General features: G+C 63.8%; 56 protein-coding genes (2 of these 56 cut by a window edge). 35 read left to right on the forward strand and 21 right to left on the reverse strand.

Features of this window, described 5'->3' with window-relative positions; translation table 11 throughout:
- From HMPREF2807_RS06730 to HMPREF2807_RS06750, 5 genes are all read left to right on the forward strand, one after another.
- A protein-coding gene (locus HMPREF2807_RS06730) for a WXG100 family type VII secretion target (protein ID WP_046648439.1) crosses the window boundary here: on the forward strand, nt 1–236 show its 3' portion. Its footprint begins 52 nt before the window's first position; only the last 236 of its 288 coding nucleotides appear in the window; its start codon lies beyond the left edge, outside the window; the stop codon is at nt 234–236.
- A 437-nt stretch (nt 237–673) separates the two neighbouring features.
- Nucleotides 674–1,117 carry a 50S ribosomal protein L13 gene (rplM, locus tag HMPREF2807_RS06735; RefSeq protein ID WP_010189505.1) on the forward strand — a complete coding sequence of 148 codons (444 nt, stop codon included), beginning with the start codon at nt 674–676 and terminating at the stop codon, nt 1,115–1,117.
- Entirely contained in the window at nt 1,117–1,653 is a 537-nt protein-coding gene (gene rpsI, locus HMPREF2807_RS06740; RefSeq protein WP_046648438.1) for a 30S ribosomal protein S9, read from the forward strand. Before rplM ends, rpsI begins: the two co-directional genes overlap by 1 nt.
- Before the next feature lie 108 nt (nt 1,654–1,761).
- Entirely contained in the window at nt 1,762–3,180 is a 1,419-nt protein-coding gene (locus HMPREF2807_RS06745; RefSeq protein WP_070511343.1) for a hypothetical protein, read from the forward strand.
- Nucleotides 3,181–3,189: 9 nt separating this feature from the next.
- Complete coding sequence (locus tag HMPREF2807_RS06750) at nt 3,190–3,858, forward strand: hypothetical protein (protein ID WP_141745913.1); 669 nt, start codon at nt 3,190–3,192, stop codon at nt 3,856–3,858.
- Here HMPREF2807_RS06750 and HMPREF2807_RS06755 read toward each other — a convergent pair.
- The 3 genes from HMPREF2807_RS06755 to HMPREF2807_RS06765 are packed head-to-tail and all read right to left on the reverse strand — an operon-like array spanning nt 3,855 to nt 5,631.
- Nucleotides 3,855–4,535 carry a hypothetical protein gene (locus tag HMPREF2807_RS06755; RefSeq protein WP_046648435.1) on the reverse strand — a complete coding sequence of 227 codons (681 nt, stop codon included), beginning with the start codon at nt 4,533–4,535 and terminating at the stop codon, nt 3,855–3,857. The two genes, HMPREF2807_RS06750 and HMPREF2807_RS06755, sit on opposite strands and share 4 nt — an antisense overlap.
- Nucleotides 4,532–5,086, reverse strand: coding sequence for a hypothetical protein (locus tag HMPREF2807_RS06760; protein ID WP_070511345.1), 555 nt, complete (start codon nt 5,084–5,086; stop codon nt 4,532–4,534). Before HMPREF2807_RS06760 ends, HMPREF2807_RS06755 begins: the two co-directional genes overlap by 4 nt.
- Complete coding sequence (locus HMPREF2807_RS06765) at nt 5,083–5,631, reverse strand: hypothetical protein (protein ID WP_141761684.1); 549 nt, start codon at nt 5,629–5,631, stop codon at nt 5,083–5,085. The genes HMPREF2807_RS06760 and HMPREF2807_RS06765 overlap by 4 nt, the downstream gene beginning before the upstream one ends.
- Before the next feature lie 154 nt (nt 5,632–5,785).
- Between HMPREF2807_RS06765 and glmM the strand changes: the two genes are divergently transcribed.
- From glmM to HMPREF2807_RS06790, 5 genes are all read left to right on the forward strand, one after another.
- Nucleotides 5,786–7,129, forward strand: coding sequence for a phosphoglucosamine mutase (gene glmM, locus HMPREF2807_RS06770; RefSeq protein WP_049157018.1), 1,344 nt, complete (start codon nt 5,786–5,788; stop codon nt 7,127–7,129).
- A gap of 140 nt (nt 7,130–7,269) precedes the next feature.
- The gene (locus tag HMPREF2807_RS06775; RefSeq protein ID WP_053089098.1) at nt 7,270–7,581 is read left to right on the forward strand and encodes a hypothetical protein; all 312 of its coding nucleotides are present in this window, start codon (nt 7,270–7,272) and stop codon (nt 7,579–7,581) included.
- Nucleotides 7,581–9,314, forward strand: coding sequence for a zinc metalloprotease (locus tag HMPREF2807_RS06780; protein ID WP_070511349.1), 1,734 nt, complete (start codon nt 7,581–7,583; stop codon nt 9,312–9,314). The genes HMPREF2807_RS06775 and HMPREF2807_RS06780 overlap by 1 nt, the downstream gene beginning before the upstream one ends.
- On the forward strand, nt 9,314–9,586 hold the full coding sequence (locus HMPREF2807_RS06785; RefSeq protein WP_046648430.1) for a hypothetical protein: 273 nt from the start codon (nt 9,314–9,316) through the stop codon (nt 9,584–9,586). Before HMPREF2807_RS06780 ends, HMPREF2807_RS06785 begins: the two co-directional genes overlap by 1 nt.
- A 98-nt stretch (nt 9,587–9,684) precedes the next feature.
- On the forward strand, nt 9,685–9,909 hold the full coding sequence (locus HMPREF2807_RS06790; protein WP_046648429.1) for a hypothetical protein: 225 nt from the start codon (nt 9,685–9,687) through the stop codon (nt 9,907–9,909).
- Nucleotides 9,910–9,964: 55 nt separating this feature from the next.
- Here HMPREF2807_RS06790 and HMPREF2807_RS06795 read toward each other — a convergent pair whose 3' ends face one another.
- Nucleotides 9,965–10,798: a dienelactone hydrolase family protein gene (locus tag HMPREF2807_RS06795; protein WP_070511351.1), complete on the reverse strand. Its 834-nt coding sequence runs from the start codon at nt 10,796–10,798 to the stop codon at nt 9,965–9,967.
- A 121-nt stretch (nt 10,799–10,919) separates the two neighbouring features.
- Here HMPREF2807_RS06795 and glmS point away from each other — a divergent pair, with 121 nt between their 5' ends.
- The 11 genes from glmS to groL all read left to right on the forward strand — a co-directional run bounded on the left by glmS (nt 10,920) and on the right by groL (nt 21,683).
- Nucleotides 10,920–12,791, forward strand: coding sequence for a glutamine--fructose-6-phosphate transaminase (isomerizing) (glmS, locus tag HMPREF2807_RS06800; RefSeq protein WP_070511354.1), 1,872 nt, complete (start codon nt 10,920–10,922; stop codon nt 12,789–12,791).
- Between the two features lie 31 nt (nt 12,792–12,822).
- Nucleotides 12,823–13,923, forward strand: coding sequence for an alanine racemase (gene alr / locus HMPREF2807_RS06805; RefSeq protein WP_175973961.1), 1,101 nt, complete (start codon nt 12,823–12,825; stop codon nt 13,921–13,923).
- Nucleotides 13,913–14,377 carry a tRNA (adenosine(37)-N6)-threonylcarbamoyltransferase complex ATPase subunit type 1 TsaE gene (tsaE, locus tag HMPREF2807_RS06810; RefSeq protein ID WP_046648424.1) on the forward strand — a complete coding sequence of 155 codons (465 nt, stop codon included), beginning with the start codon at nt 13,913–13,915 and terminating at the stop codon, nt 14,375–14,377. Before alr ends, tsaE begins: the two co-directional genes overlap by 11 nt.
- A gap of 1 nt (nt 14,378) precedes the next feature.
- On the forward strand, nt 14,379–15,971 hold the full coding sequence (locus HMPREF2807_RS06815; RefSeq protein ID WP_070511356.1) for an aspartate:alanine exchanger family transporter: 1,593 nt from the start codon (nt 14,379–14,381) through the stop codon (nt 15,969–15,971).
- Between the two features lie 98 nt (nt 15,972–16,069).
- The gene (locus tag HMPREF2807_RS06820; protein ID WP_046648423.1) at nt 16,070–16,615 is read left to right on the forward strand and encodes a hypothetical protein; all 546 of its coding nucleotides are present in this window, start codon (nt 16,070–16,072) and stop codon (nt 16,613–16,615) included.
- Nucleotides 16,615–17,307, forward strand: a complete 693-nt coding sequence (gene tsaB / locus HMPREF2807_RS06825) for a tRNA (adenosine(37)-N6)-threonylcarbamoyltransferase complex dimerization subunit type 1 TsaB (RefSeq protein ID WP_070511358.1) — start codon at nt 16,615–16,617, stop codon at nt 17,305–17,307. The genes HMPREF2807_RS06820 and tsaB overlap by 1 nt, the downstream gene beginning before the upstream one ends.
- Nucleotides 17,304–17,789 (forward strand): ribosomal protein S18-alanine N-acetyltransferase, encoded by a 486-nt coding sequence (rimI, locus tag HMPREF2807_RS06830; protein ID WP_046648421.1) that lies wholly within the window; start codon nt 17,304–17,306, stop codon nt 17,787–17,789. Before tsaB ends, rimI begins: the two co-directional genes overlap by 4 nt.
- Nucleotides 17,783–18,832, forward strand: coding sequence for a tRNA (adenosine(37)-N6)-threonylcarbamoyltransferase complex transferase subunit TsaD (gene tsaD / locus HMPREF2807_RS06835; protein WP_070511360.1), 1,050 nt, complete (start codon nt 17,783–17,785; stop codon nt 18,830–18,832). Before rimI ends, tsaD begins: the two co-directional genes overlap by 7 nt.
- 138 nt (nt 18,833–18,970) lie before the next feature.
- Nucleotides 18,971–19,399: a hypothetical protein gene (locus tag HMPREF2807_RS06840; RefSeq protein WP_049157036.1), complete on the forward strand. Its 429-nt coding sequence runs from the start codon at nt 18,971–18,973 to the stop codon at nt 19,397–19,399.
- A 361-nt stretch (nt 19,400–19,760) separates the two neighbouring features.
- Entirely contained in the window at nt 19,761–20,054 is a 294-nt protein-coding gene (groES, locus tag HMPREF2807_RS06845; protein ID WP_049157108.1) for a co-chaperone GroES, read from the forward strand.
- A 12-nt stretch (nt 20,055–20,066) separates the two neighbouring features.
- Nucleotides 20,067–21,683, forward strand: a complete 1,617-nt coding sequence (gene groL, locus HMPREF2807_RS06850; protein ID WP_070511362.1) for a chaperonin GroEL — start codon at nt 20,067–20,069, stop codon at nt 21,681–21,683.
- A 289-nt stretch (nt 21,684–21,972) separates the two neighbouring features.
- On the opposite strand, the gene HMPREF2807_RS06855 is transcribed toward groL, so the two are convergent.
- Nucleotides 21,973–22,272, reverse strand: coding sequence for a WhiB family transcriptional regulator (locus tag HMPREF2807_RS06855; RefSeq protein WP_046648418.1), 300 nt, complete (start codon nt 22,270–22,272; stop codon nt 21,973–21,975).
- A gap of 350 nt (nt 22,273–22,622) precedes the next feature.
- Here HMPREF2807_RS06855 and HMPREF2807_RS06860 point away from each other — a divergent pair, with 350 nt between their 5' ends.
- Both HMPREF2807_RS06860 and HMPREF2807_RS06865 read left to right on the forward strand, forming a co-directional pair.
- Nucleotides 22,623–23,240 carry a sigma-70 family RNA polymerase sigma factor gene (locus tag HMPREF2807_RS06860; protein ID WP_070511364.1) on the forward strand — a complete coding sequence of 206 codons (618 nt, stop codon included), beginning with the start codon at nt 22,623–22,625 and terminating at the stop codon, nt 23,238–23,240.
- 92 nt (nt 23,241–23,332) lie between these two features.
- Nucleotides 23,333–24,175 carry a hypothetical protein gene (locus HMPREF2807_RS06865; protein WP_046648415.1) on the forward strand — a complete coding sequence of 281 codons (843 nt, stop codon included), beginning with the start codon at nt 23,333–23,335 and terminating at the stop codon, nt 24,173–24,175.
- A gap of 89 nt (nt 24,176–24,264) precedes the next feature.
- On the opposite strand, the gene HMPREF2807_RS06870 is transcribed toward HMPREF2807_RS06865, so the two are convergent.
- Nucleotides 24,265–24,639, reverse strand: coding sequence for a DUF5319 domain-containing protein (locus HMPREF2807_RS06870; protein WP_046648414.1), 375 nt, complete (start codon nt 24,637–24,639; stop codon nt 24,265–24,267).
- Nucleotides 24,640–24,788: 149 nt separating this feature from the next.
- Between HMPREF2807_RS06870 and guaB the strand changes: the two genes are divergently transcribed.
- Nucleotides 24,789–26,303: an IMP dehydrogenase gene (gene guaB / locus HMPREF2807_RS06875; RefSeq protein ID WP_070511366.1), complete on the forward strand. Its 1,515-nt coding sequence runs from the start codon at nt 24,789–24,791 to the stop codon at nt 26,301–26,303.
- Between the two features lie 9 nt (nt 26,304–26,312).
- A complete protein-coding gene (locus tag HMPREF2807_RS06880; protein WP_070511368.1) occupies nt 26,313–27,509 on the forward strand; it encodes a GuaB3 family IMP dehydrogenase-related protein in 1,197 nt (398 codons plus the stop codon).
- A 62-nt stretch (nt 27,510–27,571) separates the two neighbouring features.
- Here HMPREF2807_RS06880 and HMPREF2807_RS06885 read toward each other — a convergent pair whose 3' ends face one another.
- On the reverse strand, nt 27,572–28,555 hold the full coding sequence (locus tag HMPREF2807_RS06885; RefSeq protein ID WP_198531385.1) for an EamA family transporter: 984 nt from the start codon (nt 28,553–28,555) through the stop codon (nt 27,572–27,574).
- Between the two features lie 74 nt (nt 28,556–28,629).
- Here HMPREF2807_RS06885 and HMPREF2807_RS06890 point away from each other — a divergent pair, with 74 nt between their 5' ends.
- Together HMPREF2807_RS06890 and guaA are read left to right on the forward strand one after the other, a co-directional pair.
- Complete coding sequence (locus HMPREF2807_RS06890) at nt 28,630–29,556, forward strand: LysR family transcriptional regulator (protein ID WP_070511372.1); 927 nt, start codon at nt 28,630–28,632, stop codon at nt 29,554–29,556.
- Between the two features lie 24 nt (nt 29,557–29,580).
- Complete coding sequence (gene guaA, locus HMPREF2807_RS06895) at nt 29,581–31,149, forward strand: glutamine-hydrolyzing GMP synthase (RefSeq protein ID WP_046648408.1); 1,569 nt, start codon at nt 29,581–29,583, stop codon at nt 31,147–31,149.
- Nucleotides 31,150–31,671: 522 nt separating this feature from the next.
- Here guaA and HMPREF2807_RS06900 read toward each other — a convergent pair.
- The 3 genes from HMPREF2807_RS06900 to HMPREF2807_RS06910 are packed head-to-tail and all read right to left on the reverse strand — an operon-like array spanning nt 31,672 to nt 34,991.
- Nucleotides 31,672–32,841 carry an HNH endonuclease signature motif containing protein gene (locus tag HMPREF2807_RS06900; RefSeq protein ID WP_070511374.1) on the reverse strand — a complete coding sequence of 390 codons (1,170 nt, stop codon included), beginning with the start codon at nt 32,839–32,841 and terminating at the stop codon, nt 31,672–31,674.
- 33 nt (nt 32,842–32,874) lie between these two features.
- Nucleotides 32,875–33,924: a threonine aldolase family protein gene (locus HMPREF2807_RS06905; RefSeq protein WP_070511376.1), complete on the reverse strand. Its 1,050-nt coding sequence runs from the start codon at nt 33,922–33,924 to the stop codon at nt 32,875–32,877.
- Nucleotides 33,925–33,935: 11 nt separating this feature from the next.
- A complete protein-coding gene (locus HMPREF2807_RS06910; RefSeq protein ID WP_046648405.1) occupies nt 33,936–34,991 on the reverse strand; it encodes a PspC domain-containing protein in 1,056 nt (351 codons plus the stop codon).
- Between the two features lie 113 nt (nt 34,992–35,104).
- Between HMPREF2807_RS06910 and HMPREF2807_RS06915 the strand changes: the two genes are divergently transcribed.
- Nucleotides 35,105–36,253, forward strand: a complete 1,149-nt coding sequence (locus tag HMPREF2807_RS06915) for an ATP-binding protein (RefSeq protein ID WP_198531386.1) — start codon at nt 35,105–35,107, stop codon at nt 36,251–36,253.
- Between the two features lie 2 nt (nt 36,254–36,255).
- Entirely contained in the window at nt 36,256–36,909 is a 654-nt protein-coding gene (locus HMPREF2807_RS06920) for a response regulator (protein WP_070511379.1), read from the forward strand.
- Between the two features lie 25 nt (nt 36,910–36,934).
- Here the strand turns inward: HMPREF2807_RS06920 and HMPREF2807_RS06925 are convergent, their stop codons facing one another.
- Entirely contained in the window at nt 36,935–37,345 is a 411-nt protein-coding gene (locus HMPREF2807_RS06925; protein ID WP_070511381.1) for a hypothetical protein, read from the reverse strand.
- A gap of 59 nt (nt 37,346–37,404) precedes the next feature.
- Here HMPREF2807_RS06925 and HMPREF2807_RS06930 point away from each other — a divergent pair, with 59 nt between their 5' ends.
- Entirely contained in the window at nt 37,405–38,088 is a 684-nt protein-coding gene (locus HMPREF2807_RS06930) for a hypothetical protein (protein ID WP_070511383.1), read from the forward strand.
- Nucleotides 38,085–39,629 carry a DNA polymerase Y family protein gene (locus HMPREF2807_RS06935; RefSeq protein ID WP_070511385.1) on the forward strand — a complete coding sequence of 515 codons (1,545 nt, stop codon included), beginning with the start codon at nt 38,085–38,087 and terminating at the stop codon, nt 39,627–39,629. Before HMPREF2807_RS06930 ends, HMPREF2807_RS06935 begins: the two co-directional genes overlap by 4 nt.
- A 5-nt stretch (nt 39,630–39,634) precedes the next feature.
- Here the strand turns inward: HMPREF2807_RS06935 and HMPREF2807_RS06940 are convergent, their stop codons facing one another.
- Nucleotides 39,635–40,288, reverse strand: coding sequence for an AMIN-like domain-containing (lipo)protein (locus HMPREF2807_RS06940; protein WP_083306696.1), 654 nt, complete (start codon nt 40,286–40,288; stop codon nt 39,635–39,637).
- Nucleotides 40,289–40,386: 98 nt separating this feature from the next.
- On the opposite strand from HMPREF2807_RS06940, the gene HMPREF2807_RS06945 reads away from it, so the two are divergent.
- Complete coding sequence (locus HMPREF2807_RS06945) at nt 40,387–41,256, forward strand: sucrase ferredoxin (RefSeq protein ID WP_070511388.1); 870 nt, start codon at nt 40,387–40,389, stop codon at nt 41,254–41,256.
- Between the two features lie 18 nt (nt 41,257–41,274).
- Here the strand turns inward: HMPREF2807_RS06945 and HMPREF2807_RS06950 are convergent, their stop codons facing one another.
- From HMPREF2807_RS06950 to HMPREF2807_RS06960, 3 genes are all read right to left on the reverse strand, one after another.
- Nucleotides 41,275–41,955 (reverse strand): methionine ABC transporter permease, encoded by a 681-nt coding sequence (locus HMPREF2807_RS06950; RefSeq protein WP_046648398.1) that lies wholly within the window; start codon nt 41,953–41,955, stop codon nt 41,275–41,277.
- Complete coding sequence (locus HMPREF2807_RS06955; RefSeq protein ID WP_070511390.1) at nt 41,952–42,995, reverse strand: methionine ABC transporter ATP-binding protein; 1,044 nt, start codon at nt 42,993–42,995, stop codon at nt 41,952–41,954. The genes HMPREF2807_RS06950 and HMPREF2807_RS06955 overlap by 4 nt, the downstream gene beginning before the upstream one ends.
- A gap of 104 nt (nt 42,996–43,099) precedes the next feature.
- Nucleotides 43,100–43,996, reverse strand: a complete 897-nt coding sequence (locus HMPREF2807_RS06960) for a MetQ/NlpA family ABC transporter substrate-binding protein (RefSeq protein ID WP_070511392.1) — start codon at nt 43,994–43,996, stop codon at nt 43,100–43,102.
- A gap of 164 nt (nt 43,997–44,160) precedes the next feature.
- Between HMPREF2807_RS06960 and HMPREF2807_RS06965 the strand changes: the two genes are divergently transcribed.
- On the forward strand, nt 44,161–47,298 hold the full coding sequence (locus tag HMPREF2807_RS06965; RefSeq protein WP_070511394.1) for an error-prone DNA polymerase: 3,138 nt from the start codon (nt 44,161–44,163) through the stop codon (nt 47,296–47,298).
- A gap of 6 nt (nt 47,299–47,304) precedes the next feature.
- Here the strand turns inward: HMPREF2807_RS06965 and HMPREF2807_RS06970 are convergent, their stop codons facing one another.
- The gene (locus HMPREF2807_RS06970) at nt 47,305–47,775 is read right to left on the reverse strand and encodes a hypothetical protein (protein ID WP_070511396.1); all 471 of its coding nucleotides are present in this window, start codon (nt 47,773–47,775) and stop codon (nt 47,305–47,307) included.
- 7 nt (nt 47,776–47,782) lie between these two features.
- Nucleotides 47,783–48,043: a helix-turn-helix transcriptional regulator gene (locus tag HMPREF2807_RS06975; protein WP_039673876.1), complete on the reverse strand. Its 261-nt coding sequence runs from the start codon at nt 48,041–48,043 to the stop codon at nt 47,783–47,785.
- A 58-nt stretch (nt 48,044–48,101) separates the two neighbouring features.
- Between HMPREF2807_RS06975 and HMPREF2807_RS06980 the strand changes: the two genes are divergently transcribed.
- A complete protein-coding gene (locus HMPREF2807_RS06980) occupies nt 48,102–48,551 on the forward strand; it encodes a PH domain-containing protein (protein WP_070511398.1) in 450 nt (149 codons plus the stop codon).
- Nucleotides 48,548–49,963, forward strand: coding sequence for a PH domain-containing protein (locus HMPREF2807_RS06985; RefSeq protein ID WP_070511400.1), 1,416 nt, complete (start codon nt 48,548–48,550; stop codon nt 49,961–49,963). The genes HMPREF2807_RS06980 and HMPREF2807_RS06985 overlap by 4 nt, the downstream gene beginning before the upstream one ends.
- On the opposite strand, the gene HMPREF2807_RS06990 is transcribed toward HMPREF2807_RS06985, so the two are convergent.
- From HMPREF2807_RS06990 to HMPREF2807_RS07005, 4 genes are all read right to left on the reverse strand, one after another.
- Nucleotides 49,935–50,204 carry a FeoC-like transcriptional regulator gene (locus HMPREF2807_RS06990; RefSeq protein ID WP_070511402.1) on the reverse strand — a complete coding sequence of 90 codons (270 nt, stop codon included), beginning with the start codon at nt 50,202–50,204 and terminating at the stop codon, nt 49,935–49,937. The genes HMPREF2807_RS06985 and HMPREF2807_RS06990 overlap by 29 nt on opposite strands.
- Nucleotides 50,204–52,135, reverse strand: a complete 1,932-nt coding sequence (gene feoB / locus HMPREF2807_RS06995; protein ID WP_070511404.1) for a ferrous iron transport protein B — start codon at nt 52,133–52,135, stop codon at nt 50,204–50,206. The genes HMPREF2807_RS06990 and feoB overlap by 1 nt, the downstream gene beginning before the upstream one ends.
- A gap of 2 nt (nt 52,136–52,137) precedes the next feature.
- On the reverse strand, nt 52,138–52,383 hold the full coding sequence (locus tag HMPREF2807_RS07000) for a FeoA family protein (protein ID WP_083306697.1): 246 nt from the start codon (nt 52,381–52,383) through the stop codon (nt 52,138–52,140).
- Nucleotides 52,384–52,516: 133 nt separating this feature from the next.
- Nucleotides 52,517–54,257, reverse strand: the 3' portion of a protein-coding gene (locus HMPREF2807_RS07005) for a pyruvate kinase (RefSeq protein WP_070511406.1). The gene runs 122 nt beyond the window's last position; the window shows 1,741 of its 1,863 coding nt (coding positions 123–1,863); its start codon lies beyond the right edge, outside the window; it ends in the stop codon at nt 52,517–52,519.

The raw sequence follows: 54,257 nt of genomic DNA on the forward strand, positions 1-54,257 counted from the left end.
TCAACTCCACCTCCGGCCGCATCAACGGGCTCCTCGGTGACCTTAAGGCCACCCTGCAGCCGATGGTATCGACATGGGAGGGAGAAAGCGCCGCCGCATATAACGCGGCGCAGGCCAAGTGGGATAAAGCTGCCGCCGAGCTCAACACGGTGCTAGCGACCATCTCCACCACGGTGTCCCAGGGCAATGACAATATGAGTGACGTCAACCGCCGCGCCGCCGCTAGCTGGGGCTAAACCGTCTCGACTGCGGGTCTTTCGCTAGGAGTATGGGCGCAGTCTTCCATCACCATTCACAACCATGAGCGGTGGGTGGCGTGGAGGAAGGCGTGAAGGGCTAGGAGAGGGGGTGCAGTCAATGGAAGGGCTGGACGCACCACCTCACAGTCAGCACTTTCTGCCCACCTAGTGAAAGGCGCCGGTATCGCTTCTCATCAACGTTTCTGTCTCTACCCCCACCCCGAAGTATCTGGGGATGGAGGCGTTGGTGAGGGGCGATATCGGCGTTTTGGGTTTTCAAACAGCCTCATACTAAAGTGAAACACCTATGTGTCCGCACCCGCGTCTACGTGGGTGCGCGCGTGCTGCAGGTCTCCACCGGCCGCTGTATGTACCGCGTAGGGGCTTACATAGCGTTGGCCGGCAGTTCCGAGACAGACTTTCAAGGAGTCATTTTGTCTACTTTCCACCCGAAGAGCGGTGACATCACCCGCAAGTGGTACGTCATCGACGCTACCGACGTGGTTCTGGGCAAGCTTGCTTCCACCGTGGCTGACATGCTGCGCGGCAAGCACAAGCCCCAGTACGCACCGAACGTTGATTGCGGCGACCACATCATCATCCTGAATGCGGACAAGATCCACATTTCCTCCAACAAGCGCGAGCGCGAGATGCGCTACCGCCACTCCGGTTACCCGGGCGGCCTGAAGTCCATGACCCTTGGTCAGTCCCTGGACGCCAACCCGGTCCGCGTTATCGAGGAAGCTGTGAAGGGCATGATGCCGCACAACAAGCTTTCCAACGCCTCCATCAAGAAGCTGCACGTTTTCGTGGGCGAGGAGCACCCGTACGCCGGCCAGAAGCCGGAAACCTTTGAGTTTAAGCAGGTGGCACAGTAATGACCGAGCAGAACATCGACAACAATGTAGCCGACGCTGCCGACATCGCTGCAGCAACCGCCGCTACCGAGGAGTTCACCAACACCATCGGTGATTCCCTGGCAACCGACACCGAGGCTGAGGTTGAGACCGCTGCCCCGGCTATCCACGAGGGCCCGATTCAGACCGTTGGCCGCCGTAAGCGCGCCATCGCTCGTGTCCGCCTCGTCGCTGGTTCCGGCAACATCTCTGTCAACGGCCGTGCCTTTGACGAGTACTTCCCGAACAAGCTGCACCAGCAGGACATCCTGCAGCCGCTGACCATCCTCGAGCGCGAGGGCCAGTTTGACCTCAAGGTCACCGTCACCGGTGGTGGCCCGACCGGCCAGGCCGGCGCCCTGCGTCTGGCTATCGCCCGCGCACTGAACATCTACAACCCGGCTGACCGCCAGGCCCTGAAGAAGGCTGGCCTGCTCACCCGTGATGCTCGTGCCGTGGAGCGCAAGAAGGCTGGTCTGCACAAGGCACGTCGTGCCCCGCAGTACTCCAAGCGTTAATCTTCGCGCATACTGCATTTTCGAAAGCCGCTGCTTCCCTTTCGGGGGAGGTGGCGGCTTTCCCCGTTCGGGCAGCGCACTGGTGTGATTCTCCTTATACTAAGCGGCGTGAAAGTCATTCTTGAGAGCGCGCGGGACGCACTATCAGTCCCCTTGGACGCAGCAAAGCTGCTGTGGCGGTACCTGCCGCAGCTGATCACGGTGATTTGCCTGTCGCTGGCCGTGCGCGCGGCGGTGCTGTGGTTGGCGGTGGTTATTTCTGAGTATTCGCCGTTGGCCGCCACGCTCATCTTCCCCTTTGCGCCGCTTTCTGTGATGACCGGCGTCATCGTGTGCTTTTGGATCATGCAGCCGTCCATGGAGTTCTTTGGCGGCGAGACCCGCTTTAGCAAACTGGATAAGACCACGCTGCTGACCGTCGGTGGCCTCCTCATCCCGTTCCTCACCGTGTATTCCTCCCACGGTCTGTTGCGCGACGACGCGCGGACCTTTGTCTACGACTCCGTGACCATCGAGGTGGCCACCAGCTTTCTCGATTATGATTTCGGGCGCTCGTTCATAAACTCCGGATGGCTATTTGCAGGGTTTCTCATTTCTATCGTGGTGCTGCGCAAACTCATTGGTGCGCTGCAGTTGGGGGAGCGCGCCTTTGGCGTGTCCACTGCGGCCGCGTACCTGGAGGTGCTGTGGATGGCCACGGCGTCGCTAAGCATCACCAGCAATTTTGAGAAGGTCCGTGTGTGGATTCTTAGCCGGCAAGGCATTGGCCCCGTATGGGACTCTATTGTCACGGCGAAGGATTGGATTGTCGCCCACACCTGGGTCATTGGTGCGGTGATTGGGTGGCTGTGGAATAACGCGGCGCAAATCGGCAACTTTATCGTCGTGCCCTTCGCATGGCTGACCCTCGGCGCGGTGGTCTACAACACGAGCCTGACCAGAGAGAAGGACAGTTCTGAGCCGGACACGTCAGGCGAGGAGGACGCGGTACCGCCCCTGCAGACGGTAGCCGATGCCCCCATCGAAGGTCCCGCCGAACGAGGAAAGCTCTCCCCGCATGCCGAGCAGAAGATGTGGGCCGATTATGGGCGTCGCTATTCGGAAGCAGCCTTCCGAACGACGCGAGACATGCTGGACAACGCCGCGCAGCCACTCGTCGGCCCCTTCCGTAATGCGTGGCGCAATTTCAAGACGCTGGCAGTCGCCGGTGCGGTCCCCATGCTGACCTTCTGCCTCGTCTTCGTCTTGGCTTCGGGCGCTGAGCTGGGCGTAGTCTATGCCCTGCGTGCCATCATCAAACCGCTGGCGCTGGGGACCATCACCATTGGGCTTGAGCCTTATGCGCTGGTTTTTGCCCGAGCCGTGTACTTCCTCGTTGCGCTCCCGCTGGTGGTAGCCGCGCTGGACCGCTTCCTCAACGCTGAGTACGCCGAGGCGGAGGACGCAGATGAGAGCACCGACGAAAACCAAGGCGAAGAGCCGGACGCTGAATCTGCCGTCCCAGCGAGCCAGGCGGGAGAGAAGTAGGTGGAATCGGTGACACAGACTACTGAGCACACTCAAGCCGGTGACGTGGATCGCGCAGAAGCCACGACCGATCCTGATACCCACATCAGCGCGCGCAAGCTGAACATTCTCACCCTGGTTGTCGCGGTGGTGTTGATTGCTGGCGGGATTACGGTTGAGCAGATCAACAGGCGCGGGTCCAGCGAGGAGCTGGCGCGTCCGGACCTGCGGGAGGACCACATCGTGAACCTGCGCCCTGAGACCGCGGACGTCTTGCCGGAGGCCTTCATTGAGAAGATCGCCCTGTGTACCGAAGCACCGCTGCAATCCGAGAATGCTCTGCTAGAAGGAGCCCACGGCTATTCCTGCAAGCCGTGGCTTACCAAGGAGCAGGACGCTGAGGGGCTCATGACATTCCATAGTCCGCGGGACATTGTCATTGGGGAGGAGGCCGAAGAGATGTACAGAGCCTTGCCCGATTATCACGATGATGCCTTCCAGACGTCGACCCGTACTGTTCGCGAGGCGAATGGTTCCGCCCCGGAAGTCCTCGTCAACGAATGGGGCAAGGATGGATTCGGCGGTGGCGACATTTTCGTCTACTACCCAGAAGAGAAGGTAATGGTGTCGTGGCCGTGGAACAAGACCGATCCGGGCGCGGAGGACGTTGAGGCGGTTGTCCGCGCAGAAGGCTTCTAAGCGCCTGTGCGCAGGCGCACCTCATAAGGGGCGCCCCAGGTGACGAATAATTCGGAAGGCTCGAAATCGGCGTTGGTGACGAAGTAGTACGTCATCTCCCATTCAGCCGGCCGCGCGCTGGGCTCGGGGAGGATATTGGCATCTAGTTCGAAAGGATTGATGGCCATCGGCCCCGCAGCCCCTTCGGGTTCACAGAGGTTGGGGAAGGCGGCGGGCATATCGGTCGGCACGTCCTGCGGGGACAACACGAGGCGGACAGGTTGCTCGATCCCTTGGCCGTCACGGAGCCCGACCTCGCATCCTTCAAGTGGGCTTTCCGGATCCGCATGCCAGTCCACGGTGGCCTTGTAGAGTGCGGTGTCCCCGGGGAGCGCAGGGGGATCCATGAGGTTCTTGTCGGCATAAAGGGAGCCGAATTCGGAGGGGTCTGCCTTGTCGATGGCGGCCAGGGTGACCGTCGCCGAGCGCTGGGCGGTGTCCTGGTCTAGCTGATAATCAAAGCTGAACTCGGCGGGCTCTTGCTTGGTGGCCTCGACGGTCGAATGGACCGACAGCGGTCGGTATCCGTGCACCATGACGGAGGAGGAGGCCGCCACCATGATCGCGAGCGCCGGAAGAGTTGCTGCCCACCACCACGCCTTCGAGGCCTTCTTCGATGCTGTGTCTTGGGACGTCATGCTTTAACCTCCACGGCTGTGTGAATTTCCTTGCCCATGGGGACCGGTTGTTGGTGGAAGTCGCCGAGGAGATTCTCCACCTCTAGCGCCAGCGTGGCGGGGCCCAGCGAATGCTCTGGGAGTACAAAGAGACTGGTACAGGTCATGGGGAGGGAGACGACCTCGGCGTCGCATTGCGGTGTGGTCGTTCGGAAAACACGGCCCTCGGAGTCTTCCAGTTTCAGGCTCAGGGGGTAGGAGTGAGTGCGCTCCAGCGTGAAATCGACGGCTACTTCATACAGCTCACTGAGCTCCTCGCCCTCGGGCAGAGTACCGGTGAATTCCGCGTAGTCGCCGGACGCCAGTGGGCGAGTGTGGACGTCTACCTGGCTAATGCGGGTGTGCCCGGGTATTTCGTCGGTGTACTCAAAGTGGGAGAATTCCACCTCGCGCGGATCGGGCATCTGGTCACTAATGAAGATGCCCAGGGAGGTGATCGCTGCGGCCACGGCGATCATGGGGACCTTCTTGCGGTTGAGCAGGGGCAGGGAGGAAGATTTGCGGTGGGTCATGCCAACTCCATCTCTGCTACGGGGGTGGGGTCAAACCATCGGTAGGACATGTCCAGGCTGGATTTGCGCACCGTCAGATCGTTGAGAACAAGCGCTGTTCCGGGGGCATCGTCGACGGTGATGTCGACGGCGAAGGGAACCCCGGGGTTGGGCCTGGTCACCGCCCCGTTCTCCAGTGAGGGCGCGATGGAGAACTGCTCAAAGGGGATAGTCTCACCATTGCGGGTAAGGCTAAACATCTGTTGGTAGTCCGTGAAGGCGATGTCTTGGGTGTTGAGGAACGTGGCGGTGACGTGGACTTGGCCGGCCTCGACGCGGGGCTTATCGACGACCACCTGGGCCTGCTGCAACTCCACCGTTTCGCCCGGAGCGATGACTGCAGGTTCTTCCGTTTCCGCGGGCTCGGTATTTCCGAGCACCAGAAATAGCGCTGCGACAACGAGTACCGCCATGTTGAACTTGGTGAGCACACCATCGGTGAGGGCTTTGAAGAGTTTCACTCCCTTCGACTCCCTCACGCGAGTCAAGCCTTTCGCATAGGACATGGTGATTATTCAAGCAGAGGACGGCCCAGCGCGCGCGTTAACTGGGGAAACTCCCCACCGGCCCTGCTCACAGGGCAGAAGGTGGGAAGAAGTTTACACAACAAGAACGAGCCGACCTGCGCCAGGCAAGGGGGAGCGGGCATAATAAACAACTATGACTCGACTTTTTGGAACCGATGGAGTTCGCGGCCTCGCGAACAAGAAGCTCACTCCCATTCTGGCTTTGCGCCTAGGGCAGGCAGCGGCGGAGGTGCTGACCTCGGACCGGGAGTCCTACGAGCGCCGCCCGCTGGCGATTATTGGGCGCGACCCGCGTGTGTCGGGCGAGATGTTGGATGCGGCGATTGCCTCGGGCTTGGCCTCACGCGGCGTCGACGTCGTGCGCGTCGGCGTGCTGCCGACCCCGGCCATCGCATTCCTCACCGATGATTTTGGGGCGGACCTCGGCGTGATGATTTCCGCCTCCCACAACCCGATGCCGGACAATGGCATCAAGTTCTTTTCCGCGGGCGGCAAGAAGCTGCCGGATGAGGTGGAAGACCGCATCCAGGCTGCCATGGACAACCTCACCGACGGTGGGCCCACGGGGACCAAGATTGGTCGCATTATTTCGGAGGCCCCCGACGGCCGGGAGCGCTACCTCAAGCACCTAGCAGAGGTCGTCACCACGGATCTGAGCGGTATCAAGGTTGTCGTCGACACCGCAAACGGTGCTGCCTCCAAGGTTGCTCCGCAGGCCTATGAGGCAGCGGGCGCTGAGGTCATTGCTATCCACAACAAGCCCAATGCCTTCAACATCAACGAGGACTGCGGTTCGACCCACATTGAGAAGACTCAGGAGGCCGTCGTCGAGCACGGCGCTGATCTGGGCCTGGCCCACGACGGTGACGCTGACCGTTGCCTAGCCGTCGATGCTGAGGGCAACGTCGTTGACGGTGACCAGATCATGGCGATCCTCGCGGTGGGCATGAAGGAAGAGAACGACCTCCGCTTCAACACCCTGGTGGCCACCGTGATGTCGAACCTGGGGCTGAAGCTGGCGATGCAGGAGCAGGGCATTGAGGTCAAGGAAACCGCCGTGGGGGATCGCTACGTGCTGGAGGAGCTCAACCGCGGTGATTTCTCCCTGGGCGGCGAGCAGTCCGGTCACGTCGTGCTGCCGGATGATTGCACCACTGGCGATGGCACACTGACGGGACTGTCCATCATGGCGCGCATGGCTAAGTCCGGCAAGACCCTTAAGGAGCTGGCCTCCGTGATGACGGTATTGCCGCAGGTGCTCATCAACGTGCCGGTGTCCGATAAGGCGGTCATCCTCAATGCCCCCGAAGTCAAGGAAGCTATTGCCGCCGCCGAGGCAGAGCTTGGTGATACGGGCCGCGTCCTGCTGCGCCCCTCCGGCACGGAGGAGCTCTTCCGCGTCATGGTGGAAGCAGCTGAAAAGGAGCAGGCACGCAAGGTAGCGGGCAAGCTTGCTGCCGTCGTTGCCGCTGTCTAGTTCTACCCGCATAATCGCAACCCTGGGCCTTTGGCCTGGGGTTTCTTCTTTTTCTGCGCGGTGGGGGAACCGGCGGGTGGCTTTCTCAGTCCAATAAGAGCAGGAATCACTGTTTGTTGTGGACAAGAAGGAGGGCGCACATGCCCGACGTATTTTTTGATGAGGAGGAAGCCACGCGGCTTCTCGACGACGTCATGGACCAAGCCCGCGCCCAAAGTGACGCACACCGCGGGGACAGACCGAGCTTTGCCCCGTCTTCTGCGGGGCGGGATTTTAGCGGGCATGGGGCGCAGATTCAGGCGTTGTTGAGTCGGCTACACGAGCGCGGTGCGTGGCGCTTGGAGAACATATCGGCCACCGCGGGCGCCGCGCGTGAGCAGGTGCGGGCGTTTGGCGACGTCGACCGTGGCCTCGCTGGCCAATTCGGCAGCCAGGAAACGGGGGCGAACTGATGTCCACGATGATCAAGTCGCTCTTGGGCGATTATTCACAGGTAGTCTCCCAGTTTCAGGCTGCGAGCCTTGGCGGCTACTCCGGTCCCAGCACACCGATTGATTTGTTGGGGGACATGGTGGGTTCCGTCGACGGGATCAACCCAGGAGAGCTCGTGACGCATACCGCGTCGGCGATGGGCGCGCGACGTCCACTGCGCGGCGGCAATGGTCTGCGGGATTTCCTCCTTGGCACGGTGCTGTCGCTGGCTGGGGGAGCGATCATGGATCACCTGCGCGGCGTGCAGGATGACTTTGAGAAGGAAAGGGACGAAGCCGATGATCTGGTGGAGTCCGCGCAGCAGTGCTCCGAGGCCATCGAAGACGTGGTCAGTGTTTCCGAATCTGCCGTAGCGGAGTTGATTTCTGCAGTAATTCCGCTGCTGAATATCTTGACCATGTTGCTGCAGCGGCACCCGTTGGGCAAGGCCATCGTCCCAGTTATTTCGCGCATTGGCGGTGACCTAATCGACCAGACGAATGACACCATTTCGCAAACCTGTCGGGACCGCGACACTGCCATTGAAAATTGCTACGGCGAGTTTGAAAAGCGCTGCACCGAGGTATGCGAGCGGGAGCTGCCGGAAACCCCGCCTGAGCCTGAATGCGGTTGCGAGGAGAAGCCGAAGGAGTGCCCACAACCGGATCCTGAGCCCTGTGAACCGACGAAACCTGTGAGCCCCGCAGAACCAACGGCACCGGCGCAAGCCCAGCCAACGCCACCGGCGCAAGCCCAGCCAACGCCACCGGCGTCGGCAGAGCAGCCCCCTGCACCGCAGCAACCAGTCGAGCCGGAACCAGACAAACCGGTGGCACCGCCAGAAAAACCTGCGCCAACCCAGCCCGCAGGGGTTTCGGAAGAAGAATGCCCGCCGGCTGAGGATAAGCCTCGGCCAGCGAAACCGAACACGCCGCATACCGTGCCGACTGAGCCCACAGCGCAAGCGCAGCCTACACCCGATTCCACCGCAACAGAAGAAGAGCACAAGCCGTGCGGGTGCCACGCGGAGAAGGAGGAGCAGCAGCCTTGTACCTGCACTGAGCAGCTGCGCGACGTGGGAACCACCACGCCGGCCGACGCCGGGATTGACGTGCCGACCGCACCCGTGCAGGCGGAGGTGACTGATTGCCCAGAGGAGGCGGTGCAGGAAGTCGAAGAGGTCGAGGAGCCTGACGAGCCTGTAGTAGCTGAAGACTGTGAGGAAGAAAGCGGCGAGAGTCCTAACGCGGAATCCTGTGAGTGTAAGCCGGAGGAATCCTGCTGCGGAAGTCTGGGCATCCTAGGCGTAGGAGTTGCCATTCTGGGGCTTGGGCTGCTGGCTGAAGCCGCCGTGGATTTCATTGAGAATCTGCCGGAGCCTGAGCTGGAACCTGCGCCTGAGCCAGAACCAGAGCCGAAGCCGGAACCAGAGCCGGGACCACCACCGGCGCCAGAACCAGCCCCGGACAACGGAGTCACGCCACCACCGCCAGAGCTCACTAACGTTCCGGAGCCAGAAGCTCCACCGGAGAAGCTGGCGCACATGCAGGCAGCGGAAGCGCCGGCACCGGTGCCAGCCCCTGAACCGCCCCCTGAGCCAGCTCCTGGGCCGGCTCCCGGCGCGGGAGCCGCACCAGAAATGAAGCCGGAAACGGCACCGGAAGAAAGCTCAGATTCCCCATCCGTACAGGCGCGAAAGGCAGGGCAGTGGTAATGCCGCACAATGATTTCGATGAGTTCGCACGCGGATTCCGTGAGCGCACAGCCGCACGGCTGTTGGAGTTTGAGAAAGCGATGGCCAAGGCACAGGACGAGCTCGAGAAGTCCGCTCAGCGCGCGGCCCAAGCCCAAGCGCACACACATGCGCCGCACACACATACGCCGGGGCGAAACCCAGAGTCCAGGGGCGTGCCGCATAGTCAAGCGCAGGGGCAGGGCCGGGGCCGTCCGCGCGGTCAGGTGCAGTCGGTGCTCAGGCGCAGCTGAAGCAGCAGCGAGAAACAAGTCTGGTTCCTCGCAGCCACAGGTGATACCGTGAGGTGACTGCCTACTGCACGTATCAACCAGGGTGAGGAGAATGCCGCATGACAACAGTGCCTTGGCTTCATGACGTCCTGTGGGGCGTTCTTCCCATGCTGTACCTCTTGGTGGCTTTTGTTGTGCTTGGCATTGAGATTAAATTCGACAGAGAAATGTCCCACATAAAGCTGTGGACGGCCGCTCAGTTGCTTCTGCCGGGCATTGCACTTATTGCCTGGTATTTTCTTGAAGTCCCTAAGCTAAAACAACTACAGCAGGACGACAACTGATCGTCCTGCTGTAGTTAGGAAAAGCCGCGCTGTGAAGCGCTATTTCGTTGGAGCTTTATTTGCTGTACTCAAAGCCGGCGCGTTGAGCCAGGTCCTCGCCGGTGAAGCTCTCAACGCCCTTCGCGGAGGCGTCGGCATCCGCAAAGCCGTCATACTTGGATTCGCCAGCCAGGGTGGAAAGGAAGAAGCCGGTCACAAGGCCGCGGGCGGTCTCGACTGCGGAGCCCTGGAAGAAGCCGGAACCGAGCGCCAACTTGAAAAACTTATCCTCGCTGAAACCGGACTGCGTGCCCTTGGCAATCTCCCGGTAGGCCACCGGTCCGCCCCACGCGTTGGCCAGCTTTGCGGGGTTGCCGGCGCGGAAGATGTCATCCTGGCCCGCGCCGATAACGAGGCCGCGTGCCTTGACGGAGCGGGCAGCTTGAACGGCGGATGGTGAGGTATCAGCAGGGTAGAGGGCTGCGACGGCGCGGACCTTCGGGTTATCCACGGCAGCCAAGGTGGCTACGCCGCCTCCCATGCCGTGGCCGAAAACGCCCAGCTTGGAAGCGGACACCGAAATCTTGCCAGCGCCCAGCCTAACGCCGGCGGCAATCTGCAAAGCCGATTCGAGGTCGGCAGCCAGGTTACGGTGCTTGGCAAACACACCAGTCTCCGTATCGGGAGCAACCACCACGATGCCCCAGCTGGCTAGGTGGCGCAGAGTGGCGTGGTAGTCCTTGACGTTCTTCGTCCAGTCGTGAGCAAACGCCACGGCGGGCAGGCCCTTGCCTTCAGCAGGGGTGTAGACCTTGCCTTCTAGCCCTGCATAAGACAGGTCCCCAACGAGGACGCGGTGCGGGCCGCGCTTGGACAACGTACCGAGATGCTTCTTCAAATTCGCAGACACGCTTTACAGAATAGAGGAAAGCGTAGACAAAGAGGTGGACATGTACCAGATAGGTGGGGGAAGGTTTTAAGCACGATCCTTGCGGTTCGGCACGATAAATCATGCTGTAAAATTCCGTTCCATGTGTGGAATCGTTGGATACATTGGCCATAACACCGATGGTCGTGAGTACTTTGCCCTCGACGTTGTGCTGGAGGGCCTGCGCCGATTGGAGTATCGCGGCTATGACTCAGCAGGCGTCGCAATGTACGCCGATGGGGAGATCTCCTGGCGCAAAAAGGCTGGAAAGGTCGCTGCGCTGGAAGCTGAAATCGCTGCGCGCCCGCTGAAGGATTCCGTCTTGGGCATTGGGCACACCCGCTGGGCAACCCACGGTGGTCCAACCGATCTGAACGCCCACCCGCACGTCGTGGACGGCGGCAAGCTCGCCGTCGTGCACAACGGCATCATCGAGAACTTCGCCGAGCTTAAGAGCGAGCTGGAGGCCAAGGGCCATAACTTCGTGTCCGAGACCGACACCGAGGTAGCCGCCACCCTTCTGGCAGATGTGTTCCACAATGAGGCCGGCGGCGACCTCACCAAGGCTATGCAGCTGACCGGCAAGCGCCTGGAAGGCGCGTTCACCCTCTTGGCTATTCATGCCGAGCAGGCCGATCGCATCGTGGCTGCGCGCCGCGATTCGCCGCTGGTCATCGGCTTGGGTGAGGGGGAGAACTTCCTCGGCTCGGATGTCTCCGGCTTCATCGACTACACCAAGTCCGCCGTGGAGATGGACAACGACCAGGTCGTCACCATCACCGCGGATGACATCGAGATCACCGACTACGACGGCAACCCCGCCCAGGGCAAGCCTTTCGAGATCAAGTGGGATGCCGCCGCTGCCGAAAAGGGCGGCTTCAACTCCTTCATGGAGAAGGAAATCCACGACCAGCCAGCAGCAGTGCGCGATACGCTGCTCGGCCGCCTCGACGAGACCGGCAACCTGGTCCTCGATGAGATCCGCATTGAGGAGTCGGTGCTCAAGTCCATCGACAAGATCATCGTCATCGCCTGCGGCACCGCCGCTTATGCCGGCCACGTCGCGCGCTACGCCATCGAGCACTGGTGCCGCATCCCGTGTGAGGTGGAGCTGGCCCACGAGTTCCGCTACCGCGATCCCATTGTCAACGAGAAGACCCTGGTCGTGGCCCTGTCACAGTCGGGCGAGACCATGGATACCCTCATGGCAGTGCGCCACGCCCGCCAGCAGGGCGCCAAGGTGATTGCTATTTGCAACACCCAGGGTTCCTCCATTCCGCGCGAGTCCGACGCCGCCCTCTACACCCACGCCGGCCCGGAGATCGCCGTGGCCTCCACCAAGGCCTTCCTGGCACAGATCACCGCGACCTACCTGCTGGGCCTCTACCTAGCACGCCTGCGCGGCAACATGTTCTCCGATGAGGTCAATTCCGTCCTGGATGACCTGCGTGCGATGCCGGATAAGGTCCAGGCAGTCATCGACAACGAAAAGCAGGTCTACGATCTGGCCACTGCCATGGAGAACGCTAAGTCGGTGCTCTTCTTGGGCCGCCACGTCGGTTTCCCGGTCGCACTGGAGGGCGCGCTCAAGCTCAAGGAGATTGCCTACCTGCACGCGGAGGGCTTCGCCGCCGGCGAGCTCAAGCACGGCCCGATCGCGCTCATCGAGGAGGGCCAGCCGGTCTTCGTCATCGTGCCTTCCCCGCGCGGCCGCGATTCCCTGCACGCCAAGGTTGTCTCCAACATCCAGGAGATCCGCGCCCGCGGCGCTATCACCATCGTCATCGCGGAAGAGGGCGACGAGGCGGTCGAGGCCTACGCCAACCACATCATCCGCATCCCGCAGGCGCCGACGCTGATGCAGCCGCTGCTGGCTACCGTTCCGCTGCAGATTTTCGCCTGCGGTGTGGCCACCGCCAAGGGCTATGACGTGGACCAGCCGCGTAACCTTGCGAAGTCGGTGACCGTCGAATAGCGCTGAGCCCTCAAGTGGCACAATGGTGGGTATGTTAAAAACCACCGTTGACCTCAACGCTATTGCCCACAATGTTGCTCGCGTGAAGGAGGCGGTGGCCCCGGCCCGCCTCATGTGCGTGGTCAAGGCGGACGCGTACGGGCACGGTGCGCAGCGCTGCGCACCGGTCATGGCGAAGGCGGGGGCAGACGCCTTCGGGGTGGCCACGCTCGTCGAGGCCGTGGAGTTGCGAGGCGTCATCGAGGACCTTCCCATCGCCGCGTGGCTGTGGGAGCCAACGGAGGACCTCGCCCCAGCCCTTGCCGCTGGTATTCAGATCGGCATCCCATCTTTGATGCACGCACGAGCCCTCATCGAGGCTGCCGAAGCGCCCACCGAAGCCTTCGTGATGGTGGAAACGGGGATGCACCGGTCGGGCGTCGACAAGCATGCGTGGCAGGAGACCTTCCGCCTGCTTGCCGACGCCCCCCACATCACCGTCCTAGGCCTCATGTCCCACTTTGCCTGTGCGGACGAGCCGGAGCACCCGCACAATGATCATCAGGAGGCGGAATTCCGCCAGGCCCTAGCGCTTGCACGCGAGGTGGGGCTGGAGTGCCCGCTGAACCACCTGGCCAATTCGCCGGCGGCATTGACTCGCCCCTCAGCACGTTTTGAACAAGTGCGCGCCGGTGTGGCCCTGTACGGGCTTGAACCGGTGGCCGGGCTCGACCATGGGCTGGAACCAGCCATGACGTGGGAGGCTTCCGTTGTTGCTGTGAAGCCGATTTCGGCGGGGGAGTCCACATGCTATGGCCTGACCTGGACCGCGGATAGTGACCGCGAGCTCGCCACCGTCAGCGTGGGTTATGCCGACGGGCTGCCGCGCGCCTTTCAGGGGGCGCTGCAGGTAGGCATTGGTGGCGAGTTGTACCAGCAGGTGGGGCGGGTCTGCATGGACCAGATCGTCGTCGACCTCGGCGCGAACCCTCATGGCGTGCGCGCCGGGGACACTGCCGTTATCTTTGGGCGCGGCGGTATGAGCGCTACAGAATTGGCCGCGGCCGCTGGCACCATCAACTATGAAGTGGTGTGCCGCCCCACCGGGCGCACCACGCGCACCTATTGTGAAGGAGCTAACGATGCGCAGTGATTTTCCGCACGAAGGGCGCCGTGTGGCTGCCACCCCGGAGGATGCCCAGGCCTTCGGCGAAGAGCTGGGCGCGACGCTGGAAGCAGGGGACTTGGTGATCCTCGACGGCCCCTTAGGTGCCGGGAAAACCACCTTTACGCAGGGCATTGCCCGCGGGATGCAGGTGAAGGGGCGGGTGACGTCGCCGACCTTCGTCATCGCGCGCGAGCACCCTTCCCGCGTGGGCGGGCCGACGTTGGTGCACGTGGATGCCTACCGCTTGCTCGATCATTCGGATGATCCGTTGGGGGAGCTGGACAGTCTAGACTTGGACACCGAAATCGAGGACGCCGTGGTCGTTGCCGAGTGGGGTGGGGGCTTCATGGAGCGCCTGTCCGATGCGTACCTCGCCATCACAATCAACCGCGACTCGGACGATGACGTCCGCGTCTTTACATGGAAATGGGTGAACTAACGTGCTGGCTTTTCTTGCCGAACAGCCCCTGCTGACGCTCTTTCTGATCATGGCGGTGGGACTGGCCGTGGGCAAGATCAATGTCTTCGGCATTTCGCTCGGCGCCGCCGCGGCGATGTTCGTGGCCTTGGGCTTGTCCGCGGCGAACCCGGACATCGTGGTCCCCGCCTTTGTTTATCAGTTTGGCCTGGCCATCTTCGTCTACGTTATCGGCCTGAATTTTGGCCGCAGCTTCTTCGAAGATTTCCGCCGGCGCGGTTGGAAGATGTCCATGGTGGTCATCGTCTTCTTCTTCCTGCTCGCGGGGCTGGCAACCCTAGCGATGCGCCTCTTTGATCTGGACCCCGCGATCAGCGTGGGCACGCTGGCAGGTTCGCTGAGCTCGACGCCCGGTATGGCCGCGGTCGTCGAGGCCCTGGGCGGCGATAGCACCCCGGTGGTGGGCTATTCCTTGGCCTACCCTGGCTGCATTATCGGAACCATCCTGGTGGCCGCCATCGGCGCGAAGGCGCTGCGCGTGAATCACGTTGAGGACGCCCGCGCCGAGGGCATGATTGCGGAGCCGCTGGAGTGGCGGGCGGTGCGCCTGACCCGCGACTTTGACGCAACGGTAGGGGAGCTGCAGGAGGTGACTGGCGAGCGCGTCATCGCTACCCGCCACGTCAACAATCCCCACAACCACAACCTGGCCTACCCGGAGCTGCCACTGCGCGCCGGCATGGAGCTCTTGCTCAACGGCACGGCACCAGCGCTCGATAGTGCGATTTCCCAGCTGGGTGAGGAGATCCACCTCAACCTCCACGAGGAAGATGGCCTGGTCTACCGCCGCCTGACCGTGTCCAGCCCACGTGTTGCGGGCTATCAGCTCAAGGACTTGGACACTGTCAAGGAAGGCTTCCTCATCGCGCGCGTGCGCCGCGGTGACTCCGACGTCGTGCCGAACGAGGAAACCGTCCTGCACTACTCGGACCGTGTGCGCGTCATCACCGCGCCGGGCAGGCTTGACGACGTCCGCCGTTTCCTCGGCGACTCCGAAGCCAAACTCGGCAACGTCGATCTCTTCCCCTTTGCCCTCGGCCTCTTCATTGGTCTGCTCTTCGGTGCTATCCCGATTCCGCTGCCAGGCGGCACGACGCTGTCCTTCGGCTTCGGTGGCGGCCCCATCGTCGTCGGCCTCATCCTGGGCGCGCTGGGCCGCTCGGGCCCGATTAACTGGCAGCTTCCTTTCCACGCCAAGCAGACTATCTCCACGCTGGGCTTGACCTTGTTCCTGGCGGGCGTGGGAACGTCGGCTGGCGGCCAGTTCCGCGACGCCTTGTCGGATCCGACCTCCCTGAAGTATATGGGCGTGGGTATTGTGCTGTCGCTGGTCTCCGCCATCGGCATCGTCGCGGTATCCATGCTGGTGCTGCGCCTGAAGTTTGATGAGTCGATGGGCATCGCCGCAGGCATGACCACGAACCCGGCGATCATGGCCTACCTCAACCCCCAGACCGGCACCCAGCTGGCAGAGCGCGGCTATGCCACCGTGTACCCCACGGCGATGATCGGCAAGATCCTCATGTGTCAGGTCCTTGCCCTGTTGATCGTCTGATCCTTTTCTCGGCACCGGAAGGGCCGGTCAGGGTCGCTGCAGGGCGGTCACGTAGGATATCCCCGTACTGAACTCCCTAATATTAGGAGCACATCCCCATGAATAAAATCGGCCAATTCATCACGACCGTCGTCATCGGCGGCTTTGCCATCGTCCTTGGCTTGCTCATCGCGCTGTCCATGACCCGTTCGCCGGAGGAGCCTTCCTCGACGTTGGGTGAAACCTTGGACACGTACCCGAAGAACCTGAGCTTCTCCGCGCTCTTGGTCCCCGACGTCTACGGCCAGGATTGGATTGCCGGTCTCGTCGTCTGCCCGGGTGCTACGGAGCAGCAGCTTGGGGAAGGCGGCGTGGATGTCGCCGGTATCGACTTTGTCGACGGCAAGGTGGCGGAGGATGAGAACTACTTTGTCACCGTCAGCGTCAATCAGGAGTACCAGGTGGAGAAGCTGAACCGCTCCCAGGTGGACCTCTGCTCCGGCGTCCTCGAGCAGGTGGAGATGGCCAAGGCCCAGGGCCAGGACGCTCCGCCGCTGCGCGGCATCCAGCCGGGCGAGCCGCTGCAGTTCCTGCGCGGTGATGACCAGATGTTGCAGCAGGGCGCTGACAATGAGGACGCTCCTGCCTGGCAGTTCGTGGGCTAATGAAGGTCCTCGCACTCGATACCGCCACCACGGATCTGGTCACGGGCATCGTTGACACCGACACTGGCGACAGCATCGACCGCGTCATCAGCGGTACGCGCGCCCACAATGAGCAGCTCATCCCTACCATCGAGGAGCTGCTTGCCGACGCCTCCCTGACCTACCCAGATCTCTCCGCCATCGTCGTGGGCACGGGGCCCGGACCATTTACCGGCCTGCGCGTGGGCATGGCCACCGCCTCCGCGTTGGGCGTGGCCCTCCACCTGCCCGTGCATGGCGTGTGCACCTTGGATGCCATCGCGCATGGTCGAATGGGGGAGTGGCTGGTGGCCATCGACGCTCGCCGCAAAGAGGTCTACTGGGCCACCTATGACGAAGGGGAGCGCCGTAGCGGCCCGAACGTATCGAAGCCGGAATCCCTCGATCTGAGCACCGCCGGACTTTCGAGTCCGGAGAGCACGCGCCTAGTGTTCCCAGAGTCCATCGCCCCGCGTTTGCCGGAAGGTATCGCTGACCTTCCCCGCGAGTGGGCCACACCGCGCGCCGCGGGTTTGGTGGCCTGCGCTGATCTGTCCGCTGAACCCGCGCCACTCGTCCCGCTCTACCTTCGCCGTCCCGATGCCGTGGAGCCACAGGCCAAGCCGCGCTCGGCCGCGCTCGTCGGCGGCATCGAGGACACTCCCGAATCATGAGGCTGCGCCCACTGACCCCCGCGGACGCGCCGCGCTGCGCCGAGCTGGAAAAGGTACTCTTCCCCGGCGAACACCCATGGCCGGCGCATGCCTTCGAGCAGGAAATCGCGGCGGGCCACACCACCTACTGGGCGGTTGACGCAAGCGACGACCACAACGACAACCGCGCGGAAGTTCTCGGTTACGCCGGCGTGGGACGGATGGGGCCCGCTGCCTGGCCGGAGTACGAAATCCACACCATCGGTGTCGACCCTGCCGCCCAACGGCAGGGCATCGCGCGGCTGATGATGGACGCCATCGTCGAGCTTGCAGATTCCCACGACGCGCCCATCTTCCTCGAAGTGCGCGTGGGCAACGATCCGGCCATCCGCCTCTACGAGGCCTATGATTTTGTCATCAACGGCCTGCGCCGCAACTACTATCAGCCCTCCGGCGCGGACGCCCACACCATGTACCGACCACGAAAGAGTGAGAGATGTTAATCCTCGGCATCGAGTCCTCCTGCGACGAAACCGGCGTGGGCATCATCGAGCTGTCTGAGAACGGACACATGGAGATCCGCGCCGACGTCGTCGCCTCCTCCATGGAACAGCACGCGCGCTTCGGCGGCGTGGTTCCGGAGATTGCCTCCCGCGCCCACCTCGAAGCCATGCCGCAGGTGATGAAGGCGGCGTTGGAGGAGGCAGGCATCGAGAAGCCAGATGCAGTGGCTGCCACCGTGGGGCCCGGACTGGCCGGCGCGCTCCTCGTCGGGGCGTCGGCAGCCAAGGCCTTTGCTTCCGCGTGGGGCGTGCCTTTCTACGGCGTCAACCACCTCGGCGGGCACGTCGCGGTGGCCAACCTCGAGGGCGAGGAGCTGCCGCACTCGGTGGCGCTGCTCGTCTCTGGCGGTCACACGCAGCTGCTCGAGGTGGAGGCCGTGGGCAAACCCATGAAGGAGCTGGGAACCACGCTTGACGACGCAGCCGGCGAAGCCTACGACAAAGTTTCCCGCCTCCTGGGGTTGGGGTATCCGGGAGGGCCGGTCATCGATAAGCTGGCCGTCCAAGGAAAGCCCACCATCGACCTGCCGCGAGGTTTGTCCAAGGCCGAGGACCTGCGCGGGCCCAACCGCCACAATTTCTCCTTCTCGGGACTCAAGACGGCGGTGGCACGCCACGTGGAAAAGGCCGAGCGCGAGGGCACCACGGTCCAGGTTGAGGACCTGTGCGCTTCCTTCCAGGAGGCGGTGGCCGATGTGCTTACCGCCAAGGCCGTGCGCGCCTGCCAGGACACCGGCGCTAAGGTGCTGCTGCTCGGTGGCGGCGTGGCGGCGAACTCGCGCCTGCGCGCCTTGGCGGCGAAGCGCTGCGAATCTGCGGGCATCGAGCTGCGCGTGCCGCGTTTCAAGCTGTGCACCGACAATGGCGTGATGATCGCCGCGGTGGCTGCCCAGCTCATCCACGAAGGCGCTGAACCTTCCGGTCTGGCGTGTGGGACCGATACGCAGCTTGAGGTGGAAGTCCCCCTCGTCGCCGCGCGTTAGCGGATTCGTGCCGCGCTCTGTGCTGTCGAGGCTGAGACGCGGGTCGCCACCGCGCTCTAGCGGATGCGCAACCCCCAGGGTGCCGGTAGTGTGATGACCGATAATCGTCCGGCTCACACACAAGGAGCTCACACCGCTATGACCACTGGTTTCCTCGTTAACCCTGACCTGTCCCGTCGCATCATCGAGTTTGAGCTCGAACAGGCAAATCAATTCCTCGGTGGTACCACCGAGGATCGCGTTTCCGTGGCCTTCCAGGATGATGGCCAGACTTACGCGGCGCTGTTTAACCCGAACGCGAAGGCTGACGACGCCGACCCGAACCCAGTGGCCTCCCTGGCCCGCAACGCCGCCGCTACCGGAAACTCCGCTTTCCTGCAGGACCCGATCCGCTCCATCTGCGGCCCGGTCATCTTCGTCACTGCCGACGGCGACGACAAGAACATCGACGAGGTCGTCGAGGCCGTTGAGCACGGTATCCGCGCGGTGAAGAACTACCGCGAGGACAACCCGGAGGAATACAACCTGTGGCGCGCGGCCGTCATCAACTCCGATAAGCAGGTTTAAATCCCTAACTCCCATAGACAGGCCGAGGGAGCGTTAGCGCAGCCCTCAGGAACCCAAGGACGCGACGGCTCGTCTCGAGCCCGAGCGTCTTTGGAGGTTTTCGGGTCTCTCTCCGGTTCTATTGGCCGAGGTTGCGGCGGGAATCATGACAACTCTCGCGCGCGCGAGGGCGGCGTTCGCGGAGGGCGAACGGGTTGGCGGCCCGGGCTGTTGAGGGCTAGCAGTCGCGAGGGTAGAGTGCTAGGCAGGTTGTTTTGACCCACAGTTGTTCACCCGCGACGACGGCTGTGCTGGGCTACCCACAACCGGCACACGCGCGTCCACGTGGGCGCGCATTAAGAACACTTTGGAGGAAATCATCATGGCAAACATCAAGCCGCTGGAGGACAAGGTCCTCGTCCAGATCGTTGAAGCTGAGACCACCACTGCGTCCGGCCTGGTTATCCCGGACTCCGCGAAGGAGAAGCCGCAGGAGGCCACCGTCGTAGCCGTCGGTCCGGGCCGCACCAACGACAAGGGTGAGGTTATCCCGGTTGGCGTTAACGAGGGTGACACCGTCATCTTCTCCAAGTACGGCGGCACCGAGCTGAAGTACGACGGCCAGGAGTACCTCCTGCTGTCCGCTCGTGATCTGCTCGCTGTCATCGAGAAGTAGGCGATTAACCCTATGCCAAAACTGATTGCATTTGACCAGGAGGCCCGCGAGGGCATCCAGCGCGGCGTTGACACGCTTGCCGACGCCGTCAAGGTCACCCTCGGCCCCCGCGGCCGCAACGTCGTGCTGTTCAAGGCTTTCGGTGGCCCGACCGTCACGAATGACGGCGTCACCATCGCCCGCGACATTGACCTCGACGATCCTTTTGAGAACCTCGGCGCCCAGCTGGTGAAGTCCGTGGCCGTCAAGACCAACGACATCGCCGGTGACGGCACCACCACCGCCACCTTGCTGGCCCAGGCACTCGTCTTCGAAGGCCTGCGCAACGTTGCTGCCGGCGCTAACCCGGTGGAGCTCAACAAGGGCATCGCCGCGGCGGCTGAGAAGGTCGTCGAGGAGCTCAAGAAGCGCGCCACCCCGGTGAACTCTTCTGCGGAGATCTCCCAGGTTGCCACCGTGTCCTCCCGCGATGCGGAGGTCGGCGAGATGGTTGCCGGCGCGATGGACAAGGTGGGCAAGGACGGCGTCGTGACCGTCGAGGAGTCCCAGACCATCGAGTCCACCGTGGACGTTACTGAGGGTATTTCCTTCGACAAGGGCTACCTCTCCCCGTACTTCGCAACGGAGGAGGAGACCTACAACGCCGTGCTTGACGACGCCGCAATTCTCCTCGTCCGCAACAAGATCTCCTCCCTGCCGGACTTCTTGCCGCTGCTGGAGAAGATCGCGGAGTCCTCGCGCCCGACGCTCATTATTGCAGAGGACATCGAGGGCGAGCCGCTGCAGGCGCTCGTCGTGAACTCCATCCGCAAGGTCCTCAAGGTCGCCGCCGTGAAGTCCCCGTACTTCGGCGAGCGCCGCAAGGGCTTCATGGACGACCTGGCTGTCGTCACCGGCGCTACCGTCGTCGACCCGGAGGTTGGCATCAACCTCAAGGAGGTCGGCCCGGAGGTTCTCGGTTCTGCCCGCCGCGTCACCGTGTCCAAGGAAGACACCGTGATTGTGGATGGTGCAGGTACCGCTGAGGCCGTCGAGGAGCGCCGCGAGCAGCTGCGTCGCGAAATCGAGCGCACCGATTCCACCTGGGATAAGGAGAAGCTCGAGGAGCGTCTGGCCAAGCTCTCCGGTGGCGTTGCCGTCATCCGCGTTGGTGCCGCTACCGAGACCGAGGTCAACGAGCGCAAGCTGCGCGTCGAGGACGCCATCAACGCCGCCCGCGCGGCCGTTGAAGAGGGCGTTATCGCTGGCGGCGGCTCCGCGCTGGTTCAGATCTCCCAGGAGCTCGAGGCCTTCGCCGAGGGCTTCGAGGGCGAGGCCAAGGTAGGTGTGCTGGCCGTAGCCCGCGCGCTAACCCGCCCGGCCTACTGGATCGCTGAGAACGCCGGCTTGGATGGTTCCGTCGTCGTCGCCCGCGTTGCCGAGCAGGCCAACGGTGAAGGCTTCAACGCCGCCACCCTGGAATACGGCAACCTGCTGGAGCAGGGCATCATCGACCCGGTGAAGGTCACCCACTCCGCAGTTGTTAACGCCGCCTCCGTGGCCCGCATGGTGCTCACCACCGAGGCTTCCGTGGTGGAGAAGCCCGCCGAGGAGGAACCGGCACAGGCAGGCCACGCGCACGCCCACTAAAAGCGCGGGGAAACAACGTTTCTCCGGGAATAGCAAAGAGCTACAAGAAAAGGCCCGTCGCCCAAGCCCCGTACGTGGGGAAGGGGCTGCGGGCCTTTGTCCTGCATTCACCGGTGACTCACCGGTGAGTAACTGTTCTACGGAGCTAGCCGTGCGATCCCCTGGGATGTGGGCACGGAGTCCGGGGGTTGCCTCGACGCGAAGACTGTCGGTACGAGCGGGAAATGATGCTACCTAAAGAAACCACGCGTCTGGCCCCGTTACGGCTACGAAGCGTGAAGCGAGGGGCTTAGGCGCTGACGGTGGCGTGAGCGTCGCGCGAGCGCAGAGCTACGACGCGCTCAGATTCACTCATGCCACCCCACACGCCGTAGGGCTCGCCGGAGGCCAGGGCATGTTCGCGGCACATTTCGATGACTGGGCAGGTGTGGCAGATCGCCTTGGCGCGGCTTTCGCGCTGAGCGCGGGCGCGCCCGCGCTCGCCGTCCGGGTGGTAGAACACGTCAGAGTTTTCTCCACGGCATGCCCCGTGGAGCTGCCAATCCCAAAAGTCCGCATTCGGCCCGGGGAGCAGGAAGGACTGAGACACGTTCGATTCTCCTTAATCAAAGATAGAGCGCCCGGGTGCGCATCGTGCTGTGGGCAAGCCTTTGCACGGGGTGGCGCCCTGAGCACCGGGGCGAGGTGAGACGAGATAGAAGTGTGTCCCCCTTGGGTAAACGGCGCGTTACGCAATGCTGACATGTAGGTGTAGCAGGCCGAAAACTCTCACTTTTACCCTTGATGACCTGCACCTACATCTAAGATGAACGGTGTATGAACTTTTCTCATAGCCGTCGAAGGGTGGCGAATAGGCCCGTCGTTTCGGGTTTCAACCAAAGGTTGTGACATGATATTCGTGCAGAATATGAACTAATACACCAAGCAGAACAAGCAAGGATGACAGTGGCTACTCAAGCTACAGACGCGAGCGGCTCCTCAGCGGCGTCGAAGCGCGACAGCGATAAGGAACTAGCGGACCTCGTTCCGCTCGCTGTCGACGGTAGCCGCCGCGCCCTACAGCGCATCATGCGCATTATTCACCCGCAGGTCCTGCGCTATTGCCGCGCCCGCATCGGCGGCCACCGTCAGCCCACGGCGGAGGATGTGGCGCAGGAAATCTGCTTGGCGGTGGCGACGTCGATTGGCACGTACAAGGACAAGGGCCGCCCGTTTATGGCCTACGTGTATGGCATCGCTGCCCACAAGGTGACCGACGCCCACCGCGCCCTCAGCCGCGATCACACCCACCCCACGGACGACGTCCCGGAAGACGCCGCTGAGGACGCTACCCCCGAAGAATCCGCTCTGGTCGTGGACGGTAGTAACAGAGTGCGGGCCATGCTCGATACGTTAAGTGACAAGGCCCGGGACATTATCATTTTGCGTGTGTTTGTGGGGCTGTCGGCAGAGGAGACCGCAGAAATTGTGGAGTCCACCCCTGGCGCAGTCCGCGTGGCACAGCATCGTGCACTGGCGCAATTGCGCAAATCCCTCGACTCGCACGAGACGCAATGAACCAGCAGTGGGGCTAGCACAAGCTAGCAGTGAGCCATCGGCACTTGGCACCGATAAGTTAAGAATTTCTCTATCAAGGAAGGGAGGACATCGTGGCAAAGAAGGACCAGCCTCAGCAGGGCGTCGCTGAGCAGCTGCAGCCTTTGGTTGATGATGATGCATTCCTCACCACTCTCTCCGAAGGAACGGATCCCTCCGATGGCGGTGATGAGCTGGCAGGGCTCCTGCTGGAGTTGCGCGGGGACGTCGAAAAGCAGATGCCCCCGGCCCCGCTCATTGAAGGCGCGGACGAAGAGCCGGAGGTTATTTCCCTGGATGCGGCACGTCGCCGTCGTCGGGGCAAGCCATTCATCCACGGCCTCATCGGCGCGGCCGCAGCTACGCTGCTGATCGCGGGTAGCGGAGCGGTGGTCGTCAACGCCGGCCCGGGATCGCCGCTTTATGGCGTGAATCAGTCGCTCTTCGGCACGAACAATGAGGATGTGTCCGTAGTGGAGCTCGCTGGAACGCTCGACGAAATGGAAAAGCGTTCCGCGCAGGGAGACATGGACGGCACCCGCCAGTTGCTCGAAGAAGCCCGGAAGATGGTGGACCAGGCCAAGCGGGAACGCGAGGCAGAAGCGCCGCGTACGACGAGGCAGCAGCCCCGCGCCACGGTGACGCAGACGCAGACCGTGGAAAAGCCCGTTCCGGTGGAAGAGGAGCAGCCGCCGCAGGAGCCGGCAACCGTCACGCAGACCCAGACTGCAGTGTCCACCGTTGTGGTCACCCAGACGGTGTCGGCCGGTAACCCGCTGAACCCTCCAGCGCCTACTTACCCGGAGCCGAGCCAGCCGGGTGGTGGCGAGCAGCCAACGCCTCCGCAGGGCGGTAACTCCGACGGGGATGGTACTGGGGATAACGGCCAACTCCCGCCGCCGCAGTTCCAGCAATAAAACGCACAGAACCTCTCCTTCCCACAGCGGGGAGGAGAGGTTCTTTCGTTGTATAAGGCGCGGTACTTAATCCGCGCCAACCGCGCGCGTTAGTAGCGCGAATCCATGCCGTCGAGGTAGCCCACCGCATAATCCCACGGGACGTAGCGCATGGGGTCCGGCTCCGCGCCCGGCTCGTGGACAGGGGCGAGCTGGCCTGCCAGCGTGGCCTGCATGTTGGAGGCCATGATGTCCCACTCGTAGAAGTGGTTCTCCTCGCAGTCCTCGCAGAAAAAGAAGATGCCGTCGATGCCGCGCGGGCTGAGAACGCGCGCGAACTCTTGGACCATGGCCAGATCGTGGATGACGGCGAGACGGTCCTCTTCGGACAGCGGCTCGACGTGGTCCTCTTCCTCGAGGAAGGAAGCTGGGTCGTTGGGATCGTCCGCGAAAGGATCGCGGGGCATGTTGGCGAAAAAGTTCACGTCTGCGAGCCTATTAACTCCGTGCGCGCATAGCAATTCTCTCTCGACATCGATTCGCCCACCCACGGCTACCACTACGGGGCGTCTACGCACTACAGTGAGGGCTACCGCATACAACTATCTGGTCAGTTTAGGAGAGCCCCACCCTCATGAGCCACGTCCACACCGGCGGAGACAACCCCGACAAGATTGCACTCTACGGCCTTACTTTTGATGATGTCCTGCTGTTGCCGGCAGAATCCAACGTCGTTCCCTCCGAGGTGGATACCTCGGCCCAGTTCACCCGCAACATTCGCCTCGGCGTGCCGCTGGCATCCGCCGCGATGGACACCGTGACCGAGGCCCGCATGGCCATCGGCATGGCGCGTCAGGGCGGCATCGGCGTCCTGCACCGCAACCTTTCCGCAGAGGAGCAGGCTCAGCAAGTAGAGATTGTGAAGCGCTCCGAGTCCGGCATGGTGACCGACCCGGTCACCGCCACCCCGGACATGACTATCGATGAAGTGGACACGCTGTGCGCGCGGTTCCGGATTTCGGGCCTGCCGGTCGTCGATAAGCAGGGCACCCTCGTGGGTATCTGCACCAACCGTGACATGCGCTTCGAGCCGGATTTCTCCCGCAAGGTTTCCGAGATTATGACCCCGATGCCGCTGGTTGTGGCCAAGGAAGGCGTCAGCAAGGAGGAGGCGCTGGCGCTGCTGTCCGCCAACAAGGTGGAGAAGCTGCCCATCGTCGACGATGCAAACAAGCTCGTCGGCCTCATCACCGTCAAGGACTTTGTCAAGACTGAACAGTTCCCCAACGCCTCCAAGGATTCTTCCGGGCGCCTGCTCGTGGCGGCGGGCATCGGTACCGGTGAGGAGTCCTACCAGCGCGCGGGCCAGCTTGTCGACGCCGGCGTGGACGTCCTCGTCGTCGACTCCGCCCACGCCCACAACAACCGCGTGCTGGAGATGGTCTCCCGCGTGCAGAAGGACTTCGGCGACCGCATTGACGTCATCGGCGGCAACCTGGCCACCCGTGAAGCAGCCCGCGACATGATTGAGGCTGGCGCCGACGCCATCAAGGTCGGCATCGGACCGGGCTCCATTTGCACCACGCGCGTCGTGGCGGGCGTCGGTGCCCCGCAGATCACCGCCATCATGGAGGCCGCCGCCGTGGCAGGCCCGGCGGGCGTGCCGGTTATCGGCGATGGCGGTATGCAGTACTCCGGTGACGTCGCCAAGGCCTTGGCAGCCGGCGCCGATGCCGTCATGCTGGGCTCCATGCTGGCCGGTACCACGGAGGCACCGGGTGACATCGTTGTGGTCCAGGGCAAGCAGTACAAGCGTTACCGCGGAATGGGTTCTATGGGTGCCATGCAGGGCCGCGGCCTGACGGGCGAGAAGCGCTCCTACTCCAAGGACCGCTACTTCCAGGCCGACGTCAAGAGTGAGGACAAGCTGGTGCCAGAAGGCGTCGAGGGACGCGTGCCTTTCCGCGGTGATATTGATGCCATCGTTCACCAGATCGTGGGCGGCCTGCGCGCTTCCATGGGCTACACCGGCTCCGCTAACCTGGCTGAGCTCAAGACCAAGCAGTTTGTCCAGATCACTGCTGCGGGGCTCAAGGAGTCTCACCCGCACCACCTCCAGCAGATCGTCGAAGCTCCGAACTACCGCTAAGGACTAAGAATGCGCGATTACGTAGAAATCGGCGTGGGCCGCGAGGCCCGCCGCACCTATGACTTGAACCAGATTTCCCTGGTGCCGACTCGCCGCACCCGTTCCTCCAAGGACGTGGACACCTCATGGCACATCGATGCCTACACCTTCGACGTTCCGTTCGTTTCGGCGCCGACTGATGCGCTGGCCACACCCGAATTTGTCATCGAGATGGGCAAGCAGGGCGGCTTGGGTGTTATTAACGCCGAAGGCCTGTGGGGCCGTCACGAGGATTTGGAAGGCGCGATTGCCCGCGTGACGGAGAACTTCGGCGACCTGTCCACGCTGCAGGAGCTGCACGCAGCACCCCTGAATGAGGAGTTGCTGGCAGAGCGCATCGCGCAGGTGCGCGATTCCGGCGTGACCGTGGCCGTGCGCGTCTCCCCGCAGCACGCCCGCGAGCTGGCGCCCGTGGTTATTAAGGCCGGCGCGGAGTTGCTGTTCATCCACGGCACTTTGATTTCCGCCGAGCACGTGCAGACTGGCGGCGAGCCGCTCAACTTGAAGGAGTTCATCGGCTCGCTGGATACCCCGGTGGTGGCCGGTGGCGTGGCGGATTACACCACGGCGCTGCACCTCATGCGCGCGGGCGCTGCGGGCATTATCGTTGGCTCCGGCGTGAACACCAACCCGGAGACCGTAGGTATTGATATCCCCATGGCGACGACCATCGCGGATGTTGCGGCCGCACGCCGCGACTACCTGGATGAGACTGGGGGCCGCTACGTGCACGTGCTTGCCGACGGCGACATCTTCACCTCCGCCGACATCGCCAAGGCCATTGCCTGTGGCGCCGATGGTGTCGTTCTAGGGCCAGTGCTGGCCCGCGCGGCGGAGGCCGGCGGCAAGGGCTGGTACTGGCCGTCCACGGCCGGCCACCCGCGTTTCCCGCGCGGCCTCATCGAGCCGATTGGCGTGGCCGATGCCCTCCTGGGCACCGGCACTTCTGGCGCCGATGCTTTTGACGCCGCTGCTTCTGGCAACGCAGCTTCTGGCACCGCCGAGGATGCCTCAGCGGGTGCGCCTTCGTTGGAGGTCGTGCTCCATGGCCCGTCCAACGAACCGCTGGGTGAGCTCAACTTGGTTGGCGGGCTGAAGCGCGCCATGGCAAAGTGCGGCTACACGGATCTGAAGTCTTTCCAGAAGGTTGGGCTAGCCGTTCGCTAGTCCTGCAGGCGCAGCTTCCCCCGTTGGGGCGCTGCGCCGCTCAGCCTGCCTCGGGACGGAGTTTACTTCGCTGCCTCGGCGTCCTTTGTGCTGAGCACTGGACTCACTGCTGGATCAGAGCTGCGATTGCGTGGCTTGTGAAACCGCGGTAGCCGGGGCTTCTTCAGGCGGCGTGGGCGCAGTGCCACCTTGCGGAAAACCACGCGCCCGCGCGCCGGCGCCATGGTTTGCAGCACCGAGGCCACCACCACCAGCCCGATAGCTGCCAGCTTGAGCTGAGAAATATTCTGTGAAAGCAGAATCCAGCCAAAGAGCGCGGCGAAAACGGGCTCCAAAGCGATCAAGATGGAAAAGACGTTGGGGGCGAGCCTGCGCAGCGCAATGAATTCCAACGAATAGGGGATGAGCGAGGCCAGCACGCCCGTGCCCAGGGCAAACAGCAATAGGGTGGGGTCGCTGGCCAACGCCACCGCCCCGCGCCCACCCACTGGCAGGAGCACGAGGCCGCCGATGAGGAAAGCCATAGCCAAGCCGTCTGCACCGCTAAAGAGCGCCCCGGCCTTCTTGCTGGCCAAGATATAAGCAGCCCACATCGCGCCGGCGCACAGCAGGAAGAACACACCTCGCAGGTCGAGGGGGTCTCCGTTGAAGGAATCCAGGCCCATCAGACCCATGCCGAGAAGGGCGAGGGCGACGCAGGTGGCGTCGCGAAGCGAGCGGGAGAGGCACGCCGCCAGCAGCAGCGGGCCGAGGAACTCGATGGTGACCGCAGGGCCCAGCGCAACGAGCTCGATGCCGGCGTAGAAGAAGCCGTTCATCAGGCCCAGCGTGAGGCCGAAAATGGTGGCGGAGATCCATTTCTCACGGCTCCATGTGTGCACGCGCGGTCGCGCAATGGCGAGCAGAATCACAGCGGCGAAAAGCAGACGCAGCGAGGCAGTGCCCCACGGGCCGCCAATGGGGAAAAGCTGAATGGCGAGGCTCGCTCCGAGCTGGAGGGAAAAGCACGAGCCGATGACGCACAGAACGGCAAACGGATTGGTCATGCAGTTCATTGTGGGGTGGGAAGAACTGTTAGTCTATCTACAGTTTTTAACACGTACCTGTTAGGGATTCTGTCATGTTGGATCTGCACCGTTTGCGCATTCTCTACGAGCTGCAACGCCTCGGCACCGTCACCGCGGTGGCGGAATCGCTGCGCTATACGCACTCGGCTATCTCCCAACAACTGGCGCAGTGTGAAAAGGACGTCGGCGTGGCGCTGTATGAAAAGGTCGGCCGGCGCGTGCGTTTGACGGAGCAGGGGGAAATCCTTGCGTCTTATGCTGAGCGGATGCTCGCGTTGGCGGATGAGGCGGAGTCGCAGGTCATCGCATCAACCAATGCGGTGCGTGGCACGATTAAGGTCACGACGTTTCAAACCATCATGTCCTCGCTGGTCCCGCGGGCGCTCACGGAGCTGGCCAGGGAGTACCCGGACCTGCGCGTGCAGATCATCCAGCGCGAAGCCGATGGCGCGATGGAGCTGCTGGCGCGCCGGGAGGTGGACCTCATCCTGGGTGAGGAGTACGAGTCGGACATGCCCGCCACGGATGAGCACACCCATCGGGAGCTGCTTCTCGACGACCCCCTCCGCCTCATCACCCCACTCACCGGCCCCTGGAGCGAGTTGCGATTGGAGGATTTTGCAGCGTTCGATGACGAAATCCCTTTTGCCATGGACCCGGAGGAGTTTTTGTTGGGGAGGTTCGTCCACCGGCTGTGCCGCAGGCATGGGTTTAACCCCAGTGTGCTCTATGAAACCCCGGACCCGTTCCTGCACGCGCACCTGGTGCGTACGGGCCACGCGGTGGCGGTGATCTCGGACCTTTTTCTCGAAGAGATCGAAGGCGTGCGTGTGGTTGCCTTGCCTGGTAATCCCACCCGCACGCTCTACATCGCGGTTCGCGCTGGGCGCGAGGGACACCCTGCGCTGCGGGCGTTTCGGGCGGCGTTGAGCAAGGCAGCTGCCACCGCGAAAGATTATGGGCCACTCCCTGCGGTCTAGGGTGCGGGTTCTTGCGTTAAACTGATGACCGTGACTAACCCAAATACAACCCCGCGTCCTGTCCTCGTGGTGGATTTTGGCGCCCAGTACGCGCAGCTCATCGCCCGGCGCGTGCGTGAGGCCAACATCTACTCCGAGGTTGTCCCCAATTCCGCCTCCGTGGAGGACATCAAGGCCAAGAACCCGGCCGCGCTGATCCTTTCCGGTGGCCCGTCTTCCGTATACGCGGACGGCGCCCCTGCTCTGAAGCCGGAGCTGCTCGAGCTCGGCATCCCGGTCTTTGGTATCTGCTACGGCTTCCAGTCCATGACCCAAGCCCTGGGCGGCACCGTGGCCTCCACGGGTGCCCGCGAGTACGGCCGCACGGACATGACCGTGTCCGGCGGCGTGCTGCACAAGGGTCTGGAGGACACCCACAAGGTGTGGATGTCTCACGGCGATTCGGTCACGGAAGCCCCGGAGGGCTTTGAGGTGACCGCCTCTTCCGAGGGCGCTCCCGTGGCAGCCTTCGAGTGCCTGTCCAAGCAGATGGCCGGCGTGCAATACCACCCGGAAGTTCTCCACTCGCCGCACGGCCAGGAGGTGCTCACGCGCTTCCTGACTGAGGTAGCAGGCTTGGAGCAGAACTGGACCGCGGAGAACATCGCGGAGCAGCTCATCAACGATGTGCGCGAGCAGATCGGCGAGGAAGGCCGCGCAATCTGCGGCTTGTCCGGCGGCGTGGATTCCGCCGTAGCCGCAGCCCTCGTGCAGCGCGCAATCGGTGACCGTTTGACCTGTGTCTTCGTCGACCACGGTCTGCTTCGCGCGGGTGAGCGTGAACAGGTGGAGAAGGACTTCGTGGCGTCGACTGGCGCCAAGCTCATCACCGCTGATGAGCGCGAGGCTTTCCTTTCCAAGCTGGCCGGTGTGACCGAGCCGGAGGCCAAGCGTAAGGCCATCGGTGCGGAGTTCATCCGCTCCTTCGAGCGCGCCGTCGACCAGGCCCTGGACGGCCAGGATGCCGCCTTCCTGGTGCAGGGCACGCTGTACCCGGACGTGGTGGAGTCCGGTGGCGGTGACGGTACCGCGAACATTAAGTCCCACCACAACGTGGGCGGCCTGCCTGACGACGTCGAATTCGAGCTCGTCGAGCCGCTCCGCCTGCTCTTCAAGGATGAGGTGCGCGCGGTTGGCCGTGAACTGGGCCTGCCGGAGGAGATCGTGGCGCGCCAGCCCTTCCCGGGCCCGGGCCTGGGTATCCGCATCATCGGCGAGGTCACCGAGGAGCGCCTCGAGACGCTGCGTCAGGCGGACCTCATCGCGCGTACCGAGCTGACCAACGCTGGTCTGGACGGCGAGATTTGGCAGTGCCCGGTGGTGCTGCTTGCCGACGTCCGCTCCGTCGGCGTCCAGGGCGACGGCCGCACCTATGGCCACCCGATCGTCCTGCGCCCGGTCTCCTCCGAGGACGCCATGACCGCAGACTGGACCCGCCTGCCGTACGACGTGCTGGAGAAGATCTCCACCCGCATCACCAACGAGGTCAAGGAAGTCAACCGCGTGGTGCTCGACGTAACCTCGAAGCCGCCGGGAACCATCGAGTGGGAGTAAGCGCAGCCGAAAGACACTAGGACACGCACTGTAGTAGTGCAGTGGAGTATCTCAGTGAGATAGCTCGGTGGTAGAAAGCGGGCAGCGAAGCAAACTCCCAGACGCTGTGTAGCGCGGCCGCGTTCCCCGTTTTCGATCCCCGGCACTCAGCTCCGCGGAATGGGGGCAGATGGCGCGGTGCCAGGCTCCTGCGTACCCTCCAGGGGGTGGTCGCGACAGGCGCCAGTCTGGATGGCGTTAGCGTGCCCGTTGCCAGTATCGACGGCGTTAGTACGCACGGCACAAGGACGCATACCTCTATATCGCGCGCGCGAGTAGCCGCACGCCGAGCAAATTTTCTCAGCGAGCGGCTGGTTAAAGCGGCTGTGTGCCGTAGGGTGTCTCCGGCTGGTGGGGCTGCGGAGCGGCAGCCTGCGACCGGTTGGTTCGGCGGAGCGGTGACCCGCGAGCCGCTGAACCATTGAGCCGGCGGGGTGGCGCTTCCACCGTGAGATCAGGGCGAAGTCTACGGACTAAAAGCACTCATGAACTCGGTGGCGGGTCCGGAGGTTCGCCGGAGTTATGCGGTGGCGCGCCGGAGACAGGGGCTGGTGTCCCACGCGGCGTGGTGCGTGGGTCGGGCGGGCCGGATGCCGGCGGATCCGTGGATGCGCGAGCTGGCCCCGGAGCGGAGCGCGGCGGGTGGGCCGGGCTTTCAATGGGAATCGGCGGCCCCGCCCACGGCGGCAGGTAGTGCACGCGGCCATCGATGCGGTCGAGGCGCCCGCGGCCGGTGGGCTTTTCTGGATCATCGTCATTGACCGCGTTGTGATACGCACACAGTGGCACCAAGTTGGCCATGTTTGTCGGCCCGCCGTCCTGGAAACGGGTGAGGTGATGAATTTGCGAATCCTCCGCGGGCGCGTTGCAACCCGGCCACGCGCACGTCGGGTGCTCCGCAGACAGCGCGAGGCGCTGCTTGGTGTTGGCGAAACGGCTCGCCATGTACAGGTTCACGGGGCCGTGGTGGGGGTGGACGAGGGTGATGAGGCCGACGTCGGCAAGCTTTTCGCGCACGAACTCCGCACCCGTCATCGTGGCCCCATTAGTCAGCTGCAACTCAATCTCCTCGCCATCACCATCGACGATGCGGTCGAGCTCATCCAATCGCACGATGACGTTGGACTGCAGCTTCTGGCCGGAGCCACCCCCGCCGCGGAACACGGTATGCGCCGCGGTGAGCAAGTCCTTGTCGGTGGTCTTAAGCACGGCCAGCAATTTGGAAATATTGAGCGAGGAATCCGTAATGCTCAGCGTGTGGTTGCGGCCCGCGCGCCGCGTCACTCGCACGCCTGGGGCGGGGTCCTTGGGCGGGCGCCATTCTTTGAGCTTTGCCTTCGCCACCATGGGGATTTTCTCCCGCGGGGTGGCAGCTAGTAGCTGGCGCAGCTCCCAGGCCCTGCGGGCTTTGAGCTTGGAACAATAGCGCTCGATATCGAGGAGCGTGAACACGTCGTGGCCCGTGCGGCGGGCCTTGCGCTGCCGGGAGCGGAACATCGTGTCCCCGAAATACACCGCGTGCAGCCCTAGGAGCTTCTCCGCGAAATCCGGCCGCGCACCCATCTCAACCAGCTGAGCGCGTGTGACACCGGCGCATTGCTCGACCACGTCGAGCCCGCGCGCTAGTGCTTGAATGTAACCCCCCAGTTGCATAGCCCACAGCCTAAACCAGGCCGGGGAACCTCGCTACTTGAGCGCAGAAATCGCAGCGCAAAGCTTATCGACGTCCCTCTCTTCCGTCGACCACGCCGTACAGAATCGCACCACGCGCAGGCCTTCGTGTTCTTCGAAGAACTGGCACACGAAGTCTTGCGAGAGCTTCTCTTCCTGCTCGCGGGTCAACAGCGCGAATTGCTGGTTGGTGGGGGAGTCAAAGAGCATGTCGATGCCTGCGGCACGAAATGCCTCGGCGATGCGCTGGGCTTGGGCATTGGCGCGGGCGCAGATCTGCTCGTAGAGGGTCGTTGCTGCGTCGGCGGAGGCAGTAGGAGGGGCGCTGAAGAGGGCGGCGAATTGCGCGCCGAGCAACCAGCCCTTGGCTAGCAGGCCGCCGTTTTGCTTCATCGCATTGCGAAAGCGCGGCGCGCCCGCGGGGAAGACGATGGCCTCGCCGAAGAGGGCACCGCATTTGGTGCCGCCGATGGTGAAGACGTCGACAAGCGTGGCCAGGTCCGGCAGGGTGATATCCGCAGCGGACAGGCCGTAGCCGAGGCGGGCGCCGTCGACAAACAGGCCCAGATCGTACTCGTCGCAGACCTCGCGCAGGGCCACGAGTTCGGCGCGGGAGTAGGCGGTGCCGAACTCGGTGGGCTGCGTGATGTAGACCAGTGCGGGCTCCGGCATGTGCTCTTCCACCCCGGAGGCGCGGTACTCATCCATGCAGGCGCGAACCTGCGCGGCGGTGATTTTTCCCAGCTGGTTCGGCAACGTGATGACCTTGTGCCCGGTGTGCTCGATGGCGCCCGTCTCATGGGTGGCGATGTGCCCGCTATCCGCCGCGATGACACCCTCCCAGGGGCGCAGGCGGTGGGCGATGATGGTGGCGTTGGCCTGCGTGCCACCGACCATGAAATGCACCTCAGCGTTCGACGCCTGGCAGACAGTGCGGATGCGCTCAGCGGCCGTGGCGCACAGCTCGTCGGCGCCATAGCCGGCATAAGCCCCACCCGCCCCCGCGATGGCATCAAGGACGCGGGGGTGGGCTAAACGGTGGTAATCGTTGCCGAAGTGAATCATGGTGGGCCAGTTTAGCCGGTGACGGTGAGCTCGCCGATGCCTTGGTCGATGCGGATATCTAGCAGCGCATCATCGTCATGGCGGTTGGTGCAGTTGCTTTCTCCTAAGCCGCTGTCACAGGTGAGTGATACAGGGACGTCCTTCGGGAGGATGACCTCGACGCTGCCGATGCCGACGTCGATGGTGACATCGTGCTTTTCCTTGAGGTCTTCGATTTGGCTCAAATCCACCGTTGAGGTGCCAATACCTAGGTCATAGTATTCCTGGAGCTCATCTTCATGGGTGGGCGCGATGTGCTGAGAACCGACATTGAAGCGGGCGCTGAAGCCGGATTCTTCGTCGGCCTCGATGACGAAGGTACCTCCAAAGAAGGCAATCGTCAGGGCAGCCCCCACAGCGCCGAGGGTAATCGCGGCCTCAGCCCACTGCGAACCGCGCTTCTTTTTCGGTTCTTCCCGCGGGCCCGGCTCCGGCAGGTCCCAGGCATCGGGCACCACGCCGAGTGGATCCCAGGACGGCGGGGTCGTGCGCCCCGGTGGGAAGGGGTGTCCGTCTGCTGGGGTATAAGGGTTGAGGTTGACCGGTTCCTCGCGCACCGGCTGTTCGGCAGCCAACAGCCCGCTGGGCGGTAGCGGTTCGCGTTGGTGAAGGGCGTACCACGCCAGCGCCAACAGGCCGAAGGTCAGCGCAGCGGGCGGAAGGCCGGCGAGGAATTGTCCGCTGAGGAACAGCGGGCCGGAGCCAAACGTCAGAAGGACGCCGATAATCAGCACCCAGCCGAGCTCTTGTTCCTCCTTGACGCCATCCTTGCCCATGGCCGCATCGAGCGGGCAGTAGGGCGAACCGAAGCGCGGCATGAGCGCCCACGCGAGGAGGTAGGCGGCGATGCCGCCGCCGAAGGCGAGTGCTGCGACCACGAAGGCCACGCGCACAATCGTGGGGTCAAGCTGGTAGCGCACCGCGATGCCTTCGCAGACACCAGCGATGTGCGCGTCACCGCCCTGTTTCTTGGGAAGGCGGACGGGGCGGGTCGTCCACATCTGGTTGAGTGTGCTGTTCTTCGTCATGCTTTTATGGTGCCGCGTGGGGCCTCGCGGCGGTATCGGTAATCGCCCTGATTTTTTGACCTCAGGGTTGTCCCTGATGTGCCCGAGGGGTGGCGCGTGGGACTATGGCTAGTATGACTTCGCCCTATGTGCCCGCAGAAAACGCGGCGCCCTATCCCGTGATGTCGCGTCCCCAATCTGGCCGCGTGGTCGCCGGCGTGGCGGCGGGGCTGGCGCAGAATCTGGGGGTTTCGGCGCTCTCCGTGCGCATCGCCTTGACCGCGTTGACCCTGCTGGGTGGGGTGGGGGCGATGGCCTATGCCGGGCTGTGGATTTTCACGCCCGCGCTTGACGACGCCCCCTCCACCCGCCGCAGCCCCCTCTCCCTCGTGCTGGTGTTCCTGGCGCTGGCGGGTAGTGCGGTGGGTGTGTTGGGGGTTTCGGGGGCGTCGCTAAGCGTGGCGGTGCCATTGGCGGTGGTGGCCATCGGCGCGGTGCTGGCGTGGTTGGCGTATGACCGCGGGCTGAACACGCCGGTGGGCCTGGTTGCTGTGGCGGCCGGTGCCGTCCTGGTCATCGGTGGCGTCGTGGTGGCGGCGGTGACGTGGGAGAGCGGATCGGGTTCGGCGATCCTGGCCACGGCGCTGACGCTGGTGGGCTTTGGCGCGCTGGTGGTGCCGCTGGTGCTGAAGCTCTGGCGCTCGCTATCTCAGGAACAGGCGGCGAAGGCGGTTTCGGAGGAGCGCGCCGAGATTGCCGCCCGCCTGCACGATTCGGTGCTGCAGACGCTGGCGCTGATTCAGAAGCAGGCGGGGGATTCGCGCGAGGTGACGCGTTTGGCGCGCGCCCAAGAACGCGAGCTGCGCGCCTGGCTTTTCGATGCCCCCTCCGCCGCCCCCACCACCTGTTTCGGTGCCCTCGAATCGGCGTGCGGGGAGGTGGAAGATCTCTTCGACATGCGGGTATCTGCTGTGACGGTGGGTGAGGACACGGAGCTGACGGAGTCCGCGAAGCTGCTTATCCAGGCCGCGCGTGAGGCCATGGTGAATGCCGGCAAGCATGCGGGTGTGGACGTGGTGGATGTTTATGCGGAGTTGTTGGCGGGCGAGCTGAGTATCTTTGTGCGCGACCGCGGGGTGGGTTTCGACGTGGAGGATATTCCCGCTGATAGGCACGGGATTCGTGACAGTATTCGCGCGCGCGTAGAAGGATCTGGTGGGCGCGTGCGGATTTCCTCGACCCCGGGGGAGGGCACCGAGGTGGAGCTCGCGGTAGCGTTATGAGCATGGTGAAGGTCTTTTTGGTTGATGATCACTCCGTCTTTCGCGCGGGCGTTCGCGCGGAGCTGGCGGCGTCCTCGGAGATTGAGATCGTGGGCGATGCCGGGACCGTTGCGGAGGCGCTGGAGGGCATTGCGCGTACCTCCCCGGACGTGGTGCTTCTCGACGTCCACATGCCCGACGGCGGTGGCCTCGCCGTTATTAACGCGACGGCTAATCAGCCGTCGCGGCCGGTGTTTTTGGCGCTGAGCGTGTCAGATGCGGCGGAGGACGTGATTGCGCTGATTCGGGCGGGCGCGCGCGGGTATGTGACGAAGAATATTTCCGGCCCGGATCTGGCCGAGGCGGTGGTGCAGGTCAATAGCGGGGATGCGTATTTCTCGCCGCGCCTGGCGGGTTTTGTCCTCGACGCTTTTGCTTCCGGTTCGCCCGCGCCGGAGCCGGAGGAGGGACAAGACCCGGCGGTGGATGCGCTCACGCGGCGCGAGCTAGAGGTCTTGCGGTTGCTTGCGCGCGGCTATACGTACCGCGAGATTGGCAAGCAGCTGTTTATTTCGGTGAAGACGGTGGAAACACACGCCTCCAATATTTTGCGCAAGACCCAGCAGTCCAACCGCCATCAGCTCACGCGCTGGGCCACCTCGCGCGACCTGGCTTAAACAGCCTGGCCTAGGCGGGTTGGGTTTAGGCAGGGGGTGCGTAGGCGAGCTTGCGGGAGCCGTCGACGTGGGGAAAGAGCAGGAAGGCCGCGCCTGAAACGAGCACCCACACCAGTGCGCTGCCCCAGGCAGGCAGCGCGAGGAGTGGGGAGAACATGACCATCAACCACAGCACCATAAGCGGGATGAGCTGTGCCGCGTTGGGCAGCATGGTGACGTTGTGGCGCTGGGCATAATCACGCAGGTCCGCGCGGTAGGGGTGTAGGAGTACGAGCGCGCAGGCCGCGAGGAGGAGGAGCAGGCTGAGCCCCAGCGCGAGGCCGAAGTGGATGCGGCTGGTACCCACCGCCACGGCGGCGCCGGCCAAGGCAGATCCGCCGAGTCGCACCCACAGCGGAGTGGGGATTGGGGTGGTGTGCGTGCGGAGGGGATTCATGGCGCCTAACGCTACCAGCGCAATTGCGCGCGTCCGGAGAGAGGTTCATAATAGGAGCCATGAATCAAACAGGTGTTCGTGTGGTGGGCGGATCGCAGGCCGAGCAAATTGCGGTCCTGCGCGCCCAGATTCAACGCCTGGAAACCCCGGATGTTGCCGCGCAGGTGCAGCCGGAGGTGGAGCTTCTCGGCGTCCCCGAAGGGCTATCTGAGCTGCTCCCGGGCGGTGGCCTTCCCCGCAAGCGGGCAACCGTCTGTGCGGAATGTGCCGCTCTCGTGGTGGAGCTGATATCCCATGTTAGCGCGGCGGGCGGACACGTTGCGGTGGTGGGCTGGCCCGATCTCTCACTCGCACAGGTGGTTGAGGATGGAGATATCTCCCGGGTCATCGCGGTGCCCGAACCGGGCGCGGAGCCCTGGGCGGTGACCGGCGTGCTGTGTGAGGGACTGGACCTGGTGGTGCACAAAGGCACAGGCGAGCTGAGCCCCACCCGGGCGCGCCCCGTGCTGGCGAAGGTGCGAGCAGGGCAGGCGGCCCTGCTCACCGTGGGAACCCGGCTGCCAGGAACGGCGATGGAGATAGGTGCGGAGGTCGTCGCGGTGCATGGCTTGGGCCGGGGCAGCGGGCGTATTTGGGGAGTTGATATAGGGGTGCGGGTGGCGTCGGCAAGCATGCGCCCGCGCCGTGGAGTGCTCACGTGTGGGCAGCGTCTGGACGCGCGCCCACGCCTGGAGGTCGTGTGAGGGTCGCGGCGCTGTGGTTCCCGGATTGGCCTATCCAGGCGCTGCAGGACGCTGACAGGGCAGCGTGCGTTATTGCTGCTCAGCACCGCGTGGCGGTCTGCAACGCAGCAGCGCGCCGGGCAGGGGTGCGCCGCGGGATGCGGGTGCGCCAAGCCCAAGCTCTCCTACCGGAGCTGCGCGTGGAGGAGGCCAACCCGGACCGAGACGGCGTGGTCTTCGCGGAGATCGCCGCGGGGCTGGATGCGGTGGCCTCCTCGGTGGAGGTGCTGCGTCCGGGCTTGGTCATTGTGGATGCGGGCGCGGCCGGGCGTTTCCACGGCAGTGAGGCGAAGGCGGTAGAGATGCTTGTCGACGCCACCTCCAGATCCCGCCTCGACGCCACCGTCGGCGTCGCCGATGAGATCGCCACCGCGCTGATTGCCGCGCGCCACCACAACCTGGGCGCGGTAGTCCCGGCAGGCGGCTCGCGCGACTTTCTGGCTCAGCAGCCGGTGGGAGTATTGGCCGCGGAAGTGGCGCTGGGGTGTGCGGCGGACGTGGTGCATGCCTTGGAGCAGCTGGGCGTGCGCACGTTAGGGGAGCTGGCGAGTTTGCCGCTGCGCCAAGTCACCACCCGTTTCGGCGAGGCTGGACGGCGGTGCCACGCGGTGGCCGCGGCCGCACCGGATCGGCGCGTGGCGCCGGAGCTTGCACGCCCGGACCTGGGCGTGGAGCAGGGCTTCGAAGAACCCTTAGAGCGCGTAGACGCCGCGGCCTTTGCCGCGCGCCAGCTCGCGGCGCGCCTGCATGTGGTGCTCGATGAGGCCGGCGTGGTGTGTCTGCGGCTGCGCGTTGCCGCGGAGTTCGAGGGCGGCGAGCGTTTGGAGCGGATCTGGCGTACCCAGGAAGCGCTCAGCGAGGCCGCCACGGCGGACCGCGTGCGCTGGCAGCTCGATGGCTGGCTGAGTGCTGCGTGGGCGGGGAGTGCGCCGGGTGAGGGAGGAGGCGTCGTCAAGCTGGCGTTGGAGCCGGTGGAGGTCGCCCCGCCGGGGGATGGACTCCTGTGGGGCGCAGGCGAATCCGCGGAGCAGGCCAAGCGTGTCATCGCGCGGGTGCAATCCCAGCTGGGGGTGGACCGCGTGCTGCAGCCTCGCCCGGCGGGCGGGCGTGGGGTGGCCGAGCGCATCGAGTACGTCCCCTATGGCGAGCAGCGCGATCCGCAGCCGGAGGGCACCTGGCCGGGGCGCATCCCGGCGCCGCTCCCGGCGAGCCTGGCGCACCCGGCCGCGCGGATTCGGCTTATCGACGTCTCCTCGAAGGAGGTCATCGTCACCGCCGAGGCCCTCCTTTCCGGGGAGCCGGCGGGTCTGGGATGGGGGCGCCACCGCTACCGGGTGACCGGTTGGGCCGGCCCGTGGCCCGTAGACACCGGGTGGTGGGAGGCGGGTGCGGCGCAGCGCTGCGCGCGCCTGCAAGTCGTCGGAGAAAACGAGAAAGGCCAGCGCGCCTGGCTCCTCGTGTGGGCAGGCGGGCGCTGGTCTGTGGAGGCAACCTATGCCTGAACGGCTTAATTCAAGATGTCGATGACCAGGCGCGTCGGCCCCCTGAGCACCTGGACCGAGTACGGGTGGCGTTCATTAAGCCCGATAACGAACTGCGAGCGAGCCTCGAAGGTGCCGCCGTTGACCACCTGGGTCACCAGCCCGCCGGCGCCCTTTACAGTGCCGATGTTCGGGTCTTCCATGTCGAGCTGGAAGGGGTAAGCGGTGCCGTCGATGCTGACGTCGAGCGCGGTGGAACCTTTGTAAGCAATCGGGTTGCCGGAGCCCTGCTGGGCGGGGGCATCGGTGTAATCGATGAACCAGCCCGGTGAACCGTCCCCGACAAACTCGAAGACCACGCGGTCAAAACCTTCGTGCTTGCCCACGCGGACATCAGTCACCACCAGCTCCGAGGGGGCCGGTGGGCGGAGGGTTTTCATCTCCATGTTGGCGTCGCCCAGCGGGGTCAGCCCAGCCGGTGCGGCGGGGGAGGGGGCAGTGGGAGTAACGGTAGCCGTGGAGGTGGAGGCGCCGGACAGGGTGGCGTCGAGAGTCTTCGTGGGGCCGTCGGGGCTGCCGTCCGGGGAGGAAGACGGAGCGCATCCCTGAAGCGCGAGTGCACCCGAGACAACGAGTGCGGCCACTGGGGCGGCTGTGCGCAAGAGACTGTGTTTCGGCATGGTTTCGAGCGTAGTGGCACTACGGGGAATTATATGCATCGAGCTAGGCATCGTAACCACATTGTTGTGAAGAAAGTGATGCCAGTTAAGATGGCGCCATGACCTTCTGCTCCGACGTCCAGGTCGAGCCCCTGGCCGGTACCGCAAAACAAGAATCTGTGTACGTCCTCTTTGAGTGGCCCACGGCCTGGTCTCGCGACGTGCTTGACGGACGTACCTTTGGCCCCGGCTTGACTGCGAAGCTCAAGGCCAAGCTCAAAGGCGTGGCGGGCCTGCAACTCATTCGCCGCCCTGGGCGCGCCGGGCATGAACGGGGGGCGGGGCACTTCCGCTGTTTCGTCGTGTGGGCACGCGAGGGGTTGGTACAGGATTATGTCCTCAACGGCCCGGAGGACATCCTCGATCTGGATCTGGAGCACCCCACTGGCACGTGCCTGCCGCTGGTGCTCGTGTGTACCCATGCCAAGCGCGATGCCTGCTGCGCAATCAAGGGCCGCCCGCTTGCCGCCTCCCTGGCGTGCGAATTTGGGGAGACCGTGTGGGAGACCTCCCACACCAAAGGCCATCGTTTCGCACCGTCGGTGCTGCTGATGCCCTGGGGATATTCCTTCGGTCGCCTCAACGTGGAAGCTGGCCGCGAACTCGTGGGCAAGGCGCTGCACGGCGAGTATTTCTATCCCGCTAACCGCGGTTCCGGCCTCACCACGCCCCAAGGGCAGGTGGCGGAGCTCGCGGTGGCGCGCCAGCTTCTCGACGCCTCCGAGACCCTCCACTACGGCGACCTCACCGTCGACGCGGCGGAAACCCCCGCCGCGAGAAATAGCGTCGTTGTGCGCCACCGCGATGGCCGCGCATGGGACGTAGAACTCGAAGAAAAAGAGGCCTCCGGCGTCGTCTCTTCTTGTGGAGACGAGCCGAAGACCTCTCGTTTCTATGCCGCGCGCCGCGTCGAAAAGCGCAGCGTATAGAGCACGGGGTCGGCGCGGTTAGCGGCGCATAATCTTGGCCGAGAGCCAGTTGCCAAAGAACTGCGCTGCCTGCACCAGCACGATGATGATAAGCGTAGCCACCACGGTGACCTCCCACTCGAAGGCGCGGTAGCCGTAGACGATGGCGAAGTCACCCAAGCCACCGCCGCCGACGTAGCCGGCCATCGCGGACATGTCGACGATGCCGATGAACAGGAAGGTGTAGCCCAGCACCAGCGGGCCCAGCGCCTCCGGAATGATGACCGTGGTGATGATCTTCCACGGCGAAGCGCCCATCGCGCGGGCTGCTTCAATCACGCCCGGGTCCAGCGCCACGAGATTCTGCTCCACGATGCGCGCCACCGCGAACGTGGCCGCAATAACCATGACGAACGTGGCCGGTTCACGGCCGATAGAGCTGCCCAGCACCGCCACCGTCAGCGGCTGGACAAAGGCCAGCAAGATGATGAAGGGAATCGGGCGAACAAAGTTCACCAGGATGTTGATGATGAAGTAGATGGGCTTGTTCTGCAGGATGCCGCCCGGGCGGGTGGTGTAGAGCAGGATGCCGAGAACCAAGCCGATGATGCCGGCGATCACCAGGGTGGTGGCGACCATGATGAGGGTGTCCTTGACGGCGTCGACAAGCGTGCCGCCCAGTCGATCCCAATTGGCCTGCGCGAGGTAGGTGACGTTCATCGTTGGATCTCCTCAATGTCGGTGGTGCGTTGCATATGTGCGTAGAAGTCTTCGATGGCGGCATCCGGGCCGTTGAGGCGCACGGTGATCTTGCCGAAGGAATGCTTCTGCAGGGTGGTGATGCCGCCGTGGACCACGGCGATGGACACTCCCTCGTCCGCGAGCTTGCCGGCGGCGCCGAAGAAGCCCGACTTTTCCGTCAGGTTGATGGTGAACAAACGTCCTTCGTGGGCCAGCAGGTCATCGGCCTCCACGACGTCCGGGGTGTTGCGCAGCGAGGTGGCCACGAACTTCTCCGCCACCTTGGTCTGCGGATTGGAAAAGACCTCGTAGACGCTGCCGGCCTCAATGACGCGGCCGTTTTCCATAACGGCCACCTTGTCGGCGATGGAGCGCACGACGTCCATCTCGTGGGTAATGACCACGATGGTGATGCCGAGATCGCGGTTGACCTTGCGCAGCAGGTCGAGCACCTCGTGGGTAGTGGTGGGGTCCAGCGCCGAGGTGGCCTCATCCGCCAGCAGCAGGGAAGGGTTATTCGCCAAAGCGCGGGCGATACCGACGCGCTGTTTCTGGCCACCGGAGAGCTGCTCCGGGTAGTTATTGCCCTTGTCCGCCAGTCCGACGAATTCCAAAAGCTCCTGAACGCGCTTCTTACGCTCCTGCTTCTCGACGCCCTGCAGCTTCAACGGGTACTCAATATTGCCCGCCGCGGTGCGCGAGGACATGAGGTTGAACTGCTGGAAAATCATGCCGATGTTGCGGCGCAGACCGCGCAGCTGCTTTTCGGGCATGCCGACGACATCGGTGCCGTCGAGAAGCAGCTCTCCCGACGTTGGGGTATCGAGGCCGTTGATCATGCGCACCAGCGTGGACTTGCCGGCACCCGAGAAGCCGATGATGCCGACAATCTCGCCGGACTCGACGGTCAGGGAGACGTTATCGAGTGCTTTCGTAGTGGTCTTTTTGTTTGTGAAGACTTTGGTGATGTTGCGGAACTCAATCCGGGTGCCTCGAGGGGCGCCAGTGTGGTCAATCACGTGAGGTGTCCTTGTGGGGGTTATGTGAATCGTGTGTAACGGCCAAATCCCCCGGCCACACACTGAAGCGTGAACGCGGGGGGACATGTGGAGTAGCGGGGAGCTTAGGCTTCCTCTTCGAGGCGGTCCAGAATCTCCTGCAGCTCTTCCTGCGGGCGGTCCACAGCCACGGCGGTGTCGCCGGAGGACTTCAGGACGGCCTCGGTGACCTTCGGGTCCTTCCACAGCTTGGCCAGCTCGTGGAGGGTCTCGTTGTCAGCATCCTCGGCGCGTACGGCCCAGACGTTGATGTACGGCTCTGCCTCGGTGGAGTTCGGGTCATCCTCTGCCACAGCGGACTTCGGGTCGATGCCCGCGCGCTCCAGGAAGGAGTTGTTAATGACGGCCGGCTTGCCCTCGCCGTAGGCGGCCGGGGTCTGTGCGGCGTCCACCGGGGTGACGGTGACCTTGGACTCCTTCTCGTCGATATCGAGCGGAGTCGGGATCAGCGGGCTGTCCTCCTTAAGAGTGACCAGGCCCTCCTGGGCCAGCAGGCCGATAGCACGGCCCTGGTTCGTGGAGTCATTCGGGATGGCCACTTCCTGGCCCTCAATGTCGGAGAGGTCCTTGTGGTCCTTCCAGTAGATGGCCAACGGGTAGATCTCGGTGGAGGCGAGCGGGACGAGGTCGGTGCCGTTGCCCTGGTTGTACTTGGCCAAGAACTGCAGGTGCTGGAACTTGTTGGCGGTCAGCTGACCCTGATCCAGAGCCTGGTTCGGGGTGTTGTAGTCCGCGAAGTTCTCCAGCTTCACGTCGTAGCCGGCCTCCTTGGCCAGGTCCTGGAAGACAGCCCACTCTTCCATGTTGGCGTCGGTGGTGCCGATGGTGATGGTGGAGTCCTTGGTAATTTCTTCGCCGTCGCCTTTGGCTTCAGAGTCCGAGGAATCGGAGGAGCAGGCGACCAGGCCGGTAGCGGCGATGACAGCTGCCGAGGTGGCAGCAAGTACGCGACGGATGCTCATGATGGGTCTTAGTGTCCCTTCTTGGTCGTGCGGCACGGGGTGAGGCACCGCAGGTGATTACACTGCTCGAAAAACTAGCAACGATTGAACCGCTTTGTCTATTCCGGTAATTGTTCAATGAAAGTCTTGACGGGAATGAGTGTTCGATTATAAGGTGTGGGGCTATGAGGTTCAATGGGGGTGCAGCGCTACCGTGGTCCCGCGTCGAGCGGATCTTGTCTGGCCGCCCGGGGCCCATTCCCGTATCGGTGGATCATCTGCCGGACGCTACGGATGCCCCGAAGGCGGGGTACTCTGCCGTGCCTTTTGCGGAGCTGCATGCGGTGAGTTCCTATAGCTTCCTGCAGGGAGCCTCCGAGCCGGAGGAGCTTGTGGCGCGGGCGGTCGAGCTGGGTTTAAAGGGAATGGCGCTGGTAGATAGGGATGGCTTCTATGGGCTCATGAAGTTTGCAGAGGCTGCCGCGAAGGTCGGCCTTCCCGCTGTTTTTGGCGCGGAACTGAGCCTCGAACCAGCGCCATTAACTGTGCTGGCGCGCACTCCGGAGGGGTACCGGCGTTTGTCGCGGCTCATCTCCCGCGCACGTATGGAGGCGGGGGAGAAAGACGCGGTGTCCTATCCGCCGTTGGCGGATATTGCGGCGGAGTTGCAGGAGCATTGCTTCTTTCTTGTGGGGTGGGAATGGGCAGAGCAGTTCGACTATCTGAGCGAAAGAATTAAAATAGACAGCATGGTTTTGGAGTACTCCTGTACCCAAGTTCCGGAGGACGTTGACCACCACGCGCTGCTGGATTCCTGCCCGGTTCCGCGCGCTATCGCCACGGCCCGCCCGGCTGCCGCCACACGGGAACACGCGCGGTTGGCTGGGGCCAAACAAGCCTTGTCCCGGCGCCTCGCGCTTGCCGACGCCTCCCCCAACTCCCACCCCATGGGCTCGTCCTGGCTGCGCTCGGGGGAGCAGATGGCGCAGCTATTTCCAGACCGTCCAGAACTTATCGCGGAAACCGTCCGAGTGCTGGAGGAGTGCAGCTTCACCTGGGAAGCACTGGCTCCCAATTTGCCGGATTTCGACGTGCCGGAGGGGCATACCGAGATGTCCTGGTTGGAGTACCTCACCTTCGAACGTGCGAAAACGCGCTACGCCACGCGGCCTAAGGAGATTAGGGAGCGGGCGTGGGAGCAGATGAGGTATGAGTTGGGCGTCGTGAAGCAGCTCGGCTTTCCGGGTTACTTCCTTATTGTGTGTGACTTCGTGGATTTTTGCCGGCGGGAGAACATCCTGTGTCAGGGGCGTGGCTCGGCGGCGAACTCCGCGGTGTGTTTCGCGCTGGGGATTACGAATGCGGAGCCGATTTCCGCGGGTCTGCTCTTTGAGCGCTTCCTTTCTCCGGATCGTGATGGCCCGCCGGATATTGATATTGATATTGAATCAGGCCGCCGCGAGGAAGTTATCCAGTACGTCTACGCCAAGCATGGCCGCGAGCGTGCCGCGCAGGTGGCTAACGTGATTACGTATCGCCGCAAAGGTGCGCTGCGGGATGCTGCGCGGGCGTTGGGCTATCCGCAGGGTTCGGCCGATGCGTGGTCGAAAGGCCTAGCACCCGCGCCGAGCGACGTCGAATCCTTAGCCGAGCAGTTCCTCGGTCAGCCACGCCACCTGGGCATTCACTCTGGTGGCATGGTGCTGTGTGACCGGCCGATTGCGGATGTCGTGCCCGTGGAATGGGCACGTATGGAGAACCGCTCGGTGTTGCAGTGGGATAAGGACGATTGTGCCGCAGCCGGGCTGGTGAAGTTCGACATGCTGGGTTTGGGCATGCTCGAAGCGCTGCATCACATGATGGACTTGGTGGAGGAAACCACCGGCAGGGTAGTCAACCTGTGGGAGCTGGACCTGGCGGACCCGGAAGTCTATGACATGCTCTGCCGTGCGGATGCGGTGGGGGTGTTCCAAGTGGAATCGCGCGCGCAGCTCAACACGCTGCCGCGGCTCAAGCCACGGGTCTTCTTCGACCTCGTGGTGGAGGTCGCGCTCATTCGCCCCGGACCTATTCAGGGCGGGTCGGTGCACCCTTACCTGCGCCGTCGCGATGGCATAGAAGCGGTGGAGTATGACCACCCGGTGTTGGAAAAGTCCTTAGGCAAGACGTTGGGCATCCCACTCTTTCAGGAGCAACTCATGCAGATTGCTGTCGATGCCGCTGGTTTCAGCGGCGCGGAGGCTGATGATTTGAGGCGCGCGATGGGCTCGAAGCGCTCGCCGGCCAAGATGGCAGCACTCAAGCAGCGTTTCTACGACGGATTGCAGGAAACCAACGGGATTGCCGGGGAGGTCGCGGACAAGTTGTGGGCCAAAATTGTCGCTTTCGCCGCCTATGGTTTCCCGGAGTCGCACTCGCAGTCTTTTGCCTCCTTGGTGTACTTTTCGGCGTGGTTTAAGCGCTATTATCCGGCGCAGTTTTGCGTGGGTCTGTTGCGCGCGCAGCCGATGGGTTTCTATTCGCCGCAGTCCCTCATTCAGGATGCACGCCGTCACGGCGTGGAGGTGCTGCCGGCCACCGTCAACGATTCGGGCCGTGAGGCCCGCGCCGTGGTGGGGGAGGATGGCCAGGTACGTATCCGTTTGGGGCTCAACCTCATCAAGGGGTTGGGCGATAAGGCCGCTGACCGCATTGAGGCGGCCGCGCCGTTTGCCGACGTCCCGGATCTCTCCCGCCGCGCCGATCTCACCGTCGATCACGTGGAGGCCCTCGCGGTGGCGGGGGCCTTGGATGTCTTTGGGGTGGATCGTCGCCAAGCGCTGTGGCAGGCAGGTGTGGCCGCGACGGAACAGGCAGGGATGCTACCGGGACTTTCTGCCATCGAGGCGCCGTCCTTGCCGGGAATGAGTGCTTTCGAGCTCATGGCGGCGGATGTAGCAAGCACCGGCGTGACCCACAACCAGCAGCCCATGGAGCAGGTCCGCGGGGCGCTGCGTGCCCGCGGCGTCCTGTCGGCGGCGGACCTGCCGGCCGTGGAGGATGGCACGCGCGTGCGCATCGCCGGGGTGGTCACGCACCGCCAGCGCCCCCAGACCGCGGCTGGTGTGGTGTTCTTCGGCCTGGAGGATGAGACCGGGCTGATGAACGTGATGGTCTCGCCCGGCCTATGGGCCCGAGACAAGGTCACCGCTCGGACGGCTCCTGCGCTCATCGTGCGCGGTATCGTGCAGAATGCTTCCGGCGCGGTTACCGTCGCCGCCGACCAGCTGGAGCCGCTGGCCTTCGGCGAGGCACTCTCGCGCGGCTCGAGGGATTTCCGCTAGGGGTGCTTACTCCTTCGAGATGAGCTCGTCACGGTTCATTTTTCCGGCCAAGGAACGCGCCACGGAGAAGGGCAGCCACACCAGCAGTAGCGAGATGAGCTTGAGGTAGAGCTGGGAGACGAACATGCCATCCATGATGGGCATGGTCCGCGCGCCCCAGGCGATAAGGCCTGTGACTGGCAGCAAGATGACGAGTGCGGCGAGGGAGAACTTGAGGCCGTCGTCGCGGGCTTCGAGGTGCTGCTGCATCTGGTACTCATCGAGCTCCGTCCTGGGCAGGTCAGCGGCACCTATCGCTCCTCGCAGGCGGGCGGTCAGCAGTCCGGTGAGCAGCGTTCCTAGGCAGGCCACCATGAGTGAGGTGAAGGAGTCCCAGAACTGCAGGGGGAGGGACAGGATGATGAGGCAGGAGGAGAGATCGGCCAGGGTGATGTAGCGCTTGCGGGTCTTAACGGAATCGGGAATAGAGGCGGACATGTGCGGGCTAGTCCTTTCGGTAGATTTCGGAGGACATGGGGGTGAATTCGGTCCGGGAGAACACGGCTTCCACGGGTAGGTTGAAGACTTCGCAGATGTTGAAGGCGAGGTCCAAGCTGGGGGAGTGGTCGCCGCGCTCGAGTGCGCCGATGGTTTGGGGGTTGACCCCGATGGCGTCGGCAAGCTGTGCGCGCGTCATGTCCCGTTCAACGCGGAGCACGCGGACCCGGTTAAAGAGTGGGCGGGTAGGTTTTTTCTTTGGGGACATGCATCACAGTGTTGTATAAACCCAACGACTTGTCAAGAGTTTGTGTTAGTGTGTTGGCATGAACCCCGTATCCCCGTCACTCACGAAAGCCCGCTACATTACGAATTTAAGCTGGGATGTTATCCTCGCCGCCCTCGCTGCCGCCGCCGCGTATTTCTGGTGGGACTGGCTCTACTGGGTCGCCGGCGCGCTCGTTGTGTGGGCGCTCTACGAACTGTGGCTCATCCCCGCCCAAGTCAAAAACTTAGGCTGGCAGGAAACCGCGGACGAGCTGCTGGTCACCCGCGGCAAAATCTGGCACACCTTCACCGTCGTGCCGTATGGCCGTATCCAATTCGTCGATGTCACCGCCGGCCCCGTGGAGCGCTCGATGGGGCTGAAGAAGGTGAAGCTGCACACGGCGTCGCCCAGCAGCGACGCCACCATCCCCGGCCTGGTTGCCGCGGACGCCGATGCCCTGCGCGAGCGCCTCGCCATTAAAGCCCGCGAGAGGATGAGCGGACTGTGAAAGACCGCGCGCTTGTCGACGTCGACGGCTACACCCGCGTCCACCGCCTCACCCCCCTGCTGCGCTTTTGGTCGCTCATTCTGGCGCTGCTCGCCATCTTTGTTCTCAACATCAACGCCTCGATGATCGAGGACGTTGTGTCCTACCTACAGGGCGGACATCTGGGCGAGGTGGGTCGCGGCACTCTGCTGGGAATCGGTGGTTTTGTGCTGGTGTGTGCCGTGATCTGGCTGGTGTCTGGAGTGTGGTGGCGCAAACTGGGCTACAAACTTACCGATGATGAAGTCGCGCTGCGCCACGGCGTGATTTCAACGTCTTTTCGCTCCGCGCGCTATGAGCGCATTCAGGCGGTGGATGTCGTCGAATCCATCATTGCTCGCCTGTTGGGTCTCGCCTCGGTGCGCATAGAGACCGCGGGCGGTACTTCTTCTGTGATCCAGATCCAGTATCTGTCCAAGGCGAAGGCGGAAGAGCTGCGCGCCGAGCTGCTGCGCCGCACGAACGGTGGACAGACTGAGCAGCCAGAACAAGCAGTGGAAGAGATAGCAGAACCGGCTCTCATTCCGGAGATTCCCATCGTGCGCACCATTGCTGCGGAGGCACTGCGACTGCCTACGCTGATTACCGCGCTCATCATCGGCGGCTTGCTCTTTATCCCCGGCATGTGGACCGCACTGTTGCCCATCATCGTGGGCTTTGTGGGCCGTGTGTGGAGCCTGGTGGATTCCTCGTGGACCTTCACCGCGCTTCACGACGCCCCCGCCAACGCCCTCAACATCTCCTACGGCCTCGCCGACCGCCGCCGCCAGACCATCCGCATAAGTCGCATCCACGGCGTGCGGGTAAGCCAGCCTTTCTTGTGGCGGCGCCTCGGCTGGTACGAGGTGCATGTGTCCGTTGCTGGCTACGGCACCAAGGGCGGCGGCAAACAGTCCGGCTCTACGCGCATCCTGCCGGTGGGAACCCGTGAGCAGGCGCTGGAATTGCTGGCGCTCATTTCGGACTTGGACCGCGCACAGATCGAGGATTATGCCCGGCCCGAGGGGCACACGCAGCCCACGTATACCTCGCCGCGCCGAGCATGGTGGGTCAGCCCCATTGATCGCAAGCAACAGTCGGTAACGCTGGTGGATTCACCTCAGCCTGTCACCATCGTGCATCGCGGTCGCGTCAACCGCCGCGTCATGGTGATTGGCACCCCGCACATCCAGGAGCTCACGCTTAAGGTGGGGCCGCTAAGCCATCTTGCGGGCGTGCGTACTGTGCGTTTCGACCTCGTGGCGGGTCCAGTCAGGATGGCGGGTCAGGACCTTACGCCTGCCGACGCCTCCGAGCTCCTCACCCGCCTGCGCACCCGCCGCCTCCCGGTTCTGGAAGGCCCGCTTAACGGCCCGCTGGGCGGCGAAGCTTAAGCAACACCGGACCGCGGGTGCTGCTGGGGCCCGCGCAGGCAGAGGCCGCGGAACAGGACCCGCACCCGCCCGCGGGGCAGGAGCCCAGCGGCTCCATGTCCAGCACGCCGGAAGTCGTGAGATGGTCAAGGATGAGATCCACCGTGCCCGGTTCCAGCCCCGTCTCCGCGGCGATGGCCGCCCGTGAACGCCCACCGGATTCGATGGCTGCGTGCACAGCCTGGATAGGGGAGGTGGGCATTAGATGAACACCTTCAGAATGTGGAAGGCACCCACCGCCAGCAGCCACGCGGTGGCCAGCTGCATGCCGAAGCCAAAGAGCGTCCAGCGCCAGCCAATCTCGCGGCGCTGCGCCGCAATCGTGGCCACGCAGGGAGTGTAAGCCAGCAGGAAGAGCATGTAGGCCCACACCGCCGGCAGGGGATGACCGCCGGAGGCCTGCTCGAAATCTTCACGCACGTGGTCGCTGAGTGCACTGTGGGATTGTTCTTCGGCAGAGGCGTCGGTGACATCCTCGACGGCGTAGGTCTGCGCCCACGTCGAAATCAGCGCCTCCTTGGCCACGAAACCAGTGACCAACGGGCCGGCCAAGGACCAGGAATCGAAACCGGCCGGGGCAAAGGCCGGGGCGATGGCATGCGCAACCGCGCCATAGGCTGAATCCTCCGGGGCCGGGGGCTCGCCCCAGGTAGTGTCGTGGGCGGCCGCGCCGACCGGAATGGCCATGAGCAGCCACACCACAACCACGGTGCTCACGATGATGCCGCCGGCGGTCTGCAGGAAGCCCCTTAAACGCGTCCACATCACGCTCAGCGCCAGGCGAACCGTGGGTAGCTGATACGTCGGCAGGTCAATAACCAGTGCCTCTTCGGGTACTGCGCGCCACAGAGTCTTGCGCAGCGCCAAACCCACGAGCACGAGCAGCGCGATGGAGATGAGGTACATAACAAACACCACGCTGCCAGCATGTTCCGGGAAGAACGTGGCCGAGAGCATGACGAAGACTACCAAGCGCGCCGAACACGACGTAAACGGGATGAGCAGCGCAGTCATGATGCGATGCCGCGGACTGCCCAGCACACGCGTGGCCGAAATTGCCGGCACGTTGCAGCCAAATCCCACGACAATCGGGATAAAGGCCTTGCCCGGCAGGCCGATGGCCCGCATGAGGCGGTCGGTCACCACCGCCGCTCGTGCCATGTAGCCGGAATCTTCCAGCACCGCCAAGCACAAGAACATCAGCGCCATGAGCGGGGCAAAGGTGAGGACCATGCCGACGCCGCCAATGAGGCCGTCGACAAGCAAGCCCGTAATGAGCGGGTGACCCAGACCGATAGCCCCGAGCCCCGCCCGCGCCCAGTCGCTCAAGGGGCCAGACACCAGCGCCTCCAAGCCATCCTGGAGGGGAGCTGCCACCGTCGTTGTGATTTGGAAGACCAGCCACATCACGGCCAGAAACAGCAGTGGCCCCACCACCGGGTGGAGGGCCACCGCATCGAGGCGGTGGGACAGGGGTGTGGCATGCTCGACCTCGCTTACTGAGGCCTTCGCCGCCGCATCCAGCTCCGCAAAGCGCCCCTCCAGGCCAGTGTCCTCGCGCAACTGCATGGGCGCAGACGCCAAAGACTCGAGCACGACCTCGCGCAGCTTCTCGACGCCCTCCCGCTTACGCCCATCCACAACCACCACCGGGATGGAGGTGGCCTCGGCCAGCGCGGTGGCGTCGACGACCTGCCCCTGGTTGAGCGCTACATCCGTCTTCGTCAACGCGATGATGAGGCGGTAGGGCTGTTCCGCTAGCTGGAGCGCCACGTTGAGACCGCGGGCCACGGCGGTGGCGTCGACGACCACAACGACGGCGTCGGGGCGCTCATCCTCCGCGCACTCGATGAGCATAGCGCGGGTCAGTGCCTCATCCGGGCTGAGCGGATCGAGCGAATAGGTGCCGGGGAAATCGATGAGATCGGCGGTGCGATCGCCCAGTTTCCACGCGCCGCGGCTGACCTCAACCGTGGTGCCCGGCCAGTTGCCGGTTTGCGCCTTCGCGCCGGTCAGTGCATTAAAGAGCGTGGACTTTCCGGAGTTAGGGGAGCCGACGAGAGCGAGGATAGGCGCGCCGGCAGGGGCAAGCGCGCCGCCCGGATCGCCGTGGCAGCTAGGGGCGGAGGCCATGGCTAGACCTCGATGGCCTGAAGTGTTGCCTTATCGATGGCGTAGCGGCACGTGCCCACCGACACCACGCGCGCCCCACCCGCCACGCGTGGGCCCATGGTCAACGTGGCGCCGGGGCGGATCCCCAGCTCACCGAGACGCACTGCCAAAGCGGCGTCGCACGTGCAGGAAATACATTCTTTACCCAAGGTAACGGTGCATCCCATGGGGATGGCGTCGGCAGTTTGCCGTGGGCACCCAGACAACATATCGGTCGGCTCTCTTCCTATCCTGTTTACCCATATAGGGTACCCTAAGCAAAGATAGGCAGGTCTAGTCTTTGGGGTGAGAATCTTAGGTGATCCTCACCACGTGGCGCGGTTTCGCCACGGTGGAGCCGGATTAGTAGGTCCAGCTGCCGACCTGACGCAGCATCTGGCGGTTCTTCAGGCGCGAGCGGCCCAGCTTGCGCGACATCCGGTCCAAAATACGGATGGCCTCCGTGATATGCGGGCCCTTGTTGAGCATGACGCACTCGGCGCGCAGCGCATAGCCGGCGTCGGTGATTTCGGCACGTGAGGGAAGACCGGTCTTCGCCAAGGTCTCCAGCACCTGCGTGGCCATGATGACGGGGATGTGCGCGGCCTCCGCGAGCTTCATGATGCGCCCCGGAACCTGCACCATGCGCTCAAAACCGAGCTCCACGGCGAGGTCACCGCGGGCAATCATGATGCCGAATTTCTCGTGGCGCATGCCTTCCAGCAGCACGGCGCCCAGTTGCTCGTATGCTGGCACCGTTTCGATCTTGAGCACAATACCCAGCTCGCGCACGCGCTGCGCTAGCTCCTCGGTTTCCTGTGCCGCGGCAATCTCCTCGAGGGTGTCGAAGAGAAAAGCCACGTCACTCGGCGTACGGATGAAAGATACGGCCGCGATGTCGCAGTGCGTGGCCACAAAACGCAACGCCGCAATGTCCTCCTCGGTAAGGCTCGGCAGCGGAACCTCGGTATCAGGCAGGTTGATGCCCTTATACGCCGCCAGGTTCGTGCCGGTGGGCCCGGCATGGTCGATAGTGATGACAGCTTCGCGCTCGGCCCCGTTGTCCCGGACCTCGGTAACGCGGCCGGAGATGGCGCCGTCATCAAAAATTACGGCGTGCCCCACCTCGAGCGCGGTGACCACCTCCGGGAGAGTACAACCAATCGTCGTCACCTCTCCCTCCACGACTCGCGCCGGCTCCTGCGACGTGCTTAAGACCAGCTCGTCTCCGCGGTGCAGACGAATCTTCTGCTCGAGCGCCGGAACCCCGTGCACCTGCGTCGTCGCCGATTCATGGCTGAAAACCGTGCCTTCCGCCAGATAGCAATTGCGCTCGCCGCGCAGCACAGCAACGCCGTCCTCGACAGACTCCACGGAGAAGGTTCGCGAACGGCCGCGGGCCTCAGCAAACCGCACCTCATCGCCCGGCTCCAGCGCAGCCAACCATTCAGTATCTACCTCGAGTGGCACAGCCGGCCGCGCCGCGCTTGCCGACGCCTCCCTTGCCACCCCCTGGGCTTCCTTGGCCCGGGAGACGTCGGAAAGCACGAGCGTTGGATGGGTCAGAAGCTCGCCCGACGCGGTGCGTTCACCACGCACACGGATGACCTGCGGCCCCGGCTCGATGGCACCAGTGCGCACCTTGGGGCCGGCAATATCGCAAGAAATGAGAATCTCGCGCCCCACCTCCTCGGCGGCGCGGTGGACGTTCTCAACCATCTTTTCCCAGGCGGCCTCACCATCGTGGGCGCAATTGATGCGGGCTAATTCCATGCCCGCGCGGGCAAAGTCCAGCACCAGGTCGTATTCCTCGGCAGCTTCGGAGGGAAGCGTTACCATGATGCGCGCGTGCGTGCCGTCCTGCGTGGGGCCGAGGAGGGCCTGCGTGTTGGCGTCGAGGATGTCATCGGCGGACGCATACGCCGAGGCGATGGCCTGCATCGGGTAGGTCAGGGCTTGACCGTCGAAAGCATCAAGCACGTTACGGGCCGCATGTAGGCGCTCCAGCACCGCCGGCTCCGGGTGGCTCAAGCTCGTCGCGCCCAACGCACTGAGGCCTTCTTGCAACTCCACGGCGTCTTGGGAGCGCAGCGCCATGTAGCGC

Origin of the sequence: Corynebacterium sp. HMSC074A09 (assembly GCF_001811545.1) — a bacterium.
GTDB classification, from domain to species: Bacteria; Actinomycetota; Actinomycetes; order Mycobacteriales; family Mycobacteriaceae; genus Corynebacterium; species Corynebacterium hiratae.

What these genes read in the sequence shown, in the direction of transcription:
- rpsI (WP_046648438.1), top strand. Translation starts at nt 1,117, where the DNA reads ATGACCGAGCAGAACATCGACAACAATGTAGCCGACGCTGCCGACATC.
- HMPREF2807_RS06755 (WP_046648435.1), bottom strand. Translation starts at nt 4,535, where the DNA reads ATGACGTCCCAAGACACAGCATCGAAGAAGGCCTCGAAGGCGTGGTGG.
- HMPREF2807_RS06760 (WP_070511345.1), bottom strand. Translation starts at nt 5,086, where the DNA reads ATGACCCACCGCAAATCTTCCTCCCTGCCCCTGCTCAACCGCAAGAAG.
- HMPREF2807_RS06765 (WP_141761684.1), bottom strand. Translation starts at nt 5,631, where the DNA reads ATGTCCTATGCGAAAGGCTTGACTCGCGTGAGGGAGTCGAAGGGAGTG.
- glmM (WP_049157018.1), top strand. Translation starts at nt 5,786, where the DNA reads ATGACTCGACTTTTTGGAACCGATGGAGTTCGCGGCCTCGCGAACAAG.
- HMPREF2807_RS06775 (WP_053089098.1), top strand. Translation starts at nt 7,270, where the DNA reads ATGCCCGACGTATTTTTTGATGAGGAGGAAGCCACGCGGCTTCTCGAC.
- HMPREF2807_RS06780 (WP_070511349.1), top strand. Translation starts at nt 7,581, where the DNA reads ATGTCCACGATGATCAAGTCGCTCTTGGGCGATTATTCACAGGTAGTC.
- HMPREF2807_RS06785 (WP_046648430.1), top strand. Translation starts at nt 9,314, where the DNA reads ATGCCGCACAATGATTTCGATGAGTTCGCACGCGGATTCCGTGAGCGC.
- HMPREF2807_RS06790 (WP_046648429.1), top strand. Translation starts at nt 9,685, where the DNA reads ATGACAACAGTGCCTTGGCTTCATGACGTCCTGTGGGGCGTTCTTCCC.
- glmS (WP_070511354.1), top strand. Translation starts at nt 10,920, where the DNA reads ATGTGTGGAATCGTTGGATACATTGGCCATAACACCGATGGTCGTGAG.
- alr (WP_175973961.1), top strand. Translation starts at nt 12,823, where the DNA reads ATGTTAAAAACCACCGTTGACCTCAACGCTATTGCCCACAATGTTGCT.
- tsaE (WP_046648424.1), top strand. Translation starts at nt 13,913, where the DNA reads ATGCGCAGTGATTTTCCGCACGAAGGGCGCCGTGTGGCTGCCACCCCG.
- HMPREF2807_RS06820 (WP_046648423.1), top strand. Translation starts at nt 16,070, where the DNA reads ATGAATAAAATCGGCCAATTCATCACGACCGTCGTCATCGGCGGCTTT.
- tsaB (WP_070511358.1), top strand. Translation starts at nt 16,615, where the DNA reads ATGAAGGTCCTCGCACTCGATACCGCCACCACGGATCTGGTCACGGGC.
- rimI (WP_046648421.1), top strand. Translation starts at nt 17,304, where the DNA reads ATGAGGCTGCGCCCACTGACCCCCGCGGACGCGCCGCGCTGCGCCGAG.
- tsaD (WP_070511360.1), top strand. Translation starts at nt 17,783, where the DNA reads ATGTTAATCCTCGGCATCGAGTCCTCCTGCGACGAAACCGGCGTGGGC.
- HMPREF2807_RS06840 (WP_049157036.1), top strand. Translation starts at nt 18,971, where the DNA reads ATGACCACTGGTTTCCTCGTTAACCCTGACCTGTCCCGTCGCATCATC.
- groES (WP_049157108.1), top strand. Translation starts at nt 19,761, where the DNA reads ATGGCAAACATCAAGCCGCTGGAGGACAAGGTCCTCGTCCAGATCGTT.
- groL (WP_070511362.1), top strand. Translation starts at nt 20,067, where the DNA reads ATGCCAAAACTGATTGCATTTGACCAGGAGGCCCGCGAGGGCATCCAG.
- HMPREF2807_RS06860 (WP_070511364.1), top strand. Translation starts at nt 22,623, where the DNA reads ATGACAGTGGCTACTCAAGCTACAGACGCGAGCGGCTCCTCAGCGGCG.
- guaB (WP_070511366.1), top strand. Translation starts at nt 24,789, where the DNA reads ATGAGCCACGTCCACACCGGCGGAGACAACCCCGACAAGATTGCACTC.
- HMPREF2807_RS06880 (WP_070511368.1), top strand. Translation starts at nt 26,313, where the DNA reads ATGCGCGATTACGTAGAAATCGGCGTGGGCCGCGAGGCCCGCCGCACC.
- HMPREF2807_RS06885 (WP_198531385.1), bottom strand. Translation starts at nt 28,555, where the DNA reads ATGACCAATCCGTTTGCCGTTCTGTGCGTCATCGGCTCGTGCTTTTCC.
- HMPREF2807_RS06890 (WP_070511372.1), top strand. Translation starts at nt 28,630, where the DNA reads ATGTTGGATCTGCACCGTTTGCGCATTCTCTACGAGCTGCAACGCCTC.
- guaA (WP_046648408.1), top strand. Translation starts at nt 29,581, where the DNA reads ATGACCGTGACTAACCCAAATACAACCCCGCGTCCTGTCCTCGTGGTG.
- HMPREF2807_RS06900 (WP_070511374.1), bottom strand. Translation starts at nt 32,841, where the DNA reads ATGCAACTGGGGGGTTACATTCAAGCACTAGCGCGCGGGCTCGACGTG.
- HMPREF2807_RS06905 (WP_070511376.1), bottom strand. Translation starts at nt 33,924, where the DNA reads ATGATTCACTTCGGCAACGATTACCACCGTTTAGCCCACCCCCGCGTC.
- HMPREF2807_RS06910 (WP_046648405.1), bottom strand. Translation starts at nt 34,991, where the DNA reads ATGACGAAGAACAGCACACTCAACCAGATGTGGACGACCCGCCCCGTC.
- HMPREF2807_RS06915 (WP_198531386.1), top strand. Translation starts at nt 35,105, where the DNA reads ATGACTTCGCCCTATGTGCCCGCAGAAAACGCGGCGCCCTATCCCGTG.
- HMPREF2807_RS06920 (WP_070511379.1), top strand. Translation starts at nt 36,256, where the DNA reads ATGGTGAAGGTCTTTTTGGTTGATGATCACTCCGTCTTTCGCGCGGGC.
- HMPREF2807_RS06925 (WP_070511381.1), bottom strand. Translation starts at nt 37,345, where the DNA reads ATGAATCCCCTCCGCACGCACACCACCCCAATCCCCACTCCGCTGTGG.
- HMPREF2807_RS06930 (WP_070511383.1), top strand. Translation starts at nt 37,405, where the DNA reads ATGAATCAAACAGGTGTTCGTGTGGTGGGCGGATCGCAGGCCGAGCAA.
- HMPREF2807_RS06940 (WP_083306696.1), bottom strand. Translation starts at nt 40,288, where the DNA reads ATGCCGAAACACAGTCTCTTGCGCACAGCCGCCCCAGTGGCCGCACTC.
- HMPREF2807_RS06945 (WP_070511388.1), top strand. Translation starts at nt 40,387, where the DNA reads ATGACCTTCTGCTCCGACGTCCAGGTCGAGCCCCTGGCCGGTACCGCA.
- HMPREF2807_RS06950 (WP_046648398.1), bottom strand. Translation starts at nt 41,955, where the DNA reads ATGAACGTCACCTACCTCGCGCAGGCCAATTGGGATCGACTGGGCGGC.
- HMPREF2807_RS06960 (WP_070511392.1), bottom strand. Translation starts at nt 43,996, where the DNA reads ATGAGCATCCGTCGCGTACTTGCTGCCACCTCGGCAGCTGTCATCGCC.
- HMPREF2807_RS06965 (WP_070511394.1), top strand. Translation starts at nt 44,161, where the DNA reads ATGAGGTTCAATGGGGGTGCAGCGCTACCGTGGTCCCGCGTCGAGCGG.
- HMPREF2807_RS06970 (WP_070511396.1), bottom strand. Translation starts at nt 47,775, where the DNA reads ATGTCCGCCTCTATTCCCGATTCCGTTAAGACCCGCAAGCGCTACATC.
- HMPREF2807_RS06975 (WP_039673876.1), bottom strand. Translation starts at nt 48,043, where the DNA reads ATGTCCCCAAAGAAAAAACCTACCCGCCCACTCTTTAACCGGGTCCGC.
- HMPREF2807_RS06980 (WP_070511398.1), top strand. Translation starts at nt 48,102, where the DNA reads ATGAACCCCGTATCCCCGTCACTCACGAAAGCCCGCTACATTACGAAT.
- HMPREF2807_RS06990 (WP_070511402.1), bottom strand. Translation starts at nt 50,204, where the DNA reads ATGCCCACCTCCCCTATCCAGGCTGTGCACGCAGCCATCGAATCCGGT.
- feoB (WP_070511404.1), bottom strand. Translation starts at nt 52,135, where the DNA reads ATGGCCTCCGCCCCTAGCTGCCACGGCGATCCGGGCGGCGCGCTTGCC.
- HMPREF2807_RS07000 (WP_083306697.1), bottom strand. Translation starts at nt 52,383, where the DNA reads ATGTTGTCTGGGTGCCCACGGCAAACTGCCGACGCCATCCCCATGGGA.